The organism is Bacillus sp. S71 (assembly GCF_016625265.1).
Taxonomy (GTDB): domain Bacteria; phylum Bacillota; class Bacilli; order Bacillales; family Bacillaceae_G; genus Bacillus_A; species Bacillus_A cereus.
Genome location: NZ_JACVUW010000004.1, coordinates 115343 through 173013, shown reverse-complemented (window position 1 = coordinate 173013; position 57671 = coordinate 115343). Strand labels below are relative to the sequence as shown.

Sequence of the window (57671 nt, the reverse complement as noted above, 5' to 3'; positions counted from 1 at the left end):
CGGCCTACCAAATTTAGATTAATTTCTATTTCTCCATTAAAGGAAGAAACTAAAAACTGAATTCCTTTTGAACTTAAAGTGATGCTCTTCGCTTGAACATCTGCTCCATTATGTATCCCATATGTAATCACTTCAGCTGAAGTAATTTTTTTAAAGTATTCTACCGATGGATCGTCTGCATTCAAAACAGCTATTTTTTTATCTGTAGTAGATAAATCATTTCCTAATCTTGCAAAAAGAAGACCTTTTACATGCTTATATTCATCAAATGTTCCATGATAATCCAAATGATCTTGCGTTAAATTTGTGAAAACAGCTATTTTAAAATTACACCCTTTAACTCTTTCCATATGTAAACCTTGTGACGTAACTTCCATAACACAATAATCTGCATTTTGATTTTTCATCATTTGCAAATTCCGTTGAAGTGTTGGAGGTTCTTGCGTATTAATATCAGTAGGATACCATTTTGAACCAACTTTGATTCCGTTATTCCCCATAAGCCCTGTTTGGAATCCATAATCAGTTAAAATTTTTTCAAGTAAATATGAAGTAGTTGTTTTACCATTTGTTCCTGTAATTCCAATTAGCTTCATTTTATTAGATGGGTAACCATAGAAGTGTGAAGCAATAACTGCCATAGCGTACCTTGCATCTTTAACAATTATTTTAGGTATTTCAATATTTACATCTCTTTCTACAATTAATGCTACAGCGCCATTTTTCACTGCATCTTTAACAAACTGATGCCGATCTTCAAGAAAACCATCAATACCTGATACACATATAAATAAATTTCCACTAGTTATCTTTCTGGAATCCATTTCCAATCCTGTAATTTCTACATTCATATCGCCAATAGTCTCTTTAACCAATAACAAATTCGCCAGCTCTTTTAGTTTCAAATCCCCCGCCCCCTTACACATTCCCCCTATTTATTTTACCACTTTATATAAAATAATGGTTTAAAATCCCATATTAGTTGAACGAAATTTATTCATCTTAAATAAACAAAAAAATAAAAGAGCACTTGTTTCCGCAAGTGCTCTTTTGGGGATTTTGAGATACCCTATTAACGAAAGTTAAGGTTACTTAAAGTTAAAAGGTATTTCTATTATATGCTTGTCCTTTTTATTTGTGCATAATCAATATATAAACATCTTTAATCATTCTTAATAACTTTTAGTTATCGTTCTTTCTTACATTTTATCATTAAGAAATTGATTGAAGGTTTATTTGCCATGTTCTTATTTGGTTCATCAATTTCCGAAACTTGTACTAATCCATATTGATTAAAATCTTTTTTTATAGATTCAGAATCATAGAAGAACATTTTTACACCTTCCATTATCTCATAATAATCTTTATCCAACTGTTTTCCTTTTCCGTACATGGGAGCTTTTTTAGAAACAGTTGTAAAAACCATATATCCGCCTGGTTTTAACTGATTATAACAATCTTCAATAAATTTCTCTCTTTCCTGTTCATTCAACAAATGAAGAAGTGCATGACTAAATATCCCATCATACAGTTTATTATCAAAAGGCATTTCGTTTACTGAACCGTGATACATACTAACATCTTCTAGTCCGTTTTCTCTTGCTAAATCGATCGCTGTTTTCGAAATTTCAATACCTGTTACATTTATACTATTTTCGATAAATACCTTTGCGTTTCTACCATATCCAATACCGGGAACTAATATGTCCTTAATGTTCTTTTCTAGAAAAAAATCTTTTGTCAAAATTGCAGATTCTGTAGGCTCAAATCCCCACATCGTTTGTTTTTCGATAAAACTTGATTCCCAAAATTCCATTATGTATCTATCTCCTTATTTTCAATCCATTTTTAGTATCACATTAAAAACTTATAAATTTTAACGCTGCGTCTACCTATGCCAAATTAATTTTTTACCACATTCACTTTAGGTCCATTGAATATAGCATAATTATAAGTCTATATCTATTATAATGATTGGTTTAAAATCCACCCTATTTTATTAATCCCTACGTTTGTAAAAAAATAAAAAAGCCAATACTTCCGTTGTAGTATTGGCTTTTCTCGAAAGAAATTATCTTTTTGTATTGTACTGATTTATTACTTTTTCTAACACTTCTAAAGTTATTGGTTGAGCTTTCTCTATTAGTTGATAACCAATACGCCCATTCGGTTCCGCTGTAACTTGCTGTAAACTCTTCACATCATGAATCCCTTTTTCTCTTAATTGCATATAAAGTTGTTGTTCCGACATTTTTGCCTGCATCAAATTCTCTTTTACAATCTCTCCGTTTTCAACAATTATAATGCTACTTCCATTTAGGAATTGTTCCACCTTCCTTGATTTCAATTCAAAGAAATGAATGGTAAGTAGTATGCTTGCAAATATGATAGCTGCAAATAGAGATGGGACTACTTTTCTACTTAATACAGGTTCTACAATAATACGGCCAATTGAAACAACTATAATTATTTCAGCTCTTGTCATTTGGCTGACAGATGTACTACCTGTCATTTTCAAAACAATTATTCCAGTAAGAGTTAATATAATACTTTCCCAAATTACATTCATAATAACCCAATCCTTTAATGGTGAATATTACTACCATTCCCATTAAAGGTGTATTTTACTTACCTATCAAGTTGTTAAACCCTTCAGACCATGATGGAAATAAAGGTGTCCATCCATACTCTTTACGTGCCTTATTATTTGAAGCTCCTCTTTCCCAACTATTTTTCCCATCTTGAACTTTAGGCTTAGGTGCCCCTATCGCTGCTGCATATATTGGTAACCATTCTTTACTAGTTGCTGGATAATTATCTACAATATTTACGATTCCTGAAGGCCAATTAAGGGCTAGCATAGTAGCTCTTGCAGCATCTTCAACATGTATAAACGAGCTTATCTCGTCTGATGCGATAATTTCATTATTACGAACTTGATTTGCTATTAATCCGTTTTCCGCATACCATGTTCCTGGTCCGTATAATGTGCCGTAACGAAGTATAACCGATTCAGGTAACTCAGTAACAGCTTCTTCTAATTTCAATATGCCATTAACAGTGACTTGCCGAGGCATAGAAGCAGTAATATGTAGTGAGTCTTTTTCAGTCGCAAATGTCTCCCCTGGTTCATACGCCCATGAAATACTTTGAGCGATTATTTTCTGTACCCCTACATTCTTAGCGGCATCGACAAGGTTACGAGTGCCTTTTGTTCTAATTTTTTGCATTATCCTCAAAATTCCATGAAGACAATGACGTTAATTGATGAATAACTACATCGGGATTTGTTTCTTCTAATACAGAAAACACAGCCTTTCTATTAAATACATCAGCTATTACTGGTATGGCACCAATCTTTTTCATTGCTTCTACTTGCGAAGTATTACGAATCATCGCAAACACCGTATGCCCATTTTTTATTAACATTGGCAATAAAGAACGTCCTATTACACCAGTTGCACCTGCTACAAATATTTTCATATATGTTCCTCCTCATTTAGTAATCATAAATGTGACGAAACATTTGTTAGGTATGTGACAAATATTTGCTCAATTATTTCGTTATTCATATGAAACATATACTTTTAATGGCTTAATTATCCCTAAACTCAATTCATCAAAGCATTGTATGAGTGAAGTATAATGTATTTCATATTGAAAGATTTCTTCTATAAATGGTGTTTGTGCTATTTCTTTAAAAAACCAATCTGCATGTTTTTGATAATCGTATCCGTCACTTGATCCAATGATTTGCAATTCTTTCTGATAAAATTTGGCGGTTAATGTTAATTCTTCTATATTACCATCAGACAGTATACATATTTTACCATTAGTTTTGAGAGCTTTTTGCAAAGTATGGAACCCACTATTTGTAGCAGAACATTCGAAACCATAATTATATGTTTCTATTATTTTCTCTTCTGAATCATATATGTTTTTCGCACCAAACTTCTTTGCGAAATCTCTTCTATTTTTATTAGGCTCAACAACATCCACGTGCTCAACGCCTACATAGTATTTTAAGAAATGACAAGCGAGTAAACCAATAACTCCCATTCCAGTTATAAGTACTTTTTCATCCTGTCGCGGGTTTAGTTTCAATACCCCTTTAGCGGCATCACACGAAAGAATAGATAATAAAGCAACTTTAGGTTGTATAGAACTAGGCACTCGAATTACTTTATAACCCTTAACTATCCCTATCGTTTCATGTCCATAAAAAGAAACTACTTTATCGCCTACGTTTACATGTGTTACTTTATTACCAACTTGAATCACTTCACCATAACTTTCATATCCAGTTTTTCTTGGATAAAAAGGATTCGTATCTGTAACATCGGATCCATTATACTGTGGTAACTCGGCCCCAATGCTTATCGCTCCTGCGATTGTTTTAACGATAATTTCATCGTCCTGTATGTCCTTAATTTCATTTGTTTCCCACTCAAGTTGTTTAGGCCCTTTTAAAAATAACTTATAATGTTCCATTCGTATCCTCTCACTTTATAAAAATATATTCTCACTAAATTTCAAAAAATGTATAATAGATTCATCCAAAATTAAAGCTATAGCGTTGGCTAGCACCCAACAGTGATAACATGATAATTGAATTTGATGGATATGGAATAAACGAGTATGTTATTGGCCGTAACTGTTCTATTAACGAATTAATAACGATGTATTTAAATGTAAAAAATGAAGAGATATCTAATGAGGATCTGCTAAGCTTATTTTGTGTACGCTATCATTACAAAAAAATTCCAAAGTTACTACAAGAGGACGTCATAAGCAATGTTGTCATTGATTTAGATACGGACTATATTTATATCCCAAATAGATAACAGTAAACTAGATTGAATGATTAGTATTTACGATTCAGCTAAGTGTTTAATAAAATAAGTAATTGCCCAAATTAATGTCGCAAATTGAGTGACAAAATACATTGTCCATTCAAATCCAGTCAATTTTCTCTCTCGTTTAACCTTCTTTAAGTATCTGTAAAATATGAATGTACTTAAAAACATAAGTAACAATGATAATTGCTGTAAATCATCGACTATGCGTACCGCCATAAACTCCATCACCCTCCTATTCAAAATAAAAGCTATACTTTAAGAATATCATTAATTGGTAGTTTATTCCCATTTTAAATACTTATGTCATAAATAAAAAGAGCACTCAGCTATTGAGTGCTCTAAAAAATATTAATTTAACTCATTTTCCTTGTAATGGTTACATGTAATTCCCCTTACTTTTTATAACTCAGTTCTATTACTTCTGGTATATACTTACTATCATATTTTCTCGTATAGATTTCTCCATCTGGAGTAACTAATTGTAAAACAATCACACCACAAACCCCATCTAGTATTTCAAATTCACCTTGTGCATTTGAAATACTGCGTTCCTTACTTTCAATTGAATCTTCATATATTTTCACATTAAATATAGGTTCGTTATTTTGATCTACGATAATACCTCTTGAATACTTAGCAACTGCTATGCATTGATCCTCTTTTTTATAATATTTAGTCACAACCATTACTCCAATTATTATAGTGATACATACAAACAAGAGAATGATTTTGCGCCTCACAACAAACCTCCTAATTCAAATTATTCTTTTTTGAACTGAAAATTCAACTGTCCTGATTGTTTGATTTCCTCAATTACTTTACGAATACCTTCTTCAATCTTATCTTCTTTTACATTCGAAACATTTAATTTTAATAGTTTTTCTTTAGGAAAATCCCTCATATAATTCTTATCAATAGTATCGACACTTATTTGAATGTCACCTAATTTTTGTATAAGTGTGTCTGTAACTGTGTTTTTCTGCATTTCTAAACAAGTGTGTATTCCAAATGTGTTTTGTCTATTATATGTAAATAATGATGGATTTTCATTTTGCACTTTTTCTAATGTTTTTGCTAGTTTTATCGATCTATTGTAGTAGGAAGAATTAATTTTACTTTTATGACGTTCAAACATCCCGCTCTTTATATAAATTTCTAAAGCCGCTTGAGAAATCATCGGACTATCAATATCTAGTATCTTTTTGTATGTATAGAAAGCATTTGCAATGGATGGTGGGATGACCGCAACTCCAACCCGTAAACCAGGAAAAATAATCTTAGAATAACTTTTCAAATATATGACATGACTACAATTATCCAAGCTATATAACGGATCTGCTTTTGAATCAGTTTCTAAATCTGCTAAATAATCATCTTCCACTATAAATACATTGTATTTCTTAGCCAGTAATACGATTTTTTCTTTCTCATCTTTAGAATAAGAAGTTCCAAGCGGATGATGATATCTCGGTATCGTATAAAAGAATTTTATTTTTCCAGTTTGAAATATTTGCTCCAATTCATTCAAATCGATACCTTCATTCGTACGTTTAATACCGATTACAGGAACTTTATTTATTTCTAGATAATCAATATATAGATGATATGTTGGCTGTTCAATTAATATGGTTTCATTTCCATTCGGAAATGGTATAGAAGTTAATATAGCAAGCGCCTGCTGAACACCTGACGTTATAAAAATATTTTCTTCTTTTGTAAAGACTTGATAATTTGCTAGTTGTTTTTGAATAACTGGTATTAAAGATGGTAACCCTTTCGGCGTTCCATATACAAACAAATCATTTTTATACGTATCAATAGCCTTATTAATACAATGTTGAAAATCTAAATACGGAAAAACATCTGGATCTGGTGCTGAAGAGGCAAAGTCAATTATCTCATTATTTTCTATCGTACTCCCTGATTTCTTAACAACGTAGTATCCACTTTGAGGGACAGAATATATAATGTGACGCTTTTCTAATTCATGAAGCGCACGTATAACTGTTGCCTTATTACATTCATATTGCGTAACGAGTGACCGTATAGACGGTAATTTCTTCCCTTCTTTTATTTCTCCATTTTGAATCATATTTTCTATGTCGTTTAAAATATTTAAATACTTATACATCTTACACCTCCTTCAGTAATTCTACATTTAATTATATCGATTTTTCATTCGTATAGCATTCATTCCTCAATTAGTTAATTTTCCGATCATCTATATCGTAAATCCCAATAGCATATGAATCATTTTCAATCCATTTCTTTACTGCTTCTGTTTTAAGTACACCTTCAACTTCTTTTTCTATTTTCTGTCCAAGTTCTCTCGCCCCTACTTCATCATCGCTAATCTTAGTTTTTATATCAATGGTAACAGGTTGATTCTTTATATAATTTATTTGCTGAATACTAAACCCTTCATATCCGTTTTTTCTGAATCCGTCATCAAATATATGTCCAAAAACTAACTCCCATCTATGTTCTGCATTTACAATCTCCTTGTTTCTTTGAGATACATTTACTTTATAGGACATAACGCCTTGAATTTGCAATCTTTTATTAATTTCTTTTTTTATTTCGTTAGCATTTTCGCTATCAGCAATCTCTAAATCTACTATCCTTTCTTTTTCATCTCTTATAGCGGCACTAAAAAAAGATTCCTCCTTTACCGCTGCTGTAGCAATATCCATCACTATAGACTCTTCACTTTTAGCATCTTCAATGTCATTCTCACAGGCACATAATAAAGCAAGTGGAAATAAAAATACAAGTAACTTCTTTCCCTTTCTCATGTAGCACCCCTCCATATATTTTCATTTACGATAAACTTTTTACTTTGATATATAAATACCTTCTTTAATTATTAAATTTAACATTATTTCACATTTCCCCCATTTAACAAAGGAATTACAATTAATAAATAGAATATCTCTATGAATAAATAAAAAGTGAGGGATATATAATGCAACGTGTAAATACGATTGATATTAGTAATGTACTACAATTGGAAAAAACTCTTTCGACTTTATTAAATAAAATGATTTCTTCAAAACTAGACCTTGAAAATTGGTTAAAAGAGCAGTCAAAAGTAATTTGGGACATCGAAGAACAATTAAGATCACATTACATCGCCTTTCAATGTAATACGGATGATGAAGAAATAAAGGATACTTTTGAACATGATCAACAATTTGTAAAGCCACTTTTAAAGCGGTACCAAAATTTATTGGATAATAAATATTTAGAGTCACCTTTTCGAATGGAATTAGATTCTAACGTATATGGTTTATTAGATACAAAAATAAAAAATGCTCAAAAGTTATTTTGTGAGGAAAATATCGAATTAGAAATACAGGAAGACAAATTAGTCACAGAGTACTTTGAAATCACTGGAGGATTAAGTGGAATTTGGGACGGAGAAGAAAAAACGATAACAGAATTACAATCCTATTTACAAGATTCGAATCGTGACACCCGTAAAAAGGCAAAAACCATTATTTCTGAACAATTTTTATCTGTTGAAAAAGAACTCCAAAACATATTAAATCAATTAATTGAAATTCGCCATCAAAAAGCAAAAAATATTCAACTAGAGAATTATCGCGATTATATGTTCAAAAAATACGAGCGTTTTGATTATTCAGCGATAGATTGCTATGAACTAGCTGAATCCATACGTAAGTATGTTGTGCCTCTTAAAGATAAAATATTGCTAGAGAAACAAGAAAAACTGCAAGTGGATACGCTTCGCCCATGGGATGTATCAGCTGTAACTCCAGATCAAAAAGTACTTAAACCTATTGCAAATGAAAATGATTTAATTGAAAAGAGCACTCATATCTTTAATAAACTAGATGTTGAATTTTCAGCACTTTTAAACCGAATGTATAAACACAATTGTCTCGATTTAACAAGCCGCAAAGGAAAAGCAGCTGGTGGCTTTTGTGAGTACTTACCAGCTTCACAATTATCTTATATTTTTATGAACTTAAATTATACACAAGATGATATTGTCACTTTTATACATGAAATGGGTCATAGTATTCATAACGAACTCATAAAACCATTAAAATTACGACAGTATATAGAAATTCCAGCTGAAACAGCTGAACTAGCCAGTATGACAATGGAGTTATTCTCGCTTAATTATTGGGATACCTTCTATACAGACAAAAAAGATTTAAAACAAGCAAAAATTAACTTCTTTAAAGATGTTATTTCATATTTACCTGTTATGCTTATTGTCGATCAATTTCAACACTGGCTGTATGAAAATCCAAGTCATACTTCTGAAGAAAGAAATGAAAAATACTTACAACTTCAAAAACATTATCAGTCTAGCGTCATACATATTGATGGCTACGAAAACTGGATAGCAACGAGTTGGTTACCTGTACTCCATATTTTTGAAGTACCATTTTATTATATTGAATATGCGATCGCCCAACTTGGTGCATTACAAATGTATAAACAATATAAAGAGGATCCTAAGCAAGCGCTAGAAAATTATAAAAAGGCATTATCACTAGGAAGCTCGCAATCTATAAAAGAAGTGTATGATGCAGCCGGTATTCGTTTTGATTTTTCTGGTGAAACAATTAAAGAACTAATGCTATTTGTAGAAAAAGAATTAGAATTACTTGAGCAATTATAAGAAGAAAGCTGCACCTATATTTTTGGTGTAGCTTTCTTCTTTATTTTATTAATCAGCTCTATGTACTGAGTATCCCCATATCCGATTGTTGGAAAAAGATAAAACAACTTTATTAATAATTCACGAGTTGATAAATCTTTATTTTTAGAGATGAATTTCATTACTGCATTATCTTCTGTTAACATTTCTAAAAATAAGTCTATAGCCTGATACATTACAGGTGGTACCTTATGAGAGGTCTTTTTATGGTTTACTAATACTTCATTGTATATAGAAGAATAATTCCCCAATTCAAGTTCAATTTGATTTACTTTAAATTCATCCTCTCTAAAGCTATTTAAGTATACCTTCCCTTCATAAGCAGACTGTTCAAGATGAGAAAGTATGGTAAGTAGGTTCATTTGGCAAAACATATCTTCACCAAACCATAGAACAATACATTTATACTTTTTCGTAAAAAGGTTTTCTAACGGATCTATAACCTTTTTTATATAACTTTCTACTGAACTGTTATGTCCTTTCGCTCTTGTTTTAATAAACTCTTCATTAAAAACTTGAGTAGTAGCCGAGTTCACACACATTGCCTCATTAAATGGGGCATAATCAGAATCACCCATTAGCTTTTCGTTTTTAAATTCTTCATACATAACTTGACCATTTAATATGTTAAGTACCTCTTTATCAAATAGCTTACTCTTCCTATCTCGTAACTGTTCAACCTCTATTTTTCTAGAAATATTCATTTTAAATGCCCCTTCTTTATTTAAATTTAGTTTAACAAATGATTGGATAGGCATTTTGTTAAGTTGGTATTCTCTTGGATTCATTCCAAAAACATTTTTAAAACTTCTACTATAAGCCTCTTGGGAAGAGTAATCGTAATCCAATGCGACCTCAATTATCTTCCTACCATTCTTTAAATCTTCCGTAGATAAATACAACCTTCTAAGAAGAATATAACGTCTAATACTGAAACCCGTTACTTGATGAAATTTAAAAGAGCAATAATAAGGAGAATACCCCATGTAACGAGATAATTCATCTAATGAAAATCTCTTTTTTAAATTGCTTCCAATCCAATTAATCATCTGCTGTATATGTTCATTCATTTCCTTCACTCCTTATTTAAAAGTATAGGAGAAGTGCGTTTCTTTCTTTTGATATTTCTTGTGTTTTATAACATGAGCCTTTCTCTAAAATCTTTATAATCTATATATAAGTATTAATTTTATATTTTTTCATCTATCTTATTTTGTCATACCTTCTATTCATTTTTCAATTTAGCGTTAATGAGTATGTTGGCAACACCTTACTAATTATTAAAGGTCAATTTACATCATATTTCATTTTAAAGGATTTCAAAAATTAAACACGAATTTTATAAAATAAAATTCTTTTAATTCCCAAGTTAAAAAATTAAGGTTTGGAAAGGACGTTTCAATGAACAAGCTAGAAAAAGAAATACTTCAATTCATAAATGAACAGTATCCGTTGAATTTTATTAACATTAAGCCAATAACAAATGAGATGTATGAATGCCTTACAGAACAAGGTACATACTTCAGTAGAATTACAAACTACAAAACATATGAAGAACAGATAGAAGAAGTTATATATACGAATTTTTTATATCAAAATGGTTTAGGTGTTCCACCAATAATCCCTTCATTACAAGGGAATTTTGTAGAAAAATTCACATTAGACAAGGAGATTTTTGCTGTATTATATAAAGCTGCTCCTGGTATACATTTACCAAGGTCTGAATGGAATTCTAATATATTTAAAAAACTTGGTAAACAAATTGGAAAATTACATCGTATATCTAAAAGCTTTGAAAAGATTAAACCAGTAAAACATATAAACGATTGGTATGAAAATGAAGAATATAATTTTCTTAAATATATCCCTAAAGAAGAAAATACAATAAGAGAAATTGCATCTGACGTTTTAACTTCCATAAAAGAGCTACCAAAATCCCCTTCAAATTACGGCTTAATACACGGAGATTTATGGTTAGAAAACATTTTAGTCGAAAATAATTCAAACTTAACAATGATAGATTTTCAAGACTGCGAAAAACATTTTTACATATTCGATTTAGCCGTTCCTATTTATAGTGCGATAGAATATTCATTTGCTGGAAATGGGAATATCGTAGACTATGAGTATTCTATTACAAAAGCACTATTTGAAGGCTACCAAGAGGAAAATGAGCTACCAAAAGAGATGAAAGACAAGTTTCCGTTATTTATTAAATTAAAGGAGATTTTTGAATATAGCTTAATGCATATGTATTGGGATAAAGAAGAATTAACGGAGGAACAAGTACGGATTATGAACCTTTATAGGATGAAGATCGAAAATAAGAATACCTATATCAATATTTAAGAATGCTGTTGTTTAACTGCAAGGAAACTTTGGTTAAACAACAGCATTTATTAATTAGCTGACAACCTTTTTTATGACTTATAAATACTGATTCAATAATCTTCTCAAATACACTTCATTTTGCGGTGATACTTTTTCAGAAAATCTAGCTGCAATAATAATAGGAGCCCATTGAAAAACTTCATCTCTTGATATGCCGGTACGACTGCAATATATATGTAAATACATCTCAGCTAATTCTACCGAAGATTGTGAGTACAACAAGTATGTTCGAAATACATCTGCGCGAATATCACCTGAACTAGCATCTACCCAATCTATAACTTTCACTTTCTCTTCCTTACTCAAAATCAAATTAAATGGATGAAAATCTCCATGACATAGCCTAAAATCAAATGTAATAAAATCTAATTTTTGTAATATCCCCTTCTTTTTGCGTTCATCCAATTTATGCACAGATTTAATTTGACGCTCTAACCTTTCCCTCATTAACTCCATTTCATCTGTATTCACATGTATAGCATGAATCTTTTTTTGCTCATTAACACAAAGGCCGATATAACGCTCTGCCTCATTTAAATTATTAAGCAGAAGATCACCAATGTTGTCCCCTTTTACATGTTCCATAATAATTGCCTGTCTATTTTGTATCTTTGTCACTTCAAATACGTTTGGAACTGGCAGCCCGCATGTATAGGCATATTTTTGTTTTTTTGCTTCATTCATAGACTCTGTATCTGGGAGGTAATCTTTAAATAATTTTACAACCTTATCATCAGTTAAATAAATTTCTGCAGTATTCCCTTTTGCAATTGGATTACCTAGATTCACTTCATTTCTCTCCTTAAAATAAATTTGAATAACGCTTAATCCTTTTCTTTGCATTCACTCTAATCATAACGAAAACCTTCTTCACGAAGATATAAAAAACTTACCACTTTCTATCCTTAAATAGAAAGTGGCAAGTTTAGTTCTTTAGGAATATTGGAATGAAACTCTGGTGTATACACAATAGAAAATGAATATCCCTGCTCAATAAATGATACTTCATTATGTTTACATTCAAAGGGAACATTATTTATCTTAAAGTTATTATGGATTCGCTGTAAAAATGCGACGTCTGGTGTTCCGAAAGAAACGTGTACTTTCGGTGATAGAGCTTTCATCGCGATTGGAATCCAAGGTCGCTGCCACCAAGTCGCGACGATATATGCAGTGCCACCTATAACAAAGTTAAAAATATCCCCATCTTCCATCGTTTTCATATTTAGATTTGATTTTAACCATTCCGTAAAAACAGGTACACTCTTAACGGGAAGACCGATTTCCCTTACGTATAAAATGTTTAAAGGTGAATATGGTACTAATACATCTTCTTTAACATAACTATGCGCAATAATTTCGAGTAGATTTCCATCTCCGTCTTTAAAGTATAAATTGAATAGACCATTCTCTTCACCAATTACATTTCCATTTTGCCATTTCACAATGAGTAATCCAGAGTCGTTTAACCACCTCGCTGTTTCATGGAATTTTGAATATGGGATTTCAAAAGCAAAATGTGCAGGTGCGATTGGTTCATACACTTCTTGAAAACTAATTGTTGTATAAGGTGTTACTTCAAATTGAATGAAGGATGCTGTTTCTTTTTTTATTGGAAAAGATAATATGTCCTTATAAACTTGTTTTACCCCTTCTATGGAAACCGTTTGTAGTTTTATATCTGATATATGTGTAATCACTTTACATTCCCCCTCATTTCTTATTATCTATTCGTATTGTATTACACTTATAAATAGATAAAATCAAACGGAAGGATGGATTTTTCATATAGAAACTACAACTTTAGTATGATTATGTTAGCTCCAATTATTTTTTATTTCCGCTATAACAATTTCTGGTTTATCCCAGTGCAACATGTGTGTAGTATCAGGAATTACTTTTACTATACTGTCCGTTTTCTCTTTAAAAACATTTGCTGTCTTATCTCTATAATCCGCCCAAACTTGTGGGACTGTAGCTCGAAGTAATACAATATTAGCCAGTAGCTTCTCATATATATCTATTGTTTCATCTTTATGCATACCTCTTATTATATTACTAGCTGTATTTCCCCTGGCATGCCACCATACTTTATTATCCATTTCGATCCCTAGATCCTTTACAGCAACTTCTAACAATGAAGACCACCTAGTATAAGCTGCTTTTTCACTTTTGAAAAATTCGTCCCAATTATTAAAAACGTATTCATCAAAGTCCTTTTCATAATAAGCAATTTCTTCTTCCAACGTTTCTTCTTTAAGCCTTTTTGTTTGATATCCACCATCAATAAGAATACTTCCTTGTACTTTTTCTGGATGATTTAACAAATAAAATAACGCTACAAAACTTCCCCATGAATGTGATAGAAAATAGAAGTATTCGATTCTCAATTCATTTATTATTTCATTTAACCAATTTGCTAAATTGTGCATCTCATAATCTTCTGTTCTTTCAAATGGGGGTGTTTTACCATGTCCAGGTGCATCAACGGAGATAAATCTATACTCTTCTTTTAATTCCTCAGCAATTTCTATAAAACTTAAACTCGTACTACCTAATCCATGTAAACAAAAGATAACGGGCTTCTCATTATTCCCCCATTCAGTAATATGTACATTTATTTTTTCATTGCTAATATAGTAACGTTTCAAAACATTTATCCTCCATATTTTGATTTTTTAATTTACACTTTATTTATTTCTATTATTTTCAAGTATTTCCTGTATTCTTTTCCACACAAAAAGCTGCTTTTCTTTAAATGAAAAGCAGCTTTTACACTAAAATACATTATAATTTAACAGCAATAATCATAAATCTTTTTGAATTAGTACGAATCCCTTTTTCAGAACTATACGTATCAATGAACTTTTGTAAAATAGTAAAATCCTCTTCCTGTTCTCCAAATCTAGGAATAATAGGGGTATGTTTTAATAAGAAAATGAGATCTTCAGACCTACTGTAATAATCAGTAACATCATATTCACGTACTTGCACGAGATCAAATCCTGCACTAATAAGTTCATTCATATACTTTTCTTTTAAAGTACCATCCCGTTCACCTAAGCATTGTCCTCTACCAAATGCTTCTTTCAGGTTTAATTTATCATTCTCACTTACTTGTTGTGTTAAGAAAAAGGCATCCTTTTTCATTACTTTCGCTAACTCAGATGCCAGAAACGGGGCATGACAACTTGAAGCAATATCAAAATGTGCATGTGGAAATGTTAAAGCTTCAGAACCCATTTGAAGAAACTCAACATTTTGTACACCTGATTTTTTCAAGTTAGAATGTGCCGTTGCAATCATGCCGTTAGAATTATCAATTCCAATTAGCAATTTAGCCGAAGATGCTATGCAAAGTACATTTTCTCCTCCGCCTGTACCAACATCAAGTAGAGTGTCTGATGGTTTACATCTTTCTTTCACTTCTCCATAAAAGTCCCATATATCTCCTACAGTTTCACATTTTATTTTACTAAAATCCCATCCATTTAATCTTCCTACTTTATCATAAAAGCTTTTGTACTCTAAATCATTCATTTTATTACTTCCCCTTTGTTACTATGCATGAAATATTTAATCCTGCAGCCTCCCGAATTAGACTCATAGTTTATATTTTCGTAAATCTCTTTTTATATCCGGTACAAATCTTTCAGTTTCAAACAACTACTTCCTTTGAGCAATACATAATTTCATCTATCCCACCTCAATTAAAAGATTATATCTACGATAACATCATCTAAGTATGTATATTATAAAATGCAAATTATTGAAATAGCAACTTTCTGTTTTTTAATTTACATAATAAATTTACAGTAAACTCCTATTAATATATTCTAAATGTTTCCTTCCCCAACCACACATACTATCCAAAACTACACTTACCGTTTTTCCATGCTCAGTTAAGCTATACTCCACTTTAGGTGGTATTTCTTGATAAATTTCGCGTTCTATTAGTCGATCTAACTCTAATTCTCTAAGTTGCTTCGCTAATGTGCCCTGAGATATGTCTGGTATTAATCGCTTTAATTCACCAAATCGTTTCGTTCCATCTGTTAGCAAAATAAATAAAATGAGTGGCTTCCATTTTCCACCGATTATTTGTAATGTCGCTATTACCCCTTTTAACTTTGGTTCTTGTAAATCCATTTTTCTCACCTCTCTCCTCAAATCATAAATGATAATGAATAATTTTTCATATTATTTATCCGTACGACAAGCGATTAGTACGAAATTTGCGACTAAGTACAAATAAAGTGCGTACTTTTCAATACTCTTATTTTAAAGAATAATAAAAGCAGCACAGATTTATTTTAATTTTATATTAAGGGAGAGGCTTAATCATGTCTTTTACTTCATTAAAAGATAAACAAATCATTATTATTGGCGGGAGTTCTGGTATTGGATTAGCAACAGCAAAACAAGCAATCGAACAAGGAGCACATGTGATTATTGCAGGACGATCTGAAGAAAAACTAAAGAATGCTCGAGAAGTAATAAATAACAATCATCTTCAAACTTATGTAATCGATAATCAGGATACAAACCAATTACAAGATTTCTTCAAAAAGGTTGGGAATTTTGATCATTTGTTCACACCAGGAGCTTCTTACACACTTGGACCAATAACTGCTACAAATGATATTGCTGAAAGCAGCTTTAGCGGAAAGTTTTGGCCACAATATTATGCCGTAAAATATGCAATTCCTTTTCTTTCAAACTCTGGATCGATCGTGTTAATGTCCGGTGCATTTAGTCAAAGACCACTTAAGGGTGCACCTGCTTACGGAGCTTGTAATGGTGCTATTGAAAGTTTAGGGAAAGCTTTAGCTGTTGAATTAGCTCCTATAAGAGTTAATGTTGTTTCTCCTGGAACAATACGGAGGGAACACGAACAAAACGAAAATAGACTAACTGCTTATGAAGCTTATAAATCTCTTTCTCTTGTAAAAAGGCCTGGGCATAATGATGAAATTGCACATACTGTTCTATATTTAATGCAAAATAGTTTTACTACAGGCAATGTATTGTTTCCTGATGGAGGATACACATACCATTAAAATATTTAAAGCAAAAGCCCCTTATAAAGGTGGCTTTTGTTACTAATTTAGAAACTGCTGAAATAATACAGGATCCTCCTTTAAAAGTTCTGCTAAAAACATAAGTTACGGATAAGGTTGTAAGATTAAGTCTATATCCATTTTTTCTTTCAATATAGCTATTCCACCTTGCTTAATATAATCTTTTAGTGTTATTTCCTTACTACAAATTAGCCTAATATCGCTTAAAGAGAGTAACAGTAGTCCATTCGTTTCAGAAGATGGTTTAGGTAGCATCTTTGAATAGGCAACATACATGATAGATAAACTCTCATCTGGACTATCAATAATTAATATTGGATTGATCTCATTTTCTACCTTTATTTTCTTAGATTGCGCATTCCAGTTCTCTTTATAATATGTACTTGGTGAACTCAAAATAGTAATATTGATAGTAGCTTCTTCTCTCACTTCTCTTTTAGCAGTTTCTACTGCTGTTTCATCCGCTTCTTTATGTCCTCCAAGTCTTACTACACCTAATGTATCACCTTTACTCGTTGGTCCAACCTGAAAAACAAATAAATTCTTATACATTACATATGCACCAGATGTTCGTACATTTTTATCTATATGTATCAATATTTTCCCTCCTAAATTAACCATCTTACAAACTAATTTACTATAATTTTATTATGTTATTAAATTATGTTCAATCCAACACACAGTATCAAGTAAATTTTCCGCTATATAATTAGGCACCGTTTCTATCCACGAATTTCTATACTTTGTTAATGAGCTTTCTCCCCATCCTCTTCGTACCAAAATCTTTTTTCATATTCGCCCTTTCAGCTGCAATCATATCCGTACTCCCTGTATCTCCAATAAGAAAATAGTCTCTTAACCATAGATTATGTTCTTTCGCTGCTTTTAAAAGTAAATCTATATTTGGTTTTTGGCAGTCACGGCCTGTCTTGATATTTATGGATATATTTATAAAGAAAAAAGGCATATAATTAATGCCTTTTTTCTTTATCATCCTTTAACTGGATAACAAACTTCTGTAACCCACTTATTAGGATCGGATTCCATCGCTGGGCTCACATGATAAATATTAAACATCGGGCCTGCTAATTTGTAACCTTCTGTCTCAATCCACTTTGCTGCAGCCTCATTTACAGCTGTCATCTGTTCATAACTTCCATTAACTGTTATAGAAGCTACATTAGTCGATTCCATATTTTTAAATGTAACGTCTTTTGTATTTTCGTGCTTACCTAGAATACTTAGCTGTATTTCTATATCTACATCATTTTCTTTGTATTCACGATCATGGAAAACCGCAATACTATAACTCGGTTGGGCAATACTAATATTTTTCATTTGAATTTCTTGCATTAATACACTCCATAAATCACCTTCGCAATTATACGATGGAATAATCTTTCTAACACTAGCTACAGTTCTTTCTGGAATTTCTTTTATTGAAACATGATAATTCATCTCAACAACATCCTCTCTCATCGTTTTCATTGAGTCTTCGAGGAGACGTAATTGTTTTTGGAGGTTATTCATGTCTTCTTTAATTTGAGCACTACGATTTAAAAATTGCTCTTTTATGCTATCTATATTATCGCATTCTATTATTTCTTTGATGGTAGCAATATTAAACCCCATAGCTTTTAATGTTTGAATTTGATTTACCTTTTTTAATTGGTCAGCTGAATAAAATCGATATCCACTCTGCTCATCGACTTTTACTGGTTGTAATAATTCCACTTTATCGTAGTGTCTCAACATACGTATGCTAATGGAAGATAGTTTAGAAAAATCCCCTATTTTAAACATGATTTCCTCCTATAAGTTACATCTACTTTGAAGCTCAACTTTATCTTAAACAATGACATTGTGTGAGAGTCAACTGTTTATAACACTTGAATTATATTTCTTTAATTATTTATCCTTATACCGTCTTATGCCTATAAAGATTGATAATAATCCGTTCACAGCTAATAAAATTACTATAATACTTGTAAGTAAACCAACATCTGCCGCAAATATTTTTATCGTACGCCATGGTGAGCTTGTACTATAAGTAAGAAGTGGGATGAAAATAATAGATAATAGTAGGAATAGATTCCCTATGAATAACCAAGTTAGTTTTTTTACAGTTTTCTTATGTTTATATTTTTTAATTAACATAATTGAAGAAATGAAAAGCGCGAGTATAACTGTACACATAACAATTTGTGTAAACGGTATACTTTTATGGGGATCAACCGGTTCTTCTTCATTCAAAATACTAATAATCCCCTTTTTTAATACTGAAAGTGCTGGTTCTTCTAATACATGATTTTTATTTGTTAAAATCACACCACCCCAGCCACTATTATTTAAAGTAAATATTTCTGCACGAGCATCGGGCGTTGATCCTGAATGCCAAATCATCGTTTCGCTTTCATTTATACTTGTTGTTCTTAATCCAAAACCATAGCTTTTTTCTGAATTTATGTTATAAAGTGGTGACAGATAAAGGTCAATGTTTTCTTTCTTTAAAAATTGAGTGTCTTCTTGCCGATTCAAAAACATAATAAATTGAATCATATCTTCCAAATTCGCGGTAATATAACCATACGGTGCCCCAGCATTATCATAGGACACTACACTTTTTCTTGGTATGCCAAACCACGACTGATAACCTGTTAAATAGCCTTTTTCATATGCAGTTTCTTTACTTGCTGACGCACCATTCATATTTAATAGCTGAAAAACATGTTTTTCCATATATGAGGAATATGTATCATTTGTAATTTCCTCAATAAGTGCACCTAAAACAATATAATTCGCATTACTATATTGATATTTTTCTCCTGGTAGAGCAGTTAATTTTACATTTGAAAGTCTCATTACATTTTCTTTTAATGCTGTAGAACTTTTGGATTGCTTATCTGATATTAATAAGCCTTCATATGTGTTTATTCCGCTTGTATGAGTTAAAAGGTGTTGGATTGTTATAGATGAGGATATTTGAGAATCTTTTAGTTTAAACCAAGGAAGATGTTGTTGAACTGAATCCTCTAATTTTATCTTTTTGTCTTCTATTAATTTCACTATAGCTAAAGCTGTTAAAGATTTGCTTATTGATCCGATTGCAAATGGTGTTTTACTAGTTATTTTTTTTTCAGATTCCCCAGTAATCCCCCACGTTTTAGTGAAGAATACATCTTTATTATGTACAATTGCAACAGCAGCCCCTGGAATATTCTGTTCTTTTATAAATTTTTCAATATACTTATCTAAAGTAGCTTTAATATCTTGCTGAGCATATGATTTTGGATGAATGATACATAATACTATTACATTACAAAGAATATAGATTTGAAATAGTTTATAGATAGTTTTCTTCATTATACTTTAGATAGCTTTCTTTTTTTATAACTTACTAAGCTAATAAACACTACTACAGAGAGCATAAAGCTAATCATTATTAATAAAACGTTCCACCATTGATTCTCTGATATGCGATATAAAATATTATAATTAAATGTATTTTTGCTATTAGTTGAATTAAATGATTCAGTTAAAAATATTGAAAATGTAGTTTGCGAGATGAGGTAAGTAATAAATGCGATGAATATGCCACGTAAGATAAATGTGTTGAATTTTCCTTTTTCATTTTGAAGTTGTTTCATTTTAACTTGTAAATCAATTTCATTTATTTCTATAAAATCTTTAACAAATAATTGAGGGGTACCTAAATCATCTATACTGTCTTCACCATGTTCACGACACTCTTGAATATGTTCTAATATTTGTCGCTTAATATTTTCCCTTTCTTCTAAACTAATATCGTATTGCTTTAATTCCTTAAGTACGTCTCTTAAAAATTGCTTTTCTTTACCTATCAATTTATTCCTCATTTCAGAAGGTCTCCTTTCAAACCGCTTTTTAATAATGTTTGAATGTCCAATTGCAATTCTAACCACTCATTAATTTTCTTCTCAAGACGTATTTTCCCATTTTCATTAATTTCATAATAAATCCTTACTTTACCACTGTCTGTTACCTCTTGATAAGTATTAACCCACTCTTGATTTTTCAACTTAGTTAAAATAGGATAAATACTTCCTACTCCTTTCAATTTTAAATTGTTTATTTCAAGTTCTTTCATAATCTCATAACCATAACTTTTCTTTTTCGACAAAATAGATAATACACACATTTCTAAATGACCTTTAATTAAACTTGTTCTATCCATAGGATAAATTTAACAGAAATATATACTTCATTCAAGTATATATTTCTGTTAAATTCAAAAAATCAGACAATGCAAAATAGATTAATAAACAAAATATATCACTTACGAACCGTTTTCAACCTTAATTTTAGATTTTATAATATAATAATTACATAATATATTAATCGTTTATCACTATTAGTTTTTTATCTCTCCTTCCATATTACTTCTTTTCTTATTGAAAAATATTGTATGGAGACATAAAAATACTAAAAGATCCAATTTCTTAATTTTGATATTAAGAAATTGGATCTTCTTTCATTACCTTGTATTAGTCATACTGCGCTAATATATACATTATAAAGAATATATGTTTTATTAATTTATGCTAATAACACATAAACTAATAAAATTTACTGATTACTCTCAAGACATTCATAAACCGCCATCATATCTCGTTTATTCAACTCACGAATACGATTAAAAATTGGTATTTGCGCAACAGCTTCTGTTAATAAGCTTTCATCCACAACATCACTAACTTTTCCAGTTAACCATGTTTGTACATCCACGCCCTCAACAACTTCTTTTAACCCTTCGTCATTAATACCACTTGCATTACAAGTTACACATGGAATTGTTAGTTTAAAGACACCATCATGTAGATTATCTTCGGTTATCACTTTCTTACCTTTACAAAATGGACATGGATTACTTTTTTTAATTTTATTAATTTGGGTAACTAATTTTTTGTAACCAAATGCTTCGTATACATACGTAAGTTTTTTATATTTACCATTTGTGAAATACTTATCTATAATGGTTTCTCTCGTTTCATAAACATTAGGGAAATCACAAACAGTTACCTGATTATTAACACTAATGGATTCGATATTTCCTTTTATTTCGCCCCAGAATGGTAAGACATTTTGTAACACCATTTCATAGTTTGAAAAGCTTGCTTGTTCTAATTCAAACATTTTCAATGCAACTTGTGCTTTTCTTGGCAATAAAGAAACATCTTCTGTCAATACCATATCGCCACCAACAATAGACTTCAATTTAACAAGTGCCGGTAAATCACCAACTGTTTTCAATACTTTATTAATAGGCTGATTGATTATTTCACGAATATCTACGTTACCAAATTTAAGTGGTTTATGATGATTTAAAACCGTCCCCTCACAAATTGGACATTTCATCATTTTTTTTGAACTCTTAATTTCTTCTTTAATAGGTGCTTTTGAAATAACAATATATCCACCAATAATTGTATTAAACCCTACCCATGTTCTGCGTGTCTTTCCTTTTTTATCATAAAATGATTTTTCAAAATATCCGTACCAAAACGTATGCTTTTCTTCTTCTGACATATCATTATAGCTTTTTGACAAATCGTGACCAAGCTCATTTTTTATTTCTTCGAATAGAAATTCTATTTTTTCATGCTGATAAAATTTTAATACCTTCATGATTTCTGGATCGAATAGCCCATCCCAAAATGGAACACTTTTATCTTGAATGGCAATATCTTTATCAAAAACTTCAATTTGAAGACGTCCAGAACAAGATGGACAATGATTGTCCTGTGAATAGAAATCAAAACTTCTCGTATCTTTATTAATTGGATGAGCAGCTACAATATGATTAATTAATCCACCAATCTCATATAAGAAACTATATTGACTATATAAATGTCTTTCAAGATCAATAGCAACAACAGGTGCGATTGTATCAGATTCATATTCACCATAAATTAACCTAGCCATTGATGATAAACTTTTTAAAATACCGCCCTTATAAACGTTTTCGGCATTTTTAAAATAGTTAATATGATTCCCTTCTAAATAGTGAACTCCTTTTTTCTGCTTAAGCATTGAAGAGATGTTTATTTTCTCTGTGCTATTCACATTACTTTTTTGACGATAGTAATCCTCATGATTAACAACATCCAAATGCTCTACAGATTCATTCTGCCTTTTTCCAAAATCAACTATATAATCAGAGCTTTCTAACATGTAACGATTATGCTCAATCATAATGGTTGAAACTGATTCATCTTGCAGAATACCTCTAATACTATCGATAAATTGATTTAAAATATTTTGTGATAAACCTTTTGAAGGCTCATCAAAAATGAATAATGTATGTGGATTTCTAGTGTTTGCAAATAATTCCGAAACTAAATGAACACATTGAAACTCACCTGTCGATAATGTTTGTGTTTTTCTCTCTAATGTTAAATAGCCAAGTCCTAATTTAATTAGTAGGCTCAAACGTTTATAAGCGATATCTTCATTTGGAAGTTCATCAATAATATCCTCAATCGAGCGCTCAAAAATATCATCAATGTCTTCACTATACTTTGTTAGTTTCTTTTTAATATCTAGGAAAGTTGCTACAGTTGATCGACTTGTAATTGATTGATTTCGGTCTTGTCCCACCATAACTAATTTATCTTTTGGATATCTTTTCAAGAAATCTGTAGCTAGACATTCATTGACAAGTGTAGATTTCCCACATCCTGATTCTCCTGTAACCGTTACAAGCCTGTTTTTAGGAATTTGAAACTCCTCCATTTGGATATTACGGCAATATAAATCATAGAATGTATAATATTCTGTTGGTATTTCTTTATTTCGATCCCACAGTATTGACTTTGGTCTTGGTGATTCTTTCACAATTTTCCCGCCATATTTTCCGCTACCAGGTCCAAAGAACAATTGCTCATCAGTTGTATCTAGTACCGTATCTGAATGATCAATAAGCCAAATTTGATTTTTACACCCTAATCGTTTAATCTCTTCCAAAATTTTCAATAATGTTTCATGATCAAGTCCAACTGAAATCTCATCAATAATAATTACAGCATTTTCACTTACTGCCATGAATTCGGCCAAATAAAGTCGTGTTAACTCTCCACCTGATAACGTACCCATAATTCGATTTAATGTTAAATAACCAATGTTCATATTAATAATATTTTGCAGTATATGCTGTTTTTCTTCACTAATATTTAACTCTTTTGCTAGTGAAAGAATAGATTCAATACTTAAATCATTAATATTTGAGATTGTATGTGGCTTGTCCAGCAAATTAATTTCATGTTGTTCAATTTCTTCACTATAACGTTTTCCCTTACATTTTTTACACTCAACATTTTTTGTAGTACCACGGCCTTTACAACCAGTACACCAGCCTAATTGATTATTAAATGAAAAGACCTCTGGAGAAAGATTAAATACCTCAGCAAGTTTTTCCCGAACCTCTGTAAAAACACCAGTATGAGTACCAATCGTTGAACGCGGATTAGACGAAATCGATGATTTTCCTAGAAAAAGTACTAAAGGCATTTCTTCCATCTTAATGGCACTAAAATTTGTTTCCATAATGTTAGGAAATAAATATTGATATTCAGCCTTTGGCAATAAAGAAACTAATCGTTTTTTTGATTCTTCACCAATTGTTTGGCAAAAAGTTGTTTTACCCGATCCAGATAAACCAGCAATTCCAAACGATTTATTAAACGGTATAGTTGCATCTAATTTATTTATGTTATTAGCAATTAATTGATTTACTTTCATATTAACCTCTATTCTTATTTATTCACAAAAGCATTTTTAAAATATAATAATTACATAATGAATATTACCTATTATGCAATTATCCTCTCGTTTCATGAATCTTATCCTTGTATATTTCAAACCATTGTTGCCATTCATCTTTAGAAAATTCTTTCTCTTCTCCTTTTAAAACGTAAGAAAAAAGATTTAAACAAATATGCCAACCAGCTATATCTCTCGGTGTATGATCTGTTAATTCATGAATGTACTCTTTAAGAAGTAACAAAGTACCATTCTCCTCTTTATGTATTTCAAATCGAACACGGTCTTTATCCCAAGTAAATTCAAGTACTGAGTTTAGTTGACATTCTAAAATATCAATGTTTATGAATGAACCGTCCATCATGTCGAACTTTATTATTCCACCAGTTTTAAGGCTTTCAATCTGTAAATTGGACATCCATTTTTTCAGCTTACTGTTTTCTGTTAATACAGACCAAACTTCCTCTACCGTATATGGAAATTCGCGTTCAAATTTTACAATATATCCATCAGTTAGTTTCCCAATTTCAGCTATCATTTTGATTGCCTCCTTATATAGAATGTATGTTCTCGCTTTATTTTACACGAATATAAATATAAAATAAATATTTATGACAACGAAGTGTTAATTTAAAGTGAATGGTGCTGAGAAAAACTTAAATATTTTCTAAATCGAGTTATATAATATTGAAAATTAAATATAGATTTACGTACAAATAAAAAAGCCGCATTTGCGACTTATGAAATCATAGGATTAACTCCTGTTTTGTTGTATGATTAACGCTTAATCGCATCGACAATTAGCGATGGAAAACCAAGTTTATCGCCTTTATTTCTAGAATCATACCTTTTCGAACGGAAAATAACACCGTCGTTTGCATCCCATTCGTTGTAATAAAACCGACCATTTTCATCACAATATTCAAGTAAAACTACCTCGAATCCAGCAGTTTCAAACATTTTCGTTAATGTTATATAATTATGAACGATTTTATGACTTGCTGCTGGATGATCTTTCGGACCGGGTCCCCCTATTTGAACTATATTTTGATATGCCTCATCCTGAAAGAATGCATCAGGGACTCCGCACCGAATATGACCATGGTTTTAAAAATTCATAACAAATTTCAGCTGCTCTTACACCTTCTTCAAAAGTAAGGTGTTCCCATACATGCTCAGCTAAAATAGCTGAAATAGAGTTGTATTCAAATCTTTCTTCCCACGTAGCTTTATCTAGTAAGTTAAGTTCATCTTCTTGCGTTTGAATCCAACCTGGATTATTATTAAACACTCCAGCTCCGACAACTACTTTAATTTCGTCTTGTTTTATTGCCACCATGTTCACCTCTTAAATATTTTAATTCATTAATATATTCTATGTTTACTATTATCCTTCCTCCTTTAACAAATTTAGTACCATGAGTCCAGTACAATACCGAACTCATGTCCTAAAAACTCTCTAACGCAACGATCTGTCTAACTCTATAAAATTAGTTCATAATATACGATTTTTCTTACAGAAATATAGCACAGCAAACATTAGCATAATACCAATTACGTAAAAAATTGTTGTTCCGCTCCCACCAGTATTAGGAATTACCCAATTATTCTTCGCATTTTTCACTGTTATTTTTTGTGTCTTTACTGCTTCTGTAATTTCTATTTCTATTGGATCCCTAAGTAACATGTATCCGTTTGGCGCTTTTATTTCTTTTATCGTATATTTTCCAAGTACTAATTGACTGGAAATCACTTTTCCTTTTTCATCCGTTGTTAATCTAGCCACTTCTTTACCCTCTTTATCTAAGACTTGAAATATAGCGCCTTGTAGTTTTAAATTGATATCCTTATCATCAACTTTCTCAATTTCAAATTGTCCAGTCGGGTCTGGCAATTTCTTATTTCCTATTTTAATTTCTATTACTGCATCTTTTTCTACTTTTACAGTTATTTTTTCTTTTAATAATTCGTAACCTTTAGGTGCTTCTACTTCCACTATGGTATAGTTTCCTTTTGGTAAGTCTTTTGATATTACTTCTCCTTCTTCATTTGTCACTAGTTCTCCAACTATTTTTCCTTTTGAATCTTCTATATGAAACTTTGCCCCTGCTAGTTTTTTATTTTTATCACTTATGTCTACTTTCACTAACTTCATTTTTCCCATTGGATCTGGTAATTTCTTATTTCCTATTTTAATTTCTACTACTGCATCTTTTTCTACTTTTACAGTTATTTTTTCTTTTAATAATTCGTAACCTTTAGGTGCTTCTACTTCCACTATGGTATAGTTTCCTTTTGGTAAGTCTTTTGATATCGCTTCTCCTTCTTCATTTGTTACTAGTTCTCCAACTACTTTTTTATTTGAATCTTCTATATGAAACTTTGCCCCTGCTAGTTTTTTATTTTTATCACTTATGTCTACTTTCACAAGCTTCATTTTCCCCATTGGATCTGGCAATTTCTTATTTCCTATTTTAATTTCTACTACTGCATCTTTTTGTATTTTTACAGTTATTTTTTCTTTTAATAATTCGTAACCTTTAGGTGCTTCTACTTCCACTAAGGTATAGTTTCCTTTTGGTAAGTCTTTTGATATCGCTTCTCCTTCTTCATTTGTTACTAGTTCTCCAACTACTTTTTTATTTGAATCTTCTATATGAAACTTTGCTCCGATCAATTTTTTATTAACATTATTACTATCAACCTTTTTTATTTTTATTTTTCCTGTACTAGGCTTGTTCCAATGTTGCCAGTTAAATTTGAAATTGTGAAATTCAAATCCACCAGTTTGTTGTACCGCGCCGACAAATGCTTGTCCATTAATCGAGCCGCCTTTTGTTTCTAATACAGCATTTGGAGCAAACACACTCCCAACGACACCATATCCCTCTGTTGTAATTTTTTTCGCATTTGGAAAAACCCAAATCACTTTCCCGTATAGCTCAGTAAACGGGGAATTAGGAGAATATGGTTGTGATGTAGGAACTATATCTGTAGCCCTTCCAATATTGTTCGTGTCATATAGAATAGATCCATTTTTAAATGTAACCTCTGTTGCATCCGAATACATAACAATAAAATCTATGTCCTTAGCATTTGGTAAAAATACATCTCTTATATCTAAATTAATTTTCCCTGTCAATTCTGATGAAACATAAATATTAGGATTGTTTATATCTTTTCCGATTCCATGACTCATATTTGGAATTGGGGTATTTGTTTTATATTGACCTGCATTTTTACTGACTTGGTTCACTATATTGCGAAATTCATTAAATTTCGCGTCAATTTCTAGTTTTTCTTTATAAACGATACGATCATAAGAGGATTGTATGATGCGATCTGGATCACTCTCTTTTGTCATTACTACTATTCCGTTTTGAATGATAAAAGATTCTTCTCTTGATTTCTTAAATTTTCCAGACAATAACAAGGACGGATATCCCTCATCAACCCATTTTTCACCTACTATATTAGATGTTCCCGCTGCAGCACCTACAATTGTATACCCCGATGCATCCATATCACCTTGAACTGCAATTGCTCCTTCAATGTCGCCACCTATTGCTTTATGGTTACCAAAGACAACAGCATTATAGCGCGATATATCACCTAGACCTTCTAAGTTTGTCGTGGATCCATATACTTCTTTTGGTACATATATGACAAAACTTACACTTAACATTAACAAAACAATAAAATGAATACTTACCAGCTTTAATCGTAGCCTCAATTCCTTTGTTCCCACCTTTACCGTATTTTTTCTATAGTCGCATAAAATGACATATTCACCAATGAGGATTTACTTCATCTTTTCTATACTTTCTTTACTTATCTCTGAATTTCCGGTCCCACTTCCCATTAATGCAGGATAAATAAATACATTCTATCGAGTTAACCTTTTCTTATAAATTACGACTAGAAACACACATAACAATAGGATTGGAACTATTACAGTCCACTTATTAAACATAAATATCTCTGTACTCACTTTTTGTTTTTCTTTCTCGTTTAACTCCACACGCACACCTCGAACTAGCAACCTATTGGTGTTTACTCCATAAGGCGTACACGTAATTAAAGTTGTATAATCTTTATTTTCTACAATTTGTAGATCGTCCGTTTCGTGTGGTAACACTACTTTAATTTGATCTACTTTATAAGCAAGAACTTTGTCTAAAGAATGAATATAAAAAAGATCTCCTTCACTCAACTTATCTAAATCTGTAAATAATTTTGCTGATGGTAAACCACGATGCCCTGTTAAAATAGTGTGCGTATTTTCTCCACCTATCGGGAGCGAAGAAAAATCTAAATGACCTATCCCGCGGCTCAATACTTCCTCAGATGTCCCTTGATAGATTGGCAGTTTTATATTGATTTTCGATATTTCAATATACCCCATTACATCTCCTAAATTTAACGCATCAGCATATGCTTGATGATTACTTTTTTTTTCAGAAAATGGATCAGTAAATGTTTTCGTGGAAGTGTGAACTTGTTTATTATATTCGGCTGCTTCTTTTTCCCTACGTTCGACTTCTTTCTTTTGTAGCGCTTTGATCTTCTTATCGTAAGAGCTAATCTCAGAATAATGTGCACGAGTCGCCAACCAATTACTAATAGTAGGATATAAAAAAACACCTAATCCAAATAAAAAAATACCTCCCAAAACAAGATTTCGTTTCATATTTCCACCTCTGTATATGCTTAAATATCGAAAAGAGGGAAGCATTTTGCTTCTCCCCTTTTCCCATAGTTACATGTTCCTAAAATCTTAATTATTAGCAAACTTTTTTCTAAAGAAAACAAATGCCGCTGTAACCATTAACGTAAGGCCTATTACAGTAAAAAGAGTCGTTCCTATGCCACCCGTTACCGGAAGAACCCATCCACTTTTATTATTTTCAATCGTTAATTTAACCGTTTGATTATTTTCGCTAATCTTTACATCAATGGGATCTTTTAATAATTGATAAGAAGCTTTTGTACCATCTTCTTTTGTATATGTTGGTGCTTTCGTTTCAAAAATTTGATAGTCTCCATATGGAATGTTAGACCATTTAATAACACCATTTTCATCTGATACACCTGTTACTTCTTTTCCTGCTACAACAACTATTTTTCCATTTTTATCTTTAAGTACAAACTCTGCACCTTTTAATTTATTCTTATTAGCACCATCAATTTTTGTTAACTCAATTATTCCAGTTGTCGGAACAACAACTACAGGTTTAGATTCCTTTTCTCCAATTACATCATTTTTATTTGTAAAATCAATTTTTGCTGTATTTAAAATTTCCGAACCAGATGGTACTCCTTCTTTTACTTGAGATTTAATTTGCAAATGAAATTCTTTTTTACCATCTAATTTTGTGAAATCTTTTACTGTAGCTGTTACCTTTTGACCTTCTATAGCTACCTCTACAATGCTTGCATTTACTTCTGCTCCATCAATTTTCACGATTGGCTTTCCTTGAATCACTAAACGATTATCCAAAGTATCTGTTACCACATATTTTTTGTATTCCTTAATGTCTTCTGGAATTAATGTTTTAATATCATAATTATAATTAGTTAACGGATTGATTGGTAACGCTTCCAATTTTCCGTTAATCTTTTTATCAATTGTTGGTTCTTCATAGTTTTTCACTTCTAATTTAACTACTGTACCAGAAGTAATAGTTCCATCTTCATTAATTGTTCCGGAGTTCTTAACAAAAAACTCACGTTTAGTTGGATCTATTACATAGCCTTTCGGAGCTTTTGTTTCTTGGAAATAGTATTCTCCATACACCAATCCTTGCACGCGAATATGACCATTAGCATCTGTTACTAACTCTTTTTTCACTTCTGTACCGTCTTTTTTAAATAAAGAGAATACTGCACCTGCTAATGCTTTTTCATTTACACCAGTTTTTATTAAATCAACTGCACCACGTTTAACCTCATTTTTAGGATACATGTGAACATCATAGTTTAGCACCTTACCCTCTTTATTCGTTAATGGGATATCCACTGTATACGTGTTGGGATTTAGATTAACATGTGGAGGTCCTGCCACTTCTTTCACCTCATAACGTCCTAGCGGAAGATCTTTTAATACAGCTTGTCCGTTATCATCTGTTACTACTTGATTTGGAGTGGCTCCCATTACAGGTTTCACGTCTTCTTTTACGATTTTCCCATCGTTTGAAATTTTTTCAAAAGAAGCAACCCTTTTTACTTCAAACGTTACACCTTTTAATGGTTTCGCATCTTTTGGCACCTCTTGATTTGCAGAACCGTCACCTTCTAGTCCCTGCGCTCCATCTTTTTCTTGTTCATACTTATGAATCGTTAAAGTACCTTTAGATGGTGAATCCGCCTTTACTAATACACTAGACCATGTAGAAAATGTTAAGAAAAATACTAAAAGCACACTAAATATTTTTTTCATTTCTCTTATCCCCTTTACTACTTCTATCATTTTAAAAATCTCTTTATTACTATTACCTTCTTAAAAGCAATAGTGTGCCAAGTATCAGATTTAAACGAATAACATAAAACATAGTCGTCCAACAATCCATTGTTTACAATCACTTATTCACTTTTCTTATCTTCTATTATTACGTTGTCTCTCCACATGATATATGTAATTTTCTCCCCTAAATTACACGTATATCCCTATTTCAAGAATCATTACATTTGTTACATAATAGCTTTCACTGCTAATTTCGACTAGTCACTTACTGTCAATATATTAATTTCTCACTTCCTATCCCTATTTAAAATCCAACCTTAATCATTTTTAATACATATAAGTAATAACCAACAAATAAGTGTGACGATTCATATTTTACGCTACTGTCCAAAACTATTACCTGTATATTCAAATAATATGTGCTATTCATGTTAAATTATGGTATTATTCTTAGAAGTTTATAACTTTTATTTATATTTTTTATTAATAAAGGTTTTCCGTTTCTACTTATGAAAAAAGGAATATATGTTTATTTAACTATTACGCATAACTGTAAGGAGGAAGAATATGACTAAAAAGCTCAGTCTAGTTGAGATAGAGTACATTTGCAATATGTTTTTCCAATCTTTTGAAATTCCAGTTTGTTTTTTAGATTGTAACAAAAATATTCTTTTAGAATTCACATCAAAAAGTGATTCACATTCGTTGTATACATCAAAAATAGAGCAGTTACATGTGCTTTTTCAGAGAAATGATACATATAATTTCCCCATCTTCAGAACTCACGAACATCTAGGGCACTTCATTTTAATTCACATAAAGAGCGATTATATGGTGAACGGTACTGTTATTATTGGGCCCTTGGCACATGTAAATTTTTCTACAAGTAAAACGGATAGTAACCTTAATTTCATTCCAAATTATAAAAGAACAAGAGACCATTATTTTTCATTGTCAGTCAAAGATCAAAATTTCTTTGTAAATATAGCAATATTGTTCTATAACATTCTCTATAAAAAAAATTCAGATGTAAGCACATTTTCAAATAACAGTGACTCACTTCATATAAGTCATAGCAGAATCTTAAACGAAGATGTATATATTTCAATGCAAAAAGACGAATCCATTTATCATAATTTATATATAGAGCAGCAACTACTTGGTTCTATAGAAAACGGGGATAAAGAAACCGTACTCAAATATTATTACGAATTCCAACAAGAGACTCTTTCATCTTTATCTTCATTCCATCAATTAAGACGTCATAAAAACATTTGTATTTCATCCATCACGCTCGCTACTAGATATGCGATAAAAGGGGGACTTCCATCTGGGATTGCTTACAAAATTTATGATTTACATATTCAAAGAACAGAAGATTTAAAAGACAAAGAATCTGTTTGGGATTTATTAAAAAATGCTTTTTGTACCTTTGCAGACCGTGTAAAGGCACAAAAAACACAGCAACATTCACAGACTATTGCTATCTGCAAAAACTATATTTTTAAAAATATTTACAATCCAATATCTGTTAAACAACTTGCTAAATTTGCAAATGTGAATTCAGATTATTTATCTATATTATTTAAAAAAGAAGTCGGTATTTCATTAATTGAGTACATTCAACGTGAACGAATCGAAGAAGCAAAGAAATTATTAACTTTCACCACCTATCCCTTATCAGACATATGCGCTTCGCTTAATTTTAGCGATCAAAGTTATTTCACTAAAATTTTTAAAAAATTCACCAATGAAACACCTGGTAAATATCGAAAATCTCATGTTGTCATTTAGAGTGACACTTCCATTAAAACAAAGTGTTTTCAGTAACTTATCAATGGCAAATTAGAAGTACTCCTATATTCATGAGCTATAGGATTTATGCTATTTTCAAATCAAAAAACACGTTACTATTCTTTTATTTTAATGAGAATAGTAACGTGTTTTATATGTAATATAGTTCTGTAGACAGAATAGTATCCAACTGCAAATTTTTATAAAAGCCAAATGTACCGCTTAACTATTAAAATCTTAATAAGTAAAAAATCCATATTTCATTTTATGTACTTTCTACTTTATTTCTTTTGAATACTCAACTCTTTTCTTCAAACGAATAATCCCTACTATTATTTTTGTACCTTTCTAAATTTGCGAATCAAAGTGAGTACTGTACCTGCAATAATCATCAATATGCCGATTGCTGCACTGTTAGTTGTACTTACACCCGTCTTTGGCAGCTCCTTATATGTATATTCTTTTTTATCGGTATTACTGTTATTTGAGATATTATTGTTATTTGTCTTATTAGCAAGACCATTAGGTTTGCTAGTTTCTTTATCTTTCACTAATACTTTTTGTATTGTATTTACCTCATTACCCACGGAATCTCTTACACTATATATTATTTCATAAGTACCAGCTTTAGTTGTATCTATAGTTCCTTCATACGCTACTTTAGAAGTAAGGTCACCGTCTTCTTTGTCAGTAGCTGATACTCCTACCAACGGATCAAATTGATCCCCCTCAGTAATTGAAGTTGTAGCAGGTACTTTTAGTATTGGTTTATCATTTTTAACTTCTTCTCTAACTTTGACCGTTACAGTTTGCTTCGCCGTTACTTCATGACCTTTAGAATCTGTAACCGTGTACGTTAATATGTAAGTACCGGCTTTAGATGTATCTACTTCACCATCAACTTTGATTTTAGAAGTGAGATTACCGTCTTCTTTATCGATAGCTAATACTTCTGCCATTGGAACAAATGAATCTCCTACATAAATTGTCGCTCTAACTGGCACTGTTAATTCAGGTTCTAAATCTGATGTTTCTCCATTTTTCTCTACAATTACAGTCTGTGTTGCCGTTGCATTCCGCCCTTGAGAATCAACAACCATGTATTCCATAATGTATGTACCTGATTTTGAAGTATCTACATCGCCTTTATGCTTTACTTTATTTGTTAAATCACCATCTTCTTTATCAACAGCTTTTACATTTCTCATTGGATCAAACGTATCTCCTACACGTAGTGTAATGGTAATCGGTACAGTTAACTCTGGAGCTTGGTTTTCTACTGCTTTTTCATTTTCTTTCACTGTTCCTGTAATTTTTGCCGCATCAAAAGCATTTTGGATTGCTTGAACTTCAATTGAGTTCGTTCCATATTTATTAGTTGCAACTGTAAGGCATGCCAATCTCAATTCAGAGAAATCAGAAGTCATGTTTAATTCATCAGTATTTGCATAATAGAAAATATCAAACATTTTATCTTCACCAATACCATTTACATTTACACCGTTATGAGTACCACCTTGTGCAATTAAATACGCAACTTTATTAATAATACTTGAGTTAAAATGAACGCCTCCATAATCCTCTCCATTTAAATCATTATATTTACTATAATCATCAGGATACGGTAGTCCTTCTGAAAAATTAATTGCAGTTGGATTTTTCATATTACGAAAAGTCGATCCAGTTTGTTCTCCTATTGTCCAGTTAAATTCCCCATTATTTATGTATTTCTCTATAGCCGTTCCCATAATATCAGATAATGCCTCGTTAATCGCCCCAGATTCTCCTGAAAATTCAAGGTTAGATTCGCTTGATGTAACTGCATGTGTAAATTCATGACCCGCTATATCGAATGCTTTTACCATAGGATCTCCATATAAAAGCATACTAATGTTATTAATATTAGTACTAAATGCATTCTCCCAATTTTCAGGATCATTTGTTCCTCCAGAATCCCATGCATGTACAACTGAAACTACTTTTTTTCCTTTATTATCAAAACTATTACGCTTATATTTTTCTTTATAAAAATCGTATACCTTTGTTGCTAAGAAATGAGCGCTTACCGCCTTTGGATCATTAAATGTTGTTGAAACGCTAGTTGCTAGTATACCAGGATAATAACTTTCTTCATTTGTAATATCTCTATAATTTACATCATATGTCTCAATTCCTTGTCCTCTTGTATAATCAGCAAGCGCATAATTCCCATTAGTCTGTTTAGAAATACCAAATGTACGAGTTACGCCTAAATCATCGTTTCCTGTTCCAGTTAATGATGTGAAATTGTTAGTTTTATTTTCCTTAACAAATTCAACATACTCTTCACTTATTTTCAAACTTGATTCTTGTACCATATCTTTTAACATATCACCATTATGAGCATTCACTAAATAAGTTCCAGATACATAATTTGGTGTTGTAGCAGCAAATGTAACTTGATATGCGTTGCTAGCCTGCCCATGATTTTCATCAACAAAAATAACTGCCTTAACTTCTGGCTCTGAAATAAATTTAGTATCGTTTCCGTACTTTTTATAAATATATTGTTTTGCTTCTTCTTTTGATAAATTAATAGGTTTCTTTAAATCTTCTTGTGTTAAATTTTGTGCGCTAGCTCCTGAAATGCTTTTAATAATACCTTTTTTATCTACGTGAGCAGTCAACTGGTGGCCATATACTTCTTTTCCTTCATAAATTTGTTGCATGCGCACAAGTGTAGTTCCATCATAAGAACCACGTTTTTGAAGAACCTTGTAATCTACTCCTGTTTCTGCACTAACTTGTTTTGGAGACAAAGCATGCTCCGTATTTTCCTTAAGTGCATCTTTCACTACATTCTCTGGTGCCTTTTTTGATGGTTGTGTAAGATCACCTGTACGGAACGAATCCTCTTGAATTTCAACTTGCATTTGACCAGGTTCCTCTGCATGACCTACTCCATATGGTGTTACACTTGTTATAACGAATCCTGTTGTTAATGCAACTATAGCTATTTCTTTTTTATTTCCCATGATATTTACCTCGTATAAATTTCTATTATTTATATGAAACTGCTAAAATGTATACAATCTATTCCTAACATAAAAAGATGACTTTTGTAATCTACAAAAGCCACCTCTTCAATATGTAATATCCCTAAAATGTTTTTAATACATAATTTCTATACAAAAAGAAAAAAGCATTCATTAACGAGCATTTTGCAATACTTTTATTAGGTCATTTATATTTTCAACTTTCTGCTGAAACTGATCAAGTCTGCTATGTAGCGATGAAGGATTTTTATCTTCAGTTGAAATAACTTGTTTTAATTCGTTTTCTAATTTATCATACATATCAAAGAAATTATCAAATTCTACACTTACAAGCTCTTCATTTTCGCGATAGAATCTTTTTGCTTCTATATAAGTCATATATGATTTATTTAAAAATCCTAATGAAATTAAATATTTAGAAGTGTTTTCTTGATAAATAGCAATATCACATGCCATTTTAATATCAGAATAAGTCTTTTGAACGAGACAATGCAATTCAAAAATCTTAAACTTTAATCCATTATTCATTTCATCCCCTCCCATCGTATCTATTCTACATAAAATTAGAATATTATACAAAGAAAATTATTAGCATGAAATTGATAATTAAAAAAATAACTTAAGGATAAACAAAATCCTTCGCATTATAAATTATAGTTACGGAGCATTTACCAACATAAAAGCAAAATAAAAAGCGAAAAGAATAAATCTTTCCGCTCTTAGAGTAATAAATACATTTCATATTGTGCTAAAGAATTCTTTTCAAATCTACATTTCTTTAAAAAACCCTCCAGTAAATTACTGTTAGGAAACCCAATTGATAAACTTGATAAATGTAATTCTTCTCTTGCTACTTGTAATAATTTCATCCCAACACCAATATTTCTATAATCTTTGTCTACGAAAATAAAACTAATTTTACCTTGTTCATTTACACATAGAGAGCCTTTTAAGTCATTAGTGACATATGCACCATAAAATACATTATTTGTTTGTTCGATATAATCAACATCATTTTGCCAATTTATATGGAAGTTTAACCATTTCTGAATTTCATCTTTAAAAGTTGGAAATTCTAATTGTTTTACTTCAATATCCTTACAATCTTTGTTCATTATTTTAGTCAAATCATTTAAATTATAATAAGAAAGATCGTACACTTTTTCATAGCCCAACTTATTATAAAAATGAATCGCTCGGTCGTTTCCTACAATGACTTCGAGAAAAAGTTGCTTACATCCATGTTGAATCGCCTCTTCTTTATGCAGTTCAAATAATTTTTGACTCACACCAATACCGCGGTAATTAGGATGAACCGCTAATGTTCCACAGCGCATAGTCTTTATACTTTCATAATCCTTTATACCACCTAATATTACGCCAACTGATTTGTCACCGTCTAAAGCAAGAAAAGAATGTTCTAGCAAATTACCTTCTGGTCCCAAAAAACGGTGTATAAAATCACCTTTTGAAACTTCCATCTTAATAATATAATCGGAAAATCCATCTTTAAAAGCTTCATATACTAAATCAATATTTACTTCACTACATCTTTTATATTGAATCATATAAAATTGCCCTCCAATTGCTTGTATTAACGTCAACATGTACCCATATAATATATTCCATCTATTATAAATTTCAGCTCTTAATTTGAAATGAACGGACATTTCCCTACATATAACTTACTATTAATTTGTTTTATAACAAACTATCTATTATTTACTACATTAATCTCATAAATACGCAAAAAAGCAATTAAATGCTCACATGCTCTTTCGCATGCTAGCATTTTAAAGATTTTTTGTTCTTCTTTCGTTTTATCATTTGCTTGATCTGAAGCAGCTTTTAAACATAGAAATGGTTTTTTATTTATTTGGCATACATAGGCGAAAGCTGCTACTTCTTGATCAACTGCCAATGCTCCATATACGGTATGGAGTAAATATCTCATTTCTGAACTACGAATACGTTGATCTCCGGATAAAAATGTACCGAAATGTATTGGATCATATGATCGTATTTTTTTTATTCTTCTTACAAGTGATTTTGTTGTTTCAATAGGTGCTGTTCTACCGTTATATAAATTAAAAGCATCTTCCCCTGAGCCAGCTGCAGTAACATCGTGTTGTATTGCGTTTAGTGCCACTACAATATGACCGTTTTTCACCTTGTTTGATAAACTTCCGCATATTCCTGTCATAAACAACTCATCTGGCTGAAACTCACTAATTAACAATTGTACACAACTAGCGCAGCTTACTTTACCGACACCAGTAACAACTGATATAATTTCCAGCTCATTAATAGTATGAAAATGAAATTCCCAAGCTGCTCTTTTTTCAACACGTTCACTCGGATAATGTTGATGCAAATACGTCAGTTCTGGTTCCCATGCAGATACAATTGCAATACGTTTCATTACACGCTTCACTTCCCCTATTGTCATTTAAATAAGTTATCTATACTTTCTCGTTCATAATCTGGAATCCATTCTTTGTATTTCTTATATAAATCTCGTATTATTTCTTTATTCTTCGCAATTACTTCACATCCTCTATCATCATACATAAACATGACAATATCTTTCGTTTCATTTATGAGAAATACATCTGGATAAGAAATTTCTTTTTTTCGTCCAAATCGAGGATACAGAGCAGAGAAATCCTCGTGATTAGCAGCTTGTATAAGCAATTCATACTTAATATCTTCCGCAAGACATTTTAAAGAAAAATGATATGTACAATATAAAGTGAAACTTTAATCAGTGGGGGGCTTACTGCCCGGCAAATAGCGGGATAAATCTGCTTCTTCATCTTCAAATAGAAACGGTAATGTTTCTTGTCTTATATGAAATCTTAAATCTCTTTTCTTAATATATTTATTGTATACATTTATTTTCTGTGGAGTTTTTATGTTTTCCTTTTTAAATCTATAAACATTTGTCACTACAAATACTACAACTTCTTTTGAAAATATGTCTTCAAATAAGAATTTATTATATGTATATAGTTGAGAAAAGTATTCCATATTTAAATCGTCGGTTCCTTCTACAATTTGATTTTTATCTTTTCCGAAATCAAAATGTAAATGATTTTCCCACTGAGATAATAAGTAGGGTCCTAATGTAACTCCTGGAAATGCTTGATTCATATATTCTTTTAATTGCATTTCCTTGTCCTTTCTACTGTACAATTCTTTTTAAATCCCAATATGCTTCTTCTAGCCACGGGTGTATAACTTTCAATGTATCTTTCCTTTCCCACAAATATGAAATATATACAAAAGCTGCTTTTTCCAAAGATTTTTCCAATCCTTTTTTTATTTCTATTAAATATGGTGGTGTCCCCTTTTGATCCCATTCTATTTTATCTGCAACAAATAATACTAAATCCATTTTCGTTGCATGTTTACGCAACGTTGTATGGCAACAAATTGCATTTAAAATTTCTTCATCTTCTATTTTAAATATTTCTTTTGCGATTACTCTCGATAATTTTTGATGAATAATCATAGGAAACTTTCTTTCTGCTTCCACTATCTCTACCCCAAACTCTTCAGCAACTGCAATCCGCTCCTCGTTCGGAAAAATGCCACTAATATCATGTAAATATCCTGCAATTGCTGCTTTTTCTTTATCTACGTGAAACTTTTCTGCAATCTTTTTTGCCTCATTTGCCACACGAATTGAATGTTTATATGTAAACTCTTTATTATATTTTAGTAGAAAGGCTTTAATATCATTTTCCATTTTTCCAGTTGGAGTAAATGAATATATATCATTATATAACATAGAAAATCCCCCTTATAACTAACTTACATTATAATGTAGAATCTAAATATCCTTTTTATTTTATATTCGATATTAATCTTTTTACTCCTTTTTAATACGTTACATGAAATTTTATACAGAATCATCGCTACAAGTACATAAATGTTTGATATTATAGTAATGTTGATGATTTGCAAGGAAAGGAACTACACAATGAATAAAAATATATTAATTATTGATGATGATAAAGAAATTGTTGAATTACTTGCTGTTTATTTGCGAAATGAAGGCTATAACATTTATAAAGCTTATGATGGCGATGAAGCATTGCAAAAGGTTTCTACATATGAAGTTGACCTTATGATTTTGGATATTATGATGCCAAAACGAAACGGATTAGAAGTTTGTCAGGAAGTACGTGAAAATAATACTGTACCAATTCTAATGCTTAGTGCAAAAGCAGAAGATATGGATAAAATATTAGGCCTTATGACAGGTGCCGATGATTATATGATCAAACCATTCAATCCATTAGAATTAGTAGCTAGAGTGAAAGCTTTATTACGAAGATCCTCTTTCCAAAATGCTACTTCGCAAAAGAATGAAGATGGTATTATTCGTATTCGCTCTGTTGAAATACACAAACATAATCATACAGTTAAAGTAAATGGAGAGTATATTAAACTAACCTCTATTGAATTCGATATTTTATATTTACTTGCGAGTAATACAGGAAGAGTATTTAGTTCAGAAGAAATTTTCGAACGCGTTTGGAATGAAGATGGTTATGGTTCAAATAAGACGGTAATGGTCCATATTAGCAACTTACGAGATAAACTTGAAACAGTAATAAATGGAGAAAAATTTATTCATACTGTTTGGGGAGTTGGCTATAAAATTGAGAAATGAAGCATTTGATATATTAAAAGATATTCCTAAATGGAAACTTATTTTTTGGCTTTTATTAGCTATCACACTCACTCCTATTACTGAACTAATTATTTATCGCCTCGTTACGAGTGTAATTGAGAGTTCACTTACTCTAACGGAACTCGGTAAAGAATTCATTCGAATTTTTGGTTATGAAAAGTATAAAGGGATTAAAGAGTCTTTATGGATGATGATTGTATCTTATTTGTTTTTATTTTCTATTTTTTCATCCTATCTTTACATTTTTTATCGTCACGAGAAAAAACTTTATTATGAAACTTGTATAAAAAAAATGATAGAAGAAATTCGTTATATTGCAAATGGAAACTTCAATCATAAAGTTTCTATTGTAAATCATAATTATCTAGAAGAATTAGCAATCGGGGTCAATGGAATTGTTGAACAATTAAAAGTCTCAATTGATGAAGAAAGACAAGCGGAACAAGCAAAAAGTGAACTTATTACAAATGTATCACATGACTTACGCACCCCCCTTACTTCTATAGTTGGATACGTAAATTTAATCCATCATGATAATTATAGAGATGAAGTGGAATTGCGATACTATATTCAAGTCATTTACGATAAAGTAACTCGTCTTAATGCATTAATGAATGACTTGTTCGAATATACACGTGTTCAAAATAAAGAATTAAGCTTGTATTCTGTTCCTATTGATATTGTAGAGTTACTTGGACAATTAACTGTTCAATTCCGCATACAGGTTCAAGAAGCTAATATAGAATGTCGGCCTTCTTTCCCGCCTCAAAAACTTATGGTATTAGCTGATGGTGACAAATTAGTGCGTGTGTTTGAAAATCTTATTATAAACGCTATCGCTTATGGAAGCGAAGGTCGCTATATTGACCTTACTGCTTATGAAAGCAATAATATGATTACAATTGATATAACAAATTACGGACAACCTATTCCTAGTACGGATTTACCTCATATTTTTGAACGTTTTTACCGCGTTGAGAAATCTCGCTCTACAAACACTGGTGGATCTGGACTTGGATTAGCAATTGCAAAAAGTATAGTCGAGTTGCATAAAGGAACAATTGAAGTATATAGTGATGACGAAAAAACAACATTCACTGTAAAACTACTTCCATACAAATGTTAATATTACAAACAAAAAGTTCAATTTCTTATCATATAAGAAATTGAACTTTTTCTATTATTTCCCTAAATTTAATAATCCTTTATAATTCTTTAGAAATTCTTTACCTTTTCTTTCTTCCTAATTAAGCATTCCTTTTTACAATACTATTATTGATGTCATAATAGGAGGATCACTTATGCAATTCTTAAAAAAATTCGCTATTTTATTATTATCTTTTTTCATTACTGCACTTATCGTTTTATATTTTTATCTTTATGTAAATGGTCCGATTATTCAAGCTAAATCAGCTATTTTAATAAATGCTAATTCAGGTGAAATTGTTTATAAAAAAAATGAAGAAACCCCAGTACAATCAGCTACTTTATCTAAATTAATGACGGAATATATCGTATTGGAACAACTAAATGATAGAAAAATACAATTAGATGACTTCGTACAAATAAGTAACGAAGTTTTCCGAGTAGAAACAAGCCCTATACAAGTAACATCGAATGATAAAACAACGGTTCGTGATTTACTTCATGCATTGCTACTGGCAGGGAATAATCGTTCTGCACTCGCTCTAGCAGAACACATTGCTGGAACTGAAGATAACTTTACAATATTAATGAATAAAAAAGCAAAAGAACTACAGTTATTACAACCATCTCCATTTCTAAACTCTACTGGAATTAATCATGATACAAATAAACAATCAACTACAACAGCAATAGACGCAGCTAAACTAGCTGCACGATTAGTAAAAGATTTTCCAGATGTATTGAATATTACGAAACTAACCTCTTACCAATTTACCTTCAAAGATTCCCAGGTTTTCAATACGAATAAAATGATATATTCCCTTAATGAAAACATTAAACTTCAAGGTGTTGATGGCTTACAAACTAGTTTTTCAACTAACGGTAATTATAGTTTTGTCAGTACAGCAAAACTAGGAGATACTAGACTAATTTCAGTAATATTAGATGCAGATGAAGAAAACATCTCATTTATTGAAACAAAAAAGTTGCTACAGTATGGTTTTGATCCTTCCTCGTACTCTGCACTCCAAGCTTTTAAAGACACCCTTACATCTTGGACAATATTGCTTCAGTTTAAAAACTTAATTATACAAACTATAATGATTTTCTTAATCATTACCACCTTAATGTTTTTACATATACGTCAGAAAAAATCCGAGGATTTCAATTAAGAAATCTTCTTATATATAAAAACCGACTTGCGCTTGAGATGCAAGTCGGTTTTTAATTCTATCATCCTCGTCCAATCAAATTTGCTGAAACTGGTTGCAAGTTTAACTCCCTCGCCCATATAGATAGCTGACCAATATGATGGATTTCATGTACGATTACATGTCTTAAAACTTCACCATATGTATATGTTTTATCTGTCCACGAAGCCTTTAATATCTTATATTCTAGACTAGATGACCACAACTGTAAAAAAGCTTTTAATTCTCGTTTATATAAATCAGATAACGCTTGCACTTTTTGAATCGATTGATAATCTTTAAATTGCGGTTCTCTATCTTCTTCTCCTTGAAGAGCACTAATCCAACTATACTCTACATCTACAATATGAAATAATGTTTCTAAAATACCCCCAACACCACCAACACGTTTGCAAAGTAACTCTTCCTCTGAAAGTTGTTCACACCACTTAAACCAATCATCTCTAACTTGCCAATTATATTGAAATAAAGTGTACACATTTATCTCTCCCTTAATTCAATTATCTACCTAACAGCATCTGTTATACATTTAACCATTGACAATCACTTCTCTTCGACCAAGTTCCTCTACAGCGTGATTAATTATTTCACTTACAGATAAAGAACCATCCAATACGATATCTGAATTCGGCTTAACAGTATGAATTGCCTCTAAATAAGCTTTTCTCGCATATGTCATGTAATGTTCCAAATCATTATGTATTTCATCTATTGTACCTTTCTTAAAATCTCGCAAAATCCTTCTAGCCATCGCAATATCTAAAGGCGTATCAATAAATATAGTTACATCAATGAATTTTCGCATCTCACTATTTAAGTATGCAAAAGGATAATCTACAATAATATAGTCTAATGTATTATTTTGTATAAGTTGCTCAATATCATGAATTAATGGTGTTAATACCCACTCGTTGTAATTCGCCCCATCATCAATCCATTTACAAATATCAGCAGGAGAGTTATCAAATGTATAACTATCAAAATATAGAGCTTTTGAGTTTTTAAACTTATGCTTTAATCTTTCTGTAATTGTAGTTTTACCTCCCCCCGAAACAGCTGCAATTGAAATTATTTTTGTTTTATTATCCACTATACCCACCAAGCCCCTTTGTTAACATAATATAATTATAAATTACTATCGTTGCTACTTCTTCCATTCATATTCTAACATACTCATTTCCCATAAATTCCAATACGTTTCTCCTACTCTTTTTGACTCTCTTAATAAGCCTTCTTTTACAAACCCTATTTTTTCGTAACATGAAATGGCCGATGTATTAAAATCATACACACCAAGAGTTACTCTATGTAGTTTTAATTCGTCAAAAGCAATATGAAGTACTGCTTTCATCATATGCTTTCCTATAGAACGTCCTCTCATCTTCGTATTACCAACTAATACTTTTCCAATTCTAGCGGACTTATTAATATTATCTATTTGCCCAAGCGAAATATGACCAATAACGTCTGAAGTCTCTTCATCTACCACTTTGAAAGCGAGTGTATTTGCACTTTCTATATACTTCTCTAATTGCTGTTCGTCTAAAGGGAATGTGAATGCATTTCCTGACCATTGTATTAGAAATTCTTCGGAATTAATCCAATTTATTAATTGTTTAAAATCAGATTTTTTAAAGGTTTTTAGTTTAATCACTTCCATGCTCCTTTCGTACATCATACTTTATAACCTCAAACTTATTTCTATATAAAGAATATATTCTCCTTTTATATGAAATTAAAATAAAGCCATTCATGTGAATGGCTTTACAAAAAAGCAGCATAATTATGCTTTGTTTGCTACATCAATACCATTAAAATCAAAGTCAGCAGTAACCGTTGTAACAGGTGGGAAAATTGCTTCAATTTTACAAATAGAAATAATTACTCCAACCGATCCAGGAATAGCCGCAAGCCTAACTACATCACAACTTACAGACGAAACAGTACCTACATAAGTACGTCCCTCTGTATTAATTTGAACTGTTCGATTAATTAATTTCTTAAGTTCATCTCTAATTCCTTGTACACAAGAATTATCACATTTCTCATGCTGTTCTTTTTTACACTCTTCGAATACTTCCCAACAATCATCTTGTTTACATGTACACTTCTTTTTACAATTATTAAATCGAGAACCCAATACCTCACCCCCTAATCCTTTCTATTAGTAAAGTATGTCCACTAGCTTAAAAGGGTACGAGGCAAACACATAAAAAGAAAAAAACAAACAATTGTACCAAACTTTCTTTTCATTATAAAAACAGACTTCTCCTAATTAAAAGCTTTTTAATGAGCGGCCGTGAATTTAATCCTACTCCATTTAATGTTTAGACACCACTTTCTAAAACAAACCTTTTTTCTTTTAAATAAGATACCCCTTAAAAACACACTAGATTTCCCATTAACTCACATATACATAGACTTTATTTATGGATTCCCCATTTTTCATTGTGAAATATACATTTAAAAAGCGTACTCGAAAATAAGATATTATTTGTAATCAGAACATTTTCTTCAACAAACGTTTATTGAAAAATACTATATCCACTATCTCTTAAAAATTTGCATATTTTATATAAACTCTATATTGAGTAGAAAACACTCTATCATATAAAGATAAAATAGTAGGTTAATAAACAAGCCATTTTTTTATTAAAACATAGAATAATATGAACACTATTGAAAGGAGGTAGAAATAAATGTCCTGGAAAAATGATTGCTGGAGTTCTCAGAAAAAGCATTGTTGTGATGATTGGTGGAAATCTAAAGAAAAGCATCATTGTGATGATGATTGGAGTTCTCAGAAAAAGCATTGTAATGATGATTGGTGGAAATCTAAAGAAAAGTGTCATTGTGATGACGATTGGAGTTCTCAGGAAAAACATTGTAATGATGATTGGTGGAAATCTAAAGAAAAGTGTCATCGTGATGATAATTGGAGTTCTAAACGAAATAAGTGTCATTGTAAATGTTTCTTTATTTGTTGCCATTGTAAAAGAAAAAATTGGTAATATTTTTAATGTCAACGTAAAGGAAAGAATATGTCTTTTGGAACCAATCGGGATTTTCCGGAAAGTTGATCCCTCACCTACTTCCTTGCTTTTGCTGAATTTTTAGATGGGGGCATTACTGCCCGGCAAATACTAGAATGTAATATATAAAAAGCTGACTGCTTATAGTCAGCTTTTTATATATTAACACGTAAAGGTTTAAACAGACATATAAGCAGTCACGCTTTGTCATCACCTTGTTGTTGTAAATTAGTATTTCTCCATTGAATAGACATTCCATAATATCGTGTTTTGATTAAAACTAAAAAACATACTTAACACTAATAGTAAAATTTTTCTTCTTCATCAAATTCACTTCTTTTCTTTTTATAAACATAAAAAAGGAGCTCTATTTATATAGAACTCCTTGCTAACTTTATAATTTACTAGACTGTAACCCCTGAATAAACGGAACTACTTCAGGATTTACAAGCGATGATAAATCACCTAATTCTTTTCCTAAGTAAGCTGCTTTAATAACACGGCGCATTACTTTAGAATTACGTGTTTTCGGTAAATCTTCTACAACGTGGATGTCTTTAGGACACAACGCTTTTCCAATATGAGAGTTTACTAAACTCATTAATTCTTTCTTTAAATCTTCTGTAAATATTACCCCTTCTCGTAATACAGCAAAGCAATGACAAACTTCACCTTTCACTTCGTCAGGTACACCAATTGCAGCAGCTTCGATTACATCATTATGTTTCACAAGAATAGATTCATATTCAGCAGGTCCAATACGTTTACCTGCAATATTTAACGTATCGTCTGAACGCCCTGTGATGATATATTGTTCACCATCGTAAATGACCCAGTCACCGTGGACCCATTTATTTTCAAAACGCGACCAATATGTGTTCACGTAACGTTCATCATCTTCCCAGAAGCTTTTCGTCATACCTACCCAAGGTTTCTCTAAGCATAATTCTCCGACTTCATCTCGAATTGGTTTACCTTGATCATCCAGTACGACAGCTGCCATTCCTGGTAAAGATGCGTTAAAACTAATCGGTGCGATTGGCTTAATAAGAACATTACCGAAAATCCCACCAGAGATTTCAGTTCCACCTGAGTAGTTACAGATTGGAACATTTCCTTTTCCAACTGTTTCAAACAGCCACATCCATGGATCAGGATTCCAAGGTTCTCCTGTTGATGCGAATACTTCCAAACTCTTTAAAGAATGTTTATTGACATACTCATCACCTTTTGCCATTAATGCTCGGATTAACGTTGGCGAAATACCTAGATGAGTAATTTCATATTTATCAACTGTCTCCCATAACCGGTCTGCTTCTGGGAAGTCTGGAACACCTTCGTACATAACCATCGTTGCTCCATTAATGAGTGAACCGAATAATAGAAACGGCCCCATCATCCAGCCCATATCAGTTACCCATAATACACGATCACCTTGTTTAATATTCATTCCAAATCCTGCATCAAAAGCTGCTTTCAAAGGAAATCCTGCATGCGTGTGTACTGTTCCTTTCGGCTTACCAGTCGTTCCTGATGTATAAATGAGCATTAATGGATCATCACTTTGCATTTCCTCGGCATGTATGAATGGTTTTTCTTTTTCTAGCGTACTCCACGAAAAGTCATAGTTATGTGGTGTAAAATCATTTCCTGCATGACGAACGATAACAACTTTTTCAACAGTTGGGCAATGTTCACAAGCTTTATCTACTTCATCTTTTAAAGAAACAATTTTACCGCGGCGTGAAAATCCATCTGCGGTAATAATCATTTTTGAACCTGCCGCTTGCACACGTGTCATAACTGCATCAGACGCAAAGCCTGAGAATATTGGTGAAATAATTGCTCCGATTTTCATTACAGCTAGCATCGCAACAACTGTTTCTGGAATCATCGGCATATAAATTGTTACACGGTCACCTTTCTCAATACCCGCGTGTTTCAAACCATTGGCAACACGGCTTACCCAGTTGTCAAGCTCTTCATATGTAAATGATTTTGAAGTTCCATTTTCCCCTTCGTACTGAAGTGCTGGCTGTATTCTCGTCTCTTCATCCGCAAGCCAGCGGGATAAAGCCGATTCTACAACGTTACATGTTCCGCCATTATACCACTGTGCAAACGGTGTACCATTTTCTAAATCTAACACTTCTGTATAAGGTTTCATCCATTGATAGCCAACTGCTTTTTCTGCCTCTCCCCAAAGCCAAGCTGTTTCCTCAATAGATTTATTATAAAAAGTTTCATAGTCTTCATATCCCAATGATTTCATCCAACTATATAAACGTGTTTTTTCCTTGTACTCTTCTGTTGGAAACCAAACTGCTTGTTTCAATGTTTTCCCCTCCTTAACTTTTTGAGCAAGAAAGCCCTAAATAGGGCTTTTAAACTGGATATACAGGATGTTTACGATCCGTGAATACTTGATATTTACTCATATACATTTCGAAACGTCCTTTTAACTCTTCACGTAAATTGTTTGGATGAACAATACCATCAATCACCATCTCTGATGCTAAATGGTATATATCAATATCTTTCTTATACTCTTCACGTTTTTCAGCAATAAAGCTAGCACGCTCTCCTTCTGGTAAAGCTGCAATTTTATTTGCATATACAGCATTGACCGCAGCTTCTGGACCCATTACCGCAATAGAGGCTGTCGGTAATGCCAGGCAGCAATCTGGTTCAAATGCTGGACCTGCCATTGCATATAAACCAGCACCATATGCTTTACGAACAACGATAGAAATCTTCGGTACAGTTGCTTCACTCATTGCAGAAATCATTTTTGCACCGTGGCGAATAATACCAGCACGCTCTACTTTTGTACCGATCATAAATCCTGGTACATCCGCAAGGAATAATAATGGAATATGATATGCGTCGCATAAATTAATAAACTTAGCAGCTTTATCAGCTGAATCATGGAATAATACGCCGCCCTTCATACGCGGCTGATTTGCAATAATACCAACTGGCTTACCATCAATACGTGCTAAGCCTGTAATTAGCTCTTGAGCAAATAATTTTTTTACTTCATAGAATGAACCTTCATCAATAACTCTATTAATGAGATCTTTCATATTGAAAGGAGCATTTTGATTTTCTGGAATGATTTGTTCTAACGTTTTATCGAATTGTTTCGGTTCTTGAGGTGTAACCAATGGAGTCTTTTCTAAGTAGTTATTTGGAAAATATGAAATGTATTGTCTTGCTTGTGTAATCGCATCTTCTTCTGTCTTGCATAAAACATCTCCGCATCCTGATACAGAGCAATGCATACGAGCTCCGCCCATCTCTTCTAAAGTTACCTTCTCACCGATAACCATCTCAGCCATACGAGGAGATCCTAAATACATAGATGCATTTCCTTCTACCATCATTACAACGTCGCAAAAGGCTGGAATATAGGCACCACCAGCTGCAGAAGGTCCAAATAATAAGCATACTTGAGGAACTTTACCTGATAATTTCACTTGATTATAGAAGATTCTTCCTGCACCACGGCGCCCTGGGAACATTTCTACTTGATCTGTAATACGTGCTCCAGCAGAGTCGACTAAATAAAATAACGGAACACGTAGTTTTTCAGCTGTTTCTTGAATACGTAAAATCTTTTCAACTGTGCGTGATCCCCACGATCCAGCTTTTACAGTAGAATCATTGGCCATTACACATGCAGTACGACCATGTATTTTACCCGTTGCCGTTACAACGCCGTCCGCAGGTAAGCCTGTTTGTTCACAGTTAGCAAATAATGCATCTTCTACATATTCGCCATTATCAAATAGAAGCGCTAAACGATCTCGAACAAATAATTTTCCTTTTGCTTTATTTTGTTCATGATATTTTGGTGCGCCGCCTTGTTTAATCGTTTCAACTCGTTCTTCAAATTTATTTGATTGTTGTTTTTGATCTAACATATTTACTCCCCCTTATACGTTGGTGTGCGTTTTTCCTTGAATGCTTGTAATCCTTCTAATCTATCTTTCGTATGGATTACACCTTCATACGCTTGTTTTTCCATTTGTAATCCGGTATGTAAATCAACTTGAATACCGTTTGAAATCGCTTCTTTTGCTAATCGAACAGCAATAGGTCCATTACTAGCAATTTTCTCTGCTATTTCAATCGCTTTCTCTTCAAGTAAATTAGCTGGTACAACAAATTCTACTAAACCATATTCTTTTGCTTCTTGCGCTGAAATACGTCTACCTGTATAAATTAATTCTTTCGCTCTACCAACTCCAATTAATCTCGGTAAGCGCTGTGTACCACCTGCTCCTGGTATAATTGCAAGTGTCGTTTCAGTAAGACCAAGACTTGCACATTCAGCAGCAATTCTAAAATCACAAGCTAAACTTAATTCCGTACCACCACCAAGTGCGATTCCATTTATAGCAGCAATAACTGGCTGTGGTAATTGTTCAACCATCTCCATAGTAGTGCGAATCATACTAACAGCATGGCGAACTTGTTCTTCATTCATATCGGCACGCTCTTTTAAATCTGCACCAGCACAAAATGCTTTTTCACCAGCACCAGTCAAAATAACTACACGCGCGTTTGAATCTTCACTTATTTGAGTTAATATAGTTTGTAATTCATCTAATAATGCTAAAGATAATGAGTTTGCTTGTCTTGCACGATTTAACGAAATCTTTACTACGTGAGGTGTTACGTAATCAACGGAAATGTTTTGTAATTGTAGCATCTTCTCACCTACTTATCGTTTTATGTTGAAGCGCTCTATACACATGACTCGGTAATTGGATATTTAGCTTACTTTGAATAAATTGACTAGCTCGCAATAACTTTTCTTCGTCTATATTCGTTTGAACTCCTAATTTATGGAGCATATGTACTAGGTCATCAGTAGCAACATTACCTGATGCTCCTGGTGCATAAGGGCAGCCCCCGAGTCCACCACAAGAACTATCAAACGTTGTAATACCGTATTCTAATGATTTAACTACATTCGCTAGAGCCATTCCATACGTATTATGAAAATGCATTGCAAACTGCGAAGCATCATACTTCTTTAATAGATGTTCTAATACTTGTTCTACTTGTAATGGATTCGCTACACCGATTGTATCCCCAAGAGAAACTTCATAAATGCCGTATGAAAATAGTTGATTACATAATTCGTCAACTGCTGCGTGACTTATATCCCCTTCATAAGGACATCCAAATACAGTAGAAACATAGCCTCTTACCTTTTTCCCTTCGAATAATGCCTGTTTTGTTATATCTTCAATTACAACTAATGCTTCTTTAATCGATTTATTAATATTACTTTTATTATGAGATTCACTTGCTGATAAAAAAACATTCACCTCATCTACATTTTGCAAAAAAGCTCGTTCCAAACCATTTTGATTCGGAACAAGCGCAGCATATGTAACATTTGGATCCCTTTTCAGCTCAGAAAATACATCATTTGCATCTGCTAATGCAGGGACCCATTTTGGGTGAACGAATGAGGAAACTTCAACATACGACAATCCTGCTTCTGTAAGTAGTTGAATCCATTTTACTTTATCTTTTGTGCCAACAATCTTTTTTTCATTTTGTAAGCCATCACGTGGCCCGACTTCTTTAATGACAGCAAAATTAGGTAGTTTCAATTCGCTTCCCCCTATATCTCCCTATTCAATTTCTAATAATACATCTCCTTCATTTACAAAATCGCCTTCTTGCACATTAATTTTCATAACTGTGCCAGCTTCTTCTGAAATGATTGGAATTTCCATTTTCATAGATTCCAAAATGACGACATCCTGCTCTTCCTCTACTGTATCTCCTACTCCTACAACAATCTTCCAAACGTTTCCTGCCATCGATGCGTATACTTTCGTCATCATTTTTTCCCCCTTAATATTGTTAAATCTTATTTTTTAACGAGTTGTTTCGTTACAAAACCCGTTGTATAAATACCCTCTTTGAACACTTCGTCTTCCAAAACTTGCAGTAGCATTGGCGTGTTCGTTTTAATACCTTCTACTTTTAATTCTTCTAGAGCATCATGTAATTTCGAAATTGCTTCTTCACGAGTCTCGCCATGTGCAATGACTTTCGCAATCATTGGATCATAGAAAGGTGTAATCGTTACATGATTTTCTAAGAAGTGATCAATCCGTACATTTGACGGTAATGTTAAATCTGTAATTTTCCCAGGTGATGGGAAGAATGTTTTCGGATCCTCTGCATAAATACGAGCTTCAATGGCATGACCACTACGTTTTACATCATCCTGAGTAAATGATAGTTTCTCTCCACTTGCGATAAGGAGTTGCTGTTCTACAAGGTCTAATCCCGTAATTTCTTCTGTCACTGGATGCTCTACTTGTAATCTCGTATTCATCTCTAAGAAATAGAAGTTCTTCTGATCATCTACAAGAAACTCAACTGTACCTGCATTTGTATAGCCAAGTGCTTTGGCAGCTTGTACAGCAACTTCTCCCATCGCCTTTCGTGTACCTTCATCTAAAAATGGTGAAGGTGCTTCTTCGATTACTTTTTGATTTCGGCGCTGTACCGAACATTCACGCTCCCATAAATACACTGTGTTACCATGTGTATCTGCTAAAAGCTGAATTTCAATATGATGCGCATCTGCTATATATCGCTCTAAATACATTTCTCCGTTACCAAAGAAGTTTTGCGCTCTTGTTTTATTACTTTCAAACGCTTTGGTGAGCGTTTGCTCAGTTTCCATCAACTGCATACCAATGCCTCCGCCGCCTGCGGATGCCTTAAGCATTAAGGGATAACCAATTTGTTTTGCAATTTCAATTGCTTCTTCAGCAGTTTCAATATTTGTAGTAATACCTGGGACTACTGGGACATCTGCTGCTTGCATTGCGATACGTGATTCGATTTTACTTCCCATCTTCGTAATGATTTCTTCTGAAGGACCGATAAATACGATTCCTTCTTCTTTGCAACGAACCGGAAAAGACGGATTCTCTGATAATAAACCATAACCCGGATGAATCGCTTCTGCATTTGTCTTCTTAGCTATTTCAATAATTTTTTCAAGGTTTAAATAACTTTCTTGAACACGCGGTCCACCTACTAAGTAAGCTTCATTTGCCATCTTCACATGAAGGGCATTTTCATCTGCTTCAGAATAAATAGCAACAGTGCGTATGCCAAGTTTTTGACAAGTTTTCATAATACGAACAGCAATTTCCCCGCGATTCGCAATTAATATTTTTTGAAACATAGTGATTCCTCCCTTTTATCTACATCCTAAATGTCTAGCAATTACGAGACGTTGAATTTCAGAAGTTCCTTCACCAATTTCTAATAGTTTCGCATCACGAATATGTCGTTCAACTTCATATTCACGCATATAACCATATCCACCATGAATCTGTACTGCTTGATTCGCAATACGGCTTGCTGCTTCCGATGCAAATAGTTTTGCCATTGCCGCTTCTTTGCCGAAAGGTTTATCGTTATCTTTTAACCAAGCTGCTTTATGTACTAAATTGCGTGCTAGCTCTACTTCAGTCGCCATATCAGCTAATTTAAATTGAATCGCTTGGAAATTAGAGATTGACTTTCCAAATTGTTGACGTTCTTTCGCATATTGTAATGCACGTTCAAAGGCTGATTGCGCAATACCAACTGCCAATGCAGCGATTGAAATACGCCCTCCATCAAGTGTATATAAAAATTGTTTAAAGCCTTTATTTACATCACCAAGAATATTTTCTTTCGGTACACGAACACCATCAAGTACGATTTCACAAGTATTAGAAGCGCGAACACCCATCTTATCGTAAGGACTTGAAATCGTTAATCCTTCACTCGTAGTAGGCACGATAAATGCAGAAATACGTTTTCTACCATTCTCTTCAATACCGTTGACAGCGGTTACAATAATTGTATTTGCATACTCTGCGTTTGTAATCCAACACTTCTCACCACTGATTACATACTCATCACCATCTAATACCGCTTTCGTTTGAGTGCCACCTGCATCAGATCCAGCATTCGGCTCCGTTAATCCGAAGGCACCTAATGTTTTACCTGACGCCATTGGAACTAAATACTTTTGTTTTTGTTCTTCTGTACCGAAATAATAAATTGGAGAAGCACCTAATGAAATTGTTGCAGCATAGCTTAAACCGGTGCCACCACAAGCGCGACCAATTTCTTCAACTGCTAACGCATACGATACCGTATCGCCACCTGAACCTCCATACTCTTCTGGGAATGGGATGCCTAATAATCCTAGTTCGCCCATTTTTTGAAATGTTTCATATGGAAACTCTGCAGTTTTGTCATAATATACAGCTTTCGGTGCGATTTCCTTTTCAGCAAAGTCACGTACCATTTCTTTAATCATTTGTTTTTCGCGAGTTAGAGTAAATTCCATTCCGCTACACACCCCTTATCGAATATTGAGTTTCGACAGCGTGCGAGTTTCTACTACAAACATAACAACTTAAAAGACAAGAATATTAGTTAGACAATTGCTACAATTCTGTCATAACTTAATTTTAAAACAGATTCTGTACTAATGCACAAAAAAATTCCTACATTGTTCTACAACAACATAGGAGGTTTTGTGTCGAATTATGTAATTTATTGTTTAATAATCTCTACCTTTTCCGGAATCAGAAATTTCTACTAATGCTTCAGGGTATGGTTCGAAATATGTTTGTCTTAATAAATACTTTTCATCAAATCGAATAGCCCATGATTTTAAAATTGTAAGTAAACTACTAAGTGGTATTTTCTTTTCTGCATACTTTTGTAACAGTTCTATAAAATGATCTTTTTCTTGTTTTTTTAACTTTGTTTTAAAATATCCAAAAATGTGCTCGCATACATTTACATTCGATGTATAACGGGGCGTACGCATAAATAATTCATATAAAGTCTTCTCATAGTTTTCAAATACCACTTCAATCTTTTCATTTTTTTGATTTGCAATTATACGCCCTAATTCCTTTTGTTTCACCTGATTATATGCCATAAATAAATATTTATTGTCCGACTGAAACGATACAAGGTCTTTTATATTTTTATTATGTTTAATCATTTTGTAATATGCGATTGTAAATAGCCTTGTAAAGAAATGCTCTCTAATAATAAAATTCGACAATCTACCTTCCTCTTCTATAGGAAGATGCGAAAATTTTTTTACTACTGCTCCGCCAAATAAGCCCGATCCTTTTCCCTTTGCTGGCGCTTTTTCAAAACCAGAATAAATTTTCACATCACGCGTACCACAACTTGGTGAACGATTCTTTAAAATAAAACCATCCACATCCGATATCGTTTGTAAAAAGTCATTTGAAAACTGCTCCATTTTTTCAGTTACATCTTCTCGTGTCGACGGTTGCACAAGTCTATTCTCACCATTTTCTTCTACAATTCGTATCGTTTCACGAGGAGTCCCCAATCCAATCTCGACTTCTGGACAAACAGGTATAAATGTAACAAATGGCTGCAAATTTCGTATTGTTACATCTGGAATCATCTCTCCATTATAACGACAAGCATCAAATTCTAAACATTTACTTACGACGATTGTTGGTTTTGCAAATTGTCGCATCTCATTACCTCCTTAGTGCTAGCCCGTATAATATAAATTGTACTAAGATTAACATTTTAAGCAAAGTTTGATTCATTTATTTTTATGAGAAATATATATCCAATGATATATTAACAATCATTCAACTCTATTTTCTATAAATGTGCGCCCTATTAATGAGGGTTTAGATATTGTGAAATGAATAATACACACATGCTTCGGAGAAATTAATGATTAAGAAAGGAGGGATTGTTATGAAAAAGAAATTATCATCTATTTTAAGTGTTTTAGCACTATCTATTATGTTTTTAGGTACATCTACGCAAGCTGAATACGATGGAAATAATATGAATAGAGTTAATAACACTGATATTTCAACTCGAGTAAATGACAATAACTTAGACAGAGTTAATAATGATGTAAGAACTCGAAATGTAAATACAACAAATGATTTAAATGATAATCGTGATAAAAATAATAATTGGGCTTGGCTTGGTTTATTAGGACTAGCAGGATTATTAGGTCTTAGAAAAAGAGACAAAGAAACACGCTGATTTAGAATATTTTTAGTAAACAAGTACTTATTTATCAAAAATATATAATGAAAATAAATCGCCTTTTTAAAGGCGATTTATTTTTACTTAAAAGTAATGTATGTAATTCACACTTCGACGATTAAATTCGTGGAGTTAATCCATACAATATAAATTGAATCGTATTTTCAATTTCCATTTCATCATCCCATTTTTCTTCAGGCAATAATAAAAATCTTGTTAAGAGTAAACCTAATACAGCTGATAAAGTAAGACGTAGTACGGAAGATGGTGGTATCTCAATAATTTCCCCTTCTTCTTGAAATTTCACAATCAACTTTTTGAAATGTGAAAACAGTTCTGTTTCTACTAATTGCTGTATTTCATTTTTTAGTTCTGTTTGGAATGGCACCTCTTGAATTAATATTTTTATCATAGGAAAGTGTTTTTGAGCAAATTTAAACCTATTATGAATTACAACCCTTAAAAGTCCTTCGTATGATTCATACTCCGATTTAAATATTTCTTTTGCAAAGGTTTGTACAAAAAATGGTGCAGCGAACTTAGTTAAAGTTGGCATTACGACCGCTAGTAATAAATCTTTTTTCGTCTTATAGTAGCGGAAGATTGTTCCTTCCGCTACACCAGCCCGTTTTGCAATTTCACTTGTTGAAGTTGAAGCGTATCCTTTTTCTCCAAACATATCAACAGCCGCCTCTAATATTCGCATTTGACGTTCATTTCGTTTATCCGTATTAGTTGCAGCTATTAATTCCTCCAGCCAATCCTTCTGCATTTATAAAGCTCCTTTTTGTCATTATTATATTTTGCGATGTTTCTTTAAAGCAAATACATTTCCTACTGCAAATAATATTGAAAAAAGTAATAATACAGTAAGATCTAATGCAATCTCTGTAAACCCTTGATTCCGAATCATCACTTGTCTCATTGCGTCAGCGCCGTATGTGAGCGGAAATAATTTCCCTAACATTTGTAGCCACTTGTTCATAGATTCCATTGGAAACAATCCAGAAAAGAAGATTTGTGGCACAATAACAAGCGGTATAAATTGAATCATTTGAAATTCATTATTTGCGTATGCCGATAAAAACGTACCTAATGTTAGTGCAGTTAAAGAGAGCATACATGTAATAAGTAGCGTTAGCCATATAGAGCCAGCTACATATAAATCTAAAATATAAACGGAAAAACTTACGATAATAATGGATTGTATAAAGGCAAAGATTCCAAAACCAATAATATAACCTGCGACTATTTCCCATCTTCTTACTGGGGTGGATAATAACCTTTCTAGCGTACCACTTAAACGTTCTCTTACGAAGGATACACCTGATAATATAAATACAAAGAA

The 57671-nt window shown here is 32.1% G+C and carries 53 protein-coding genes and 4 pseudogenes (2 of these 57 running past the window's edge); 10 read left to right on the top strand and 47 right to left on the bottom strand.

Annotated elements, in window-relative coordinates; all coding sequences use genetic code 11:
- From IBT51_RS11055 to IBT51_RS11035, 5 genes and pseudogenes are all read right to left on the bottom strand, one after another.
- Positions 1-905: the 5' portion of a UDP-N-acetylmuramoyl-L-alanyl-D-glutamate--2,6-diaminopimelate ligase gene (locus IBT51_RS11055; RefSeq protein WP_088022350.1), read on the bottom strand. 577 nt of this gene lie to the left of the window's left edge; only the first 905 of its 1482 coding nucleotides appear in the window; it begins with the start codon at positions 903-905; the stop codon falls past the left edge of the window.
- Positions 906-1186: 281 nt separating this feature from the next.
- Positions 1187-1816 carry a class I SAM-dependent methyltransferase gene (locus IBT51_RS11050; RefSeq protein WP_088022352.1) on the bottom strand — a complete coding sequence of 210 codons (630 nt, stop codon included), beginning with the start codon at positions 1814-1816 and terminating at the stop codon, positions 1187-1189.
- A gap of 255 nt (positions 1817-2071) precedes the next feature.
- Positions 2072-2569: a DUF421 domain-containing protein gene (locus IBT51_RS11045; RefSeq protein WP_200458326.1), complete on the bottom strand. Its 498-nt coding sequence runs from the start codon at positions 2567-2569 to the stop codon at positions 2072-2074.
- A 55-nt stretch (positions 2570-2624) separates the two neighbouring features.
- Positions 2625-3483 (bottom strand): annotated as a pseudogene (locus tag IBT51_RS11040) (NAD-dependent epimerase/dehydratase family protein).
- Positions 3484-3564: 81 nt separating this feature from the next.
- Positions 3565-4491 (bottom strand): zinc-dependent alcohol dehydrogenase, encoded by a 927-nt coding sequence (locus tag IBT51_RS11035; RefSeq protein WP_200458327.1) that lies wholly within the window; start codon positions 4489-4491, stop codon positions 3565-3567.
- A gap of 110 nt (positions 4492-4601) precedes the next feature.
- On the opposite strand from IBT51_RS11035, the gene IBT51_RS11030 reads away from it, so the two are divergent.
- The gene (locus tag IBT51_RS11030) at positions 4602-4844 is read left to right on the top strand and encodes a hypothetical protein (protein ID WP_048564712.1); all 243 of its coding nucleotides are present in this window, start codon (positions 4602-4604) and stop codon (positions 4842-4844) included.
- A 27-nt stretch (positions 4845-4871) separates the two neighbouring features.
- On the opposite strand, the gene IBT51_RS11025 is transcribed toward IBT51_RS11030, so the two are convergent.
- The 4 genes from IBT51_RS11025 to IBT51_RS11010 all read right to left on the bottom strand — a co-directional run bounded on the left by IBT51_RS11025 (position 4872) and on the right by IBT51_RS11010 (position 7654).
- Positions 4872-5075 (bottom strand): hypothetical protein, encoded by a 204-nt coding sequence (locus IBT51_RS11025; RefSeq protein WP_000290886.1) that lies wholly within the window; start codon positions 5073-5075, stop codon positions 4872-4874.
- 176 nt (positions 5076-5251) lie between these two features.
- A complete protein-coding gene (locus tag IBT51_RS11020; RefSeq protein WP_200458328.1) occupies positions 5252-5599 on the bottom strand; it encodes a carboxypeptidase regulatory-like domain-containing protein in 348 nt (115 codons plus the stop codon).
- A 20-nt stretch (positions 5600-5619) separates the two neighbouring features.
- Positions 5620-6990, bottom strand: coding sequence for an aminotransferase-like domain-containing protein (locus tag IBT51_RS11015; RefSeq protein ID WP_200458329.1), 1371 nt, complete (start codon positions 6988-6990; stop codon positions 5620-5622).
- Between the two features lie 70 nt (positions 6991-7060).
- Positions 7061-7654, bottom strand: a complete 594-nt coding sequence (locus IBT51_RS11010) for a DUF4030 domain-containing protein (protein WP_016081530.1) — start codon at positions 7652-7654, stop codon at positions 7061-7063.
- A 170-nt stretch (positions 7655-7824) separates the two neighbouring features.
- Between IBT51_RS11010 and IBT51_RS11005 the strand changes: the two genes are divergently transcribed.
- On the top strand, positions 7825-9516 hold the full coding sequence (locus IBT51_RS11005) for a M3 family oligoendopeptidase (protein ID WP_078401758.1): 1692 nt from the start codon (positions 7825-7827) through the stop codon (positions 9514-9516).
- Positions 9517-9530: 14 nt separating this feature from the next.
- Here the strand turns inward: IBT51_RS11005 and IBT51_RS11000 are convergent, their stop codons facing one another.
- Positions 9531-10625 (bottom strand): helix-turn-helix domain-containing protein, encoded by a 1095-nt coding sequence (locus IBT51_RS11000; protein WP_200458330.1) that lies wholly within the window; start codon positions 10623-10625, stop codon positions 9531-9533.
- A 331-nt stretch (positions 10626-10956) separates the two neighbouring features.
- Between IBT51_RS11000 and IBT51_RS10995 the strand changes: the two genes are divergently transcribed.
- Complete coding sequence (locus IBT51_RS10995) at positions 10957-11904, top strand: phosphotransferase enzyme family protein (RefSeq protein WP_053564427.1); 948 nt, start codon at positions 10957-10959, stop codon at positions 11902-11904.
- A 78-nt stretch (positions 11905-11982) separates the two neighbouring features.
- Here IBT51_RS10995 and IBT51_RS10990 read toward each other — a convergent pair whose 3' ends face one another.
- The 5 genes from IBT51_RS10990 to IBT51_RS10970 all read right to left on the bottom strand — a co-directional run bounded on the left by IBT51_RS10990 (position 11983) and on the right by IBT51_RS10970 (position 16104).
- Positions 11983-12735: an aminoglycoside phosphotransferase family protein gene (locus IBT51_RS10990; RefSeq protein ID WP_088022923.1), complete on the bottom strand. Its 753-nt coding sequence runs from the start codon at positions 12733-12735 to the stop codon at positions 11983-11985.
- A 116-nt stretch (positions 12736-12851) separates the two neighbouring features.
- Complete coding sequence (locus IBT51_RS10985) at positions 12852-13646, bottom strand: VOC family protein (RefSeq protein ID WP_053564428.1); 795 nt, start codon at positions 13644-13646, stop codon at positions 12852-12854.
- A gap of 117 nt (positions 13647-13763) precedes the next feature.
- Positions 13764-14597 (bottom strand): alpha/beta fold hydrolase, encoded by an 834-nt coding sequence (locus IBT51_RS10980; RefSeq protein ID WP_078401761.1) that lies wholly within the window; start codon positions 14595-14597, stop codon positions 13764-13766.
- Positions 14598-14733: 136 nt separating this feature from the next.
- A complete protein-coding gene (locus IBT51_RS10975) occupies positions 14734-15486 on the bottom strand; it encodes a class I SAM-dependent methyltransferase (protein WP_078401762.1) in 753 nt (250 codons plus the stop codon).
- A 270-nt stretch (positions 15487-15756) separates the two neighbouring features.
- Positions 15757-16104, bottom strand: coding sequence for a winged helix-turn-helix transcriptional regulator (locus IBT51_RS10970; protein WP_140155519.1), 348 nt, complete (start codon positions 16102-16104; stop codon positions 15757-15759).
- Between the two features lie 185 nt (positions 16105-16289).
- Between IBT51_RS10970 and IBT51_RS10965 the strand changes: the two genes are divergently transcribed.
- Positions 16290-17006 carry an SDR family oxidoreductase gene (locus IBT51_RS10965; RefSeq protein ID WP_078401764.1) on the top strand — a complete coding sequence of 239 codons (717 nt, stop codon included), beginning with the start codon at positions 16290-16292 and terminating at the stop codon, positions 17004-17006.
- Positions 17007-17048: 42 nt separating this feature from the next.
- Here the strand turns inward: IBT51_RS10965 and IBT51_RS10960 are convergent.
- The 12 genes and pseudogenes from IBT51_RS10960 to IBT51_RS10905 form a co-directional block, all read right to left on the bottom strand.
- A pseudogene (locus IBT51_RS10960) lies at positions 17049-17624 on the bottom strand (NUDIX hydrolase).
- A 139-nt stretch (positions 17625-17763) separates the two neighbouring features.
- On the bottom strand, positions 17764-18021 hold the full coding sequence (locus tag IBT51_RS10955) for an HAD hydrolase-like protein (protein ID WP_234472619.1): 258 nt from the start codon (positions 18019-18021) through the stop codon (positions 17764-17766).
- A complete protein-coding gene (locus IBT51_RS10950) occupies positions 18018-18830 on the bottom strand; it encodes a MerR family transcriptional regulator (RefSeq protein WP_078401766.1) in 813 nt (270 codons plus the stop codon). Before IBT51_RS10950 ends, IBT51_RS10955 begins: the two co-directional genes overlap by 4 nt.
- 105 nt (positions 18831-18935) lie before the next feature.
- Entirely contained in the window at positions 18936-20390 is a 1455-nt protein-coding gene (locus IBT51_RS10945) for a serine hydrolase domain-containing protein (protein ID WP_088022914.1), read from the bottom strand.
- On the bottom strand, positions 20390-20902 hold the full coding sequence (locus IBT51_RS10940) for a DUF1700 domain-containing protein (protein ID WP_001244707.1): 513 nt from the start codon (positions 20900-20902) through the stop codon (positions 20390-20392). Before IBT51_RS10940 ends, IBT51_RS10945 begins: the two co-directional genes overlap by 1 nt.
- Entirely contained in the window at positions 20899-21240 is a 342-nt protein-coding gene (locus IBT51_RS10935) for a PadR family transcriptional regulator (RefSeq protein ID WP_000376286.1), read from the bottom strand. The genes IBT51_RS10940 and IBT51_RS10935 overlap by 4 nt, the downstream gene beginning before the upstream one ends.
- Positions 21241-21632: 392 nt before the next feature.
- Positions 21633-24803, bottom strand: a complete 3171-nt coding sequence (locus IBT51_RS10930; RefSeq protein ID WP_200458331.1) for an ATP-binding cassette domain-containing protein — start codon at positions 24801-24803, stop codon at positions 21633-21635.
- Between the two features lie 79 nt (positions 24804-24882).
- Positions 24883-25362, bottom strand: coding sequence for an SRPBCC family protein (locus tag IBT51_RS10925; protein WP_088114703.1), 480 nt, complete (start codon positions 25360-25362; stop codon positions 24883-24885).
- Between the two features lie 239 nt (positions 25363-25601).
- Positions 25602-26163 (bottom strand): annotated as a pseudogene (locus IBT51_RS10920) (class I SAM-dependent methyltransferase).
- A gap of 156 nt (positions 26164-26319) precedes the next feature.
- Positions 26320-28557 (bottom strand): MSCRAMM family protein, encoded by a 2238-nt coding sequence (locus IBT51_RS10915; RefSeq protein ID WP_200458332.1) that lies wholly within the window; start codon positions 28555-28557, stop codon positions 26320-26322.
- A 153-nt stretch (positions 28558-28710) separates the two neighbouring features.
- A complete protein-coding gene (locus IBT51_RS10910; RefSeq protein WP_078385459.1) occupies positions 28711-29514 on the bottom strand; it encodes a class C sortase in 804 nt (267 codons plus the stop codon).
- 87 nt (positions 29515-29601) lie between these two features.
- Positions 29602-31263, bottom strand: a complete 1662-nt coding sequence (locus IBT51_RS10905) for an LPXTG cell wall anchor domain-containing protein (protein ID WP_090976738.1) — start codon at positions 31261-31263, stop codon at positions 29602-29604.
- A gap of 591 nt (positions 31264-31854) precedes the next feature.
- On the opposite strand from IBT51_RS10905, the gene IBT51_RS10900 reads away from it, so the two are divergent.
- A complete protein-coding gene (locus IBT51_RS10900; RefSeq protein WP_200458333.1) occupies positions 31855-33081 on the top strand; it encodes a helix-turn-helix domain-containing protein in 1227 nt (408 codons plus the stop codon).
- Positions 33082-33413: 332 nt separating this feature from the next.
- Here IBT51_RS10900 and IBT51_RS10895 read toward each other — a convergent pair whose 3' ends face one another.
- The 6 genes and pseudogenes from IBT51_RS10895 to yqeK all read right to left on the bottom strand — a co-directional run bounded on the left by IBT51_RS10895 (position 33414) and on the right by yqeK (position 39909).
- The gene (locus tag IBT51_RS10895) at positions 33414-36095 is read right to left on the bottom strand and encodes a M4 family metallopeptidase (RefSeq protein WP_200458334.1); all 2682 of its coding nucleotides are present in this window, start codon (positions 36093-36095) and stop codon (positions 33414-33416) included.
- A 174-nt stretch (positions 36096-36269) separates the two neighbouring features.
- Complete coding sequence (locus IBT51_RS10890; protein WP_001059026.1) at positions 36270-36644, bottom strand: hypothetical protein; 375 nt, start codon at positions 36642-36644, stop codon at positions 36270-36272.
- Positions 36645-36835: 191 nt separating this feature from the next.
- On the bottom strand, positions 36836-37684 hold the full coding sequence (locus IBT51_RS10885) for a GNAT family N-acetyltransferase (RefSeq protein WP_069355614.1): 849 nt from the start codon (positions 37682-37684) through the stop codon (positions 36836-36838).
- A 143-nt stretch (positions 37685-37827) separates the two neighbouring features.
- Positions 37828-38565 carry a 5'-methylthioadenosine/S-adenosylhomocysteine nucleosidase gene (gene mtnN, locus IBT51_RS10880; protein WP_053564445.1) on the bottom strand — a complete coding sequence of 246 codons (738 nt, stop codon included), beginning with the start codon at positions 38563-38565 and terminating at the stop codon, positions 37828-37830.
- Positions 38562-39287, bottom strand: a pseudogene (locus tag IBT51_RS10875) (DUF3885 domain-containing protein). The gene mtnN and the pseudogene IBT51_RS10875 overlap by 4 nt, the downstream one beginning before the upstream one ends.
- 13 nt (positions 39288-39300) lie before the next feature.
- Positions 39301-39909 carry a bis(5'-nucleosyl)-tetraphosphatase (symmetrical) YqeK gene (gene yqeK, locus IBT51_RS10870; protein ID WP_200458335.1) on the bottom strand — a complete coding sequence of 203 codons (609 nt, stop codon included), beginning with the start codon at positions 39907-39909 and terminating at the stop codon, positions 39301-39303.
- Positions 39910-40101: 192 nt separating this feature from the next.
- Here yqeK and IBT51_RS10865 point away from each other — a divergent pair, with 192 nt between their 5' ends.
- The 3 genes from IBT51_RS10865 to IBT51_RS10855 all read left to right on the top strand — a co-directional run bounded on the left by IBT51_RS10865 (position 40102) and on the right by IBT51_RS10855 (position 43136).
- A complete protein-coding gene (locus tag IBT51_RS10865) occupies positions 40102-40797 on the top strand; it encodes a response regulator transcription factor (protein WP_001038807.1) in 696 nt (231 codons plus the stop codon).
- The gene (locus IBT51_RS10860) at positions 40787-41944 is read left to right on the top strand and encodes a sensor histidine kinase (RefSeq protein WP_200458336.1); all 1158 of its coding nucleotides are present in this window, start codon (positions 40787-40789) and stop codon (positions 41942-41944) included. Before IBT51_RS10865 ends, IBT51_RS10860 begins: the two co-directional genes overlap by 11 nt.
- 175 nt (positions 41945-42119) lie before the next feature.
- Positions 42120-43136, top strand: coding sequence for a D-alanyl-D-alanine carboxypeptidase family protein (locus IBT51_RS10855; protein WP_063547342.1), 1017 nt, complete (start codon positions 42120-42122; stop codon positions 43134-43136).
- Between the two features lie 61 nt (positions 43137-43197).
- Here the strand turns inward: IBT51_RS10855 and IBT51_RS10850 are convergent, their stop codons facing one another.
- The 4 genes from IBT51_RS10850 to IBT51_RS10835 form a co-directional block, all read right to left on the bottom strand.
- Positions 43198-43653, bottom strand: coding sequence for a DinB family protein (locus IBT51_RS10850; protein ID WP_200458337.1), 456 nt, complete (start codon positions 43651-43653; stop codon positions 43198-43200).
- 51 nt (positions 43654-43704) lie between these two features.
- Positions 43705-44265, bottom strand: a complete 561-nt coding sequence (locus IBT51_RS10845; RefSeq protein WP_200458338.1) for a nucleoside/nucleotide kinase family protein — start codon at positions 44263-44265, stop codon at positions 43705-43707.
- 54 nt (positions 44266-44319) lie between these two features.
- Positions 44320-44853, bottom strand: a complete 534-nt coding sequence (locus tag IBT51_RS10840) for a GNAT family N-acetyltransferase (RefSeq protein WP_069355612.1) — start codon at positions 44851-44853, stop codon at positions 44320-44322.
- Positions 44854-44958: 105 nt separating this feature from the next.
- A complete protein-coding gene (locus IBT51_RS10835) occupies positions 44959-45315 on the bottom strand; it encodes a hypothetical protein (protein ID WP_000535577.1) in 357 nt (118 codons plus the stop codon).
- Positions 45316-45887: 572 nt separating this feature from the next.
- Between IBT51_RS10835 and IBT51_RS10830 the strand changes: the two genes are divergently transcribed.
- On the top strand, positions 45888-46292 hold the full coding sequence (locus IBT51_RS10830) for a hypothetical protein (RefSeq protein ID WP_088021976.1): 405 nt from the start codon (positions 45888-45890) through the stop codon (positions 46290-46292).
- Between the two features lie 309 nt (positions 46293-46601).
- Here the strand turns inward: IBT51_RS10830 and IBT51_RS10825 are convergent, their stop codons facing one another.
- From IBT51_RS10825 to IBT51_RS10790, 8 genes are all read right to left on the bottom strand, one after another.
- The gene (locus IBT51_RS10825; protein WP_000806506.1) at positions 46602-48542 is read right to left on the bottom strand and encodes an AMP-binding protein; all 1941 of its coding nucleotides are present in this window, start codon (positions 48540-48542) and stop codon (positions 46602-46604) included.
- Positions 48543-48591: 49 nt separating this feature from the next.
- Positions 48592-50133: an acyl-CoA carboxylase subunit beta gene (locus IBT51_RS10820; RefSeq protein ID WP_200458339.1), complete on the bottom strand. Its 1542-nt coding sequence runs from the start codon at positions 50131-50133 to the stop codon at positions 48592-48594.
- A gap of 2 nt (positions 50134-50135) precedes the next feature.
- Positions 50136-50924, bottom strand: a complete 789-nt coding sequence (locus IBT51_RS10815) for an enoyl-CoA hydratase (RefSeq protein ID WP_069355611.1) — start codon at positions 50922-50924, stop codon at positions 50136-50138.
- A gap of 4 nt (positions 50925-50928) precedes the next feature.
- Entirely contained in the window at positions 50929-51840 is a 912-nt protein-coding gene (gene mvaB, locus IBT51_RS10810; protein WP_016081565.1) for a hydroxymethylglutaryl-CoA lyase, read from the bottom strand.
- Between the two features lie 21 nt (positions 51841-51861).
- On the bottom strand, positions 51862-52077 hold the full coding sequence (locus IBT51_RS10805; protein WP_001987345.1) for an acetyl-CoA carboxylase biotin carboxyl carrier protein subunit: 216 nt from the start codon (positions 52075-52077) through the stop codon (positions 51862-51864).
- Between the two features lie 26 nt (positions 52078-52103).
- Complete coding sequence (locus tag IBT51_RS10800; RefSeq protein WP_000486742.1) at positions 52104-53441, bottom strand: acetyl-CoA carboxylase biotin carboxylase subunit; 1338 nt, start codon at positions 53439-53441, stop codon at positions 52104-52106.
- A 15-nt stretch (positions 53442-53456) separates the two neighbouring features.
- Positions 53457-54602 (bottom strand): acyl-CoA dehydrogenase, encoded by a 1146-nt coding sequence (locus IBT51_RS10795; protein ID WP_000397279.1) that lies wholly within the window; start codon positions 54600-54602, stop codon positions 53457-53459.
- 216 nt (positions 54603-54818) lie between these two features.
- Positions 54819-55787: a YbgA family protein gene (locus tag IBT51_RS10790; protein WP_088021974.1), complete on the bottom strand. Its 969-nt coding sequence runs from the start codon at positions 55785-55787 to the stop codon at positions 54819-54821.
- Positions 55788-56020: 233 nt separating this feature from the next.
- Here IBT51_RS10790 and IBT51_RS10785 point away from each other — a divergent pair, with 233 nt between their 5' ends.
- A complete protein-coding gene (locus tag IBT51_RS10785; RefSeq protein WP_000728156.1) occupies positions 56021-56320 on the top strand; it encodes a WGxxGxxG family protein in 300 nt (99 codons plus the stop codon).
- 121 nt (positions 56321-56441) lie between these two features.
- Here the strand turns inward: IBT51_RS10785 and IBT51_RS10780 are convergent, their stop codons facing one another.
- Positions 56442-57095 carry a TetR/AcrR family transcriptional regulator gene (locus tag IBT51_RS10780; protein ID WP_088021973.1) on the bottom strand — a complete coding sequence of 218 codons (654 nt, stop codon included), beginning with the start codon at positions 57093-57095 and terminating at the stop codon, positions 56442-56444.
- Between the two features lie 24 nt (positions 57096-57119).
- On the bottom strand, positions 57120-57671 hold the 3' portion of the coding sequence (locus IBT51_RS10775) for an ABC transporter permease (RefSeq protein ID WP_200458340.1). Its footprint extends 468 nt past the window's final position; only the last 552 of its 1020 coding nucleotides appear in the window; its start codon lies off the right edge, out of view; its stop codon occupies positions 57120-57122.

Bases quoted from the DNA above. Each gene is read 5' to 3' on its own strand.
- IBT51_RS11045 (WP_200458326.1), bottom strand. From the start codon at position 2,569: ATGAATGTAATTTGGGAAAGTATTATATTAACTCTTACTGGAATAATT.
- IBT51_RS10865 (WP_001038807.1), top strand. From the start codon at position 40,102: ATGAATAAAAATATATTAATTATTGATGATGATAAAGAAATTGTTGAA.
- IBT51_RS11010 (WP_016081530.1), bottom strand. From the start codon at position 7,654: ATGAGAAAGGGAAAGAAGTTACTTGTATTTTTATTTCCACTTGCTTTA.
- IBT51_RS10840 (WP_069355612.1), bottom strand. From the start codon at position 44,853: ATGATGTACGAAAGGAGCATGGAAGTGATTAAACTAAAAACCTTTAAA.
- IBT51_RS10855 (WP_063547342.1), top strand. From the start codon at position 42,120: ATGCAATTCTTAAAAAAATTCGCTATTTTATTATTATCTTTTTTCATT.
- yqeK (WP_200458335.1), bottom strand. From the start codon at position 39,909: ATGTTATATAATGATATATATTCATTTACTCCAACTGGAAAAATGGAA.
- IBT51_RS10795 (WP_000397279.1), bottom strand. From the start codon at position 54,602: ATGGAATTTACTCTAACTCGCGAAAAACAAATGATTAAAGAAATGGTA.
- IBT51_RS10785 (WP_000728156.1), top strand. From the start codon at position 56,021: ATGAAAAAGAAATTATCATCTATTTTAAGTGTTTTAGCACTATCTATT.
- IBT51_RS10905 (WP_090976738.1), bottom strand. From the start codon at position 31,263: ATGAAAAAAATATTTAGTGTGCTTTTAGTATTTTTCTTAACATTTTCT.
- IBT51_RS10945 (WP_088022914.1), bottom strand. From the start codon at position 20,390: ATGAAGAAAACTATCTATAAACTATTTCAAATCTATATTCTTTGTAAT.
- IBT51_RS11015 (WP_200458329.1), bottom strand. From the start codon at position 6,990: ATGTATAAGTATTTAAATATTTTAAACGACATAGAAAATATGATTCAA.
- IBT51_RS10975 (WP_078401762.1), bottom strand. From the start codon at position 15,486: ATGAATGATTTAGAGTACAAAAGCTTTTATGATAAAGTAGGAAGATTA.
- IBT51_RS10965 (WP_078401764.1), top strand. From the start codon at position 16,290: ATGTCTTTTACTTCATTAAAAGATAAACAAATCATTATTATTGGCGGG.
- IBT51_RS10815 (WP_069355611.1), bottom strand. From the start codon at position 50,924: ATGCTACAATTACAAAACATTTCCGTTGATTACGTAACACCTCACGTA.
- IBT51_RS10890 (WP_001059026.1), bottom strand. From the start codon at position 36,644: ATGAATAATGGATTAAAGTTTAAGATTTTTGAATTGCATTGTCTCGTT.
- IBT51_RS10995 (WP_053564427.1), top strand. From the start codon at position 10,957: ATGAACAAGCTAGAAAAAGAAATACTTCAATTCATAAATGAACAGTAT.
- IBT51_RS11000 (WP_200458330.1), bottom strand. From the start codon at position 10,625: ATGAATGAACATATACAGCAGATGATTAATTGGATTGGAAGCAATTTA.
- IBT51_RS10800 (WP_000486742.1), bottom strand. From the start codon at position 53,441: ATGTTTCAAAAAATATTAATTGCGAATCGCGGGGAAATTGCTGTTCGT.
- IBT51_RS10940 (WP_001244707.1), bottom strand. From the start codon at position 20,902: ATGAGGAATAAATTGATAGGTAAAGAAAAGCAATTTTTAAGAGACGTA.
- IBT51_RS11035 (WP_200458327.1), bottom strand. From the start codon at position 4,491: ATGGAACATTATAAGTTATTTTTAAAAGGGCCTAAACAACTTGAGTGG.
- IBT51_RS10805 (WP_001987345.1), bottom strand. From the start codon at position 52,077: ATGATGACGAAAGTATACGCATCGATGGCAGGAAACGTTTGGAAGATT.
- IBT51_RS10950 (WP_078401766.1), bottom strand. From the start codon at position 18,830: ATGTTTAAAATAGGGGATTTTTCTAAACTATCTTCCATTAGCATACGT.
- IBT51_RS11025 (WP_000290886.1), bottom strand. From the start codon at position 5,075: ATGGCGGTACGCATAGTCGATGATTTACAGCAATTATCATTGTTACTT.
- IBT51_RS10900 (WP_200458333.1), top strand. From the start codon at position 31,855: ATGACTAAAAAGCTCAGTCTAGTTGAGATAGAGTACATTTGCAATATG.
- IBT51_RS10935 (WP_000376286.1), bottom strand. From the start codon at position 21,240: ATGGATAGAACAAGTTTAATTAAAGGTCATTTAGAAATGTGTGTATTA.
- IBT51_RS11030 (WP_048564712.1), top strand. From the start codon at position 4,602: ATGATAATTGAATTTGATGGATATGGAATAAACGAGTATGTTATTGGC.
- mtnN (WP_053564445.1), bottom strand. From the start codon at position 38,565: ATGACAATAGGGGAAGTGAAGCGTGTAATGAAACGTATTGCAATTGTA.
- IBT51_RS10895 (WP_200458334.1), bottom strand. From the start codon at position 36,095: ATGGGAAATAAAAAAGAAATAGCTATAGTTGCATTAACAACAGGATTC.
- IBT51_RS10925 (WP_088114703.1), bottom strand. From the start codon at position 25,362: ATGATAGCTGAAATTGGGAAACTAACTGATGGATATATTGTAAAATTT.
- IBT51_RS10930 (WP_200458331.1), bottom strand. From the start codon at position 24,803: ATGAAAGTAAATCAATTAATTGCTAATAACATAAATAAATTAGATGCA.
- IBT51_RS10790 (WP_088021974.1), bottom strand. From the start codon at position 55,787: ATGCGACAATTTGCAAAACCAACAATCGTCGTAAGTAAATGTTTAGAA.
- IBT51_RS10780 (WP_088021973.1), bottom strand. From the start codon at position 57,095: ATGCAGAAGGATTGGCTGGAGGAATTAATAGCTGCAACTAATACGGAT.
- IBT51_RS10910 (WP_078385459.1), bottom strand. From the start codon at position 29,514: ATGAAACGAAATCTTGTTTTGGGAGGTATTTTTTTATTTGGATTAGGT.
- IBT51_RS10955 (WP_234472619.1), bottom strand. From the start codon at position 18,021: ATGATAAAGAAAAAAGGCATTAATTATATGCCTTTTTTCTTTATAAAT.
- IBT51_RS10830 (WP_088021976.1), top strand. From the start codon at position 45,888: ATGATTGCTGGAGTTCTCAGAAAAAGCATTGTTGTGATGATTGGTGGA.
- IBT51_RS11050 (WP_088022352.1), bottom strand. From the start codon at position 1,816: ATGGAATTTTGGGAATCAAGTTTTATCGAAAAACAAACGATGTGGGGA.
- IBT51_RS11005 (WP_078401758.1), top strand. From the start codon at position 7,825: ATGCAACGTGTAAATACGATTGATATTAGTAATGTACTACAATTGGAA.
- IBT51_RS10820 (WP_200458339.1), bottom strand. From the start codon at position 50,133: ATGTTAGATCAAAAACAACAATCAAATAAATTTGAAGAACGAGTTGAA.
- IBT51_RS10885 (WP_069355614.1), bottom strand. From the start codon at position 37,684: ATGATTCAATATAAAAGATGTAGTGAAGTAAATATTGATTTAGTATAT.